This is a genomic window from Wenzhouxiangella psychrophila (genome assembly GCF_042310375.1).
Classification (GTDB): domain Bacteria; phylum Pseudomonadota; class Gammaproteobacteria; order Xanthomonadales; family Wenzhouxiangellaceae; genus Wenzhouxiangella.
The window spans coordinates 173,015-229,228 of the sequence record NZ_JBHJMQ010000005.1 but is presented as its reverse complement, the minus strand read 5'-3'; the positions used below and the strand labels follow the sequence as shown (position 1 = coordinate 229,228).

General features: G+C 64.3%; 53 protein-coding genes, 1 tRNA gene, 1 other RNA gene and 1 other annotated feature (2 of these 56 only partly in view). Of the genes, 20 read left to right on the top strand and 35 right to left on the bottom strand.

Going from position 1 to position 56,214, the window contains the following annotated elements; translation table 11 throughout:
• The 10 genes from trmB to dusA all read right to left on the bottom strand — a co-directional run.
• Positions 1-681, bottom strand: the 5' portion of a protein-coding gene (trmB, locus tag ACDC66_RS08840; RefSeq protein ID WP_376696342.1) for a tRNA (guanine(46)-N(7))-methyltransferase TrmB. Its footprint begins 15 nt before the window's first position; only the first 681 of its 696 coding nucleotides appear in the window; the start codon lies at positions 679-681; its stop codon lies off the left edge, out of view.
• Positions 648-722 (bottom strand) — tRNA-Lys (locus tag ACDC66_RS08835). Before ACDC66_RS08835 ends, trmB begins: the two co-directional genes overlap by 34 nt.
• Positions 723-763: 41 nt before the next feature.
• The gene (locus ACDC66_RS08830; RefSeq protein ID WP_376696341.1) at positions 764-1,144 is read right to left on the bottom strand and encodes a hypothetical protein; all 381 of its coding nucleotides are present in this window, start codon (positions 1,142-1,144) and stop codon (positions 764-766) included.
• 2 nt (positions 1,145-1,146) lie between these two features.
• A complete protein-coding gene (locus tag ACDC66_RS08825; RefSeq protein WP_376696340.1) occupies positions 1,147-3,822 on the bottom strand; it encodes a bifunctional acetate--CoA ligase family protein/GNAT family N-acetyltransferase in 2,676 nt (891 codons plus the stop codon).
• An 80-nt stretch (positions 3,823-3,902) separates the two neighbouring features.
• On the bottom strand, positions 3,903-4,706 hold the full coding sequence (gene mazG / locus ACDC66_RS08820) for a nucleoside triphosphate pyrophosphohydrolase (protein ID WP_376696339.1): 804 nt from the start codon (positions 4,704-4,706) through the stop codon (positions 3,903-3,905).
• Positions 4,703-6,067, bottom strand: a complete 1,365-nt coding sequence (locus ACDC66_RS08815) for an ATP-binding protein (protein ID WP_376696338.1) — start codon at positions 6,065-6,067, stop codon at positions 4,703-4,705. Before ACDC66_RS08815 ends, mazG begins: the two co-directional genes overlap by 4 nt.
• A gap of 9 nt (positions 6,068-6,076) precedes the next feature.
• Entirely contained in the window at positions 6,077-6,754 is a 678-nt protein-coding gene (locus ACDC66_RS08810) for a response regulator transcription factor (protein ID WP_376696337.1), read from the bottom strand.
• Entirely contained in the window at positions 6,755-6,988 is a 234-nt protein-coding gene (locus ACDC66_RS08805; protein ID WP_376696336.1) for a PepSY domain-containing protein, read from the bottom strand.
• 159 nt (positions 6,989-7,147) lie between these two features.
• Complete coding sequence (locus ACDC66_RS08800) at positions 7,148-8,065, bottom strand: arginine deiminase-related protein (RefSeq protein WP_376696335.1); 918 nt, start codon at positions 8,063-8,065, stop codon at positions 7,148-7,150.
• Between the two features lie 73 nt (positions 8,066-8,138).
• Positions 8,139-9,119 carry a tRNA dihydrouridine(20/20a) synthase DusA gene (gene dusA, locus ACDC66_RS08795; protein ID WP_376696334.1) on the bottom strand — a complete coding sequence of 327 codons (981 nt, stop codon included), beginning with the start codon at positions 9,117-9,119 and terminating at the stop codon, positions 8,139-8,141.
• Positions 9,120-9,270: 151 nt separating this feature from the next.
• Here dusA and ACDC66_RS08790 point away from each other — a divergent pair, with 151 nt between their 5' ends.
• Positions 9,271-10,305, top strand: coding sequence for a GGDEF domain-containing protein (locus ACDC66_RS08790; RefSeq protein WP_376696333.1), 1,035 nt, complete (start codon positions 9,271-9,273; stop codon positions 10,303-10,305).
• 5 nt (positions 10,306-10,310) lie between these two features.
• Here ACDC66_RS08790 and rpiA read toward each other — a convergent pair whose 3' ends face one another.
• The 6 genes from rpiA to ACDC66_RS08760 form a co-directional block, all read right to left on the bottom strand.
• Positions 10,311-10,964 (bottom strand): ribose-5-phosphate isomerase RpiA, encoded by a 654-nt coding sequence (rpiA, locus tag ACDC66_RS08785; protein ID WP_376696332.1) that lies wholly within the window; start codon positions 10,962-10,964, stop codon positions 10,311-10,313.
• Complete coding sequence (locus ACDC66_RS08780) at positions 10,961-11,422, bottom strand: EVE domain-containing protein (RefSeq protein WP_376696331.1); 462 nt, start codon at positions 11,420-11,422, stop codon at positions 10,961-10,963. Before ACDC66_RS08780 ends, rpiA begins: the two co-directional genes overlap by 4 nt.
• A 148-nt stretch (positions 11,423-11,570) precedes the next feature.
• Positions 11,571-12,164 carry a 5-formyltetrahydrofolate cyclo-ligase gene (locus tag ACDC66_RS08775; protein WP_376696330.1) on the bottom strand — a complete coding sequence of 198 codons (594 nt, stop codon included), beginning with the start codon at positions 12,162-12,164 and terminating at the stop codon, positions 11,571-11,573.
• Between the two features lie 34 nt (positions 12,165-12,198).
• A non-coding RNA gene (gene ssrS / locus ACDC66_RS08770) (6S RNA) lies at positions 12,199-12,383 on the bottom strand.
• Between the two features lie 12 nt (positions 12,384-12,395).
• Positions 12,396-12,695 carry a cell division protein ZapA gene (locus tag ACDC66_RS08765; protein ID WP_376696329.1) on the bottom strand — a complete coding sequence of 100 codons (300 nt, stop codon included), beginning with the start codon at positions 12,693-12,695 and terminating at the stop codon, positions 12,396-12,398.
• Between the two features lie 4 nt (positions 12,696-12,699).
• Positions 12,700-12,924, bottom strand: a complete 225-nt coding sequence (locus tag ACDC66_RS08760) for a TIGR02449 family protein (RefSeq protein WP_376696328.1) — start codon at positions 12,922-12,924, stop codon at positions 12,700-12,702.
• A gap of 128 nt (positions 12,925-13,052) precedes the next feature.
• Here ACDC66_RS08760 and ACDC66_RS08755 point away from each other — a divergent pair, with 128 nt between their 5' ends.
• From ACDC66_RS08755 to ACDC66_RS08735, 5 genes are read left to right on the top strand one after another with little or no spacing between them, the layout of a single operon-like run.
• Positions 13,053-13,592 (top strand): UPF0149 family protein, encoded by a 540-nt coding sequence (locus ACDC66_RS08755; RefSeq protein WP_376696327.1) that lies wholly within the window; start codon positions 13,053-13,055, stop codon positions 13,590-13,592.
• Between the two features lie 14 nt (positions 13,593-13,606).
• Positions 13,607-14,908, top strand: a complete 1,302-nt coding sequence (locus ACDC66_RS08750; RefSeq protein WP_376696326.1) for an aminopeptidase P N-terminal domain-containing protein — start codon at positions 13,607-13,609, stop codon at positions 14,906-14,908.
• Positions 14,905-16,098, top strand: coding sequence for an FAD-dependent monooxygenase (locus ACDC66_RS08745; RefSeq protein ID WP_376696325.1), 1,194 nt, complete (start codon positions 14,905-14,907; stop codon positions 16,096-16,098). Before ACDC66_RS08750 ends, ACDC66_RS08745 begins: the two co-directional genes overlap by 4 nt.
• Positions 16,095-17,288 carry an FAD-dependent monooxygenase gene (locus ACDC66_RS08740; protein WP_376696324.1) on the top strand — a complete coding sequence of 398 codons (1,194 nt, stop codon included), beginning with the start codon at positions 16,095-16,097 and terminating at the stop codon, positions 17,286-17,288. Before ACDC66_RS08745 ends, ACDC66_RS08740 begins: the two co-directional genes overlap by 4 nt.
• A 4-nt stretch (positions 17,289-17,292) precedes the next feature.
• On the top strand, positions 17,293-18,186 hold the full coding sequence (locus ACDC66_RS08735) for a DMT family transporter (RefSeq protein ID WP_376696323.1): 894 nt from the start codon (positions 17,293-17,295) through the stop codon (positions 18,184-18,186).
• Between the two features lie 330 nt (positions 18,187-18,516).
• Here the strand turns inward: ACDC66_RS08735 and ung are convergent, their stop codons facing one another.
• On the bottom strand, positions 18,517-19,200 hold the full coding sequence (gene ung, locus ACDC66_RS08730) for a uracil-DNA glycosylase (protein WP_376696322.1): 684 nt from the start codon (positions 19,198-19,200) through the stop codon (positions 18,517-18,519).
• 202 nt (positions 19,201-19,402) lie between these two features.
• On the opposite strand from ung, the gene ACDC66_RS08725 reads away from it, so the two are divergent.
• The gene (locus tag ACDC66_RS08725) at positions 19,403-20,431 is read left to right on the top strand and encodes an NAD(P)/FAD-dependent oxidoreductase (protein WP_376696321.1); all 1,029 of its coding nucleotides are present in this window, start codon (positions 19,403-19,405) and stop codon (positions 20,429-20,431) included.
• A gap of 126 nt (positions 20,432-20,557) precedes the next feature.
• Here the strand turns inward: ACDC66_RS08725 and ACDC66_RS08720 are convergent, their stop codons facing one another.
• From ACDC66_RS08720 to ACDC66_RS08705, 4 genes are all read right to left on the bottom strand, one after another.
• Positions 20,558-21,112, bottom strand: a complete 555-nt coding sequence (locus ACDC66_RS08720) for a YceI family protein (RefSeq protein WP_376696320.1) — start codon at positions 21,110-21,112, stop codon at positions 20,558-20,560.
• Complete coding sequence (locus tag ACDC66_RS08715; RefSeq protein ID WP_376696319.1) at positions 21,109-21,669, bottom strand: cytochrome b; 561 nt, start codon at positions 21,667-21,669, stop codon at positions 21,109-21,111. The genes ACDC66_RS08720 and ACDC66_RS08715 overlap by 4 nt, the downstream gene beginning before the upstream one ends.
• Positions 21,670-21,681: 12 nt before the next feature.
• Entirely contained in the window at positions 21,682-22,575 is an 894-nt protein-coding gene (gene dapA, locus ACDC66_RS08710; protein ID WP_376696318.1) for a 4-hydroxy-tetrahydrodipicolinate synthase, read from the bottom strand.
• A gap of 126 nt (positions 22,576-22,701) precedes the next feature.
• On the bottom strand, positions 22,702-25,581 hold the full coding sequence (locus ACDC66_RS08705; RefSeq protein WP_376696317.1) for a M14 family zinc carboxypeptidase: 2,880 nt from the start codon (positions 25,579-25,581) through the stop codon (positions 22,702-22,704).
• 216 nt (positions 25,582-25,797) lie between these two features.
• On the opposite strand from ACDC66_RS08705, the gene ACDC66_RS08700 reads away from it, so the two are divergent.
• A complete protein-coding gene (locus ACDC66_RS08700) occupies positions 25,798-27,042 on the top strand; it encodes an aminotransferase class I/II-fold pyridoxal phosphate-dependent enzyme (protein ID WP_376696316.1) in 1,245 nt (414 codons plus the stop codon).
• A gap of 21 nt (positions 27,043-27,063) precedes the next feature.
• On the top strand, positions 27,064-29,082 hold the full coding sequence (locus tag ACDC66_RS08695) for a M3 family metallopeptidase (RefSeq protein WP_376696315.1): 2,019 nt from the start codon (positions 27,064-27,066) through the stop codon (positions 29,080-29,082).
• Here ACDC66_RS08695 and ACDC66_RS08690 read toward each other — a convergent pair.
• From ACDC66_RS08690 to ACDC66_RS08680, 3 genes are all read right to left on the bottom strand, one after another.
• The gene (locus ACDC66_RS08690) at positions 29,079-29,975 is read right to left on the bottom strand and encodes a diguanylate cyclase (protein WP_376696314.1); all 897 of its coding nucleotides are present in this window, start codon (positions 29,973-29,975) and stop codon (positions 29,079-29,081) included. The genes ACDC66_RS08695 and ACDC66_RS08690 overlap by 4 nt on opposite strands.
• 159 nt (positions 29,976-30,134) lie before the next feature.
• Positions 30,135-32,159 carry a TonB-dependent receptor gene (locus tag ACDC66_RS08685; protein WP_376696313.1) on the bottom strand — a complete coding sequence of 675 codons (2,025 nt, stop codon included), beginning with the start codon at positions 32,157-32,159 and terminating at the stop codon, positions 30,135-30,137.
• Positions 32,156-33,460: an MFS transporter gene (locus ACDC66_RS08680; protein WP_376696312.1), complete on the bottom strand. Its 1,305-nt coding sequence runs from the start codon at positions 33,458-33,460 to the stop codon at positions 32,156-32,158. The genes ACDC66_RS08685 and ACDC66_RS08680 overlap by 4 nt, the downstream gene beginning before the upstream one ends.
• A gap of 35 nt (positions 33,461-33,495) precedes the next feature.
• On the opposite strand from ACDC66_RS08680, the gene ACDC66_RS08675 reads away from it, so the two are divergent.
• From ACDC66_RS08675 to ACDC66_RS08665, 3 genes are read left to right on the top strand one after another with little or no spacing between them, the layout of a single operon-like run.
• Positions 33,496-33,978, top strand: a complete 483-nt coding sequence (locus tag ACDC66_RS08675) for a YiiD C-terminal domain-containing protein (protein ID WP_376696311.1) — start codon at positions 33,496-33,498, stop codon at positions 33,976-33,978.
• Complete coding sequence (locus ACDC66_RS08670) at positions 33,971-34,381, top strand: hypothetical protein (RefSeq protein ID WP_376696310.1); 411 nt, start codon at positions 33,971-33,973, stop codon at positions 34,379-34,381. The genes ACDC66_RS08675 and ACDC66_RS08670 overlap by 8 nt, the downstream gene beginning before the upstream one ends.
• A gap of 48 nt (positions 34,382-34,429) precedes the next feature.
• Positions 34,430-35,071, top strand: a complete 642-nt coding sequence (locus ACDC66_RS08665; protein WP_376696309.1) for a nucleotide-binding protein — start codon at positions 34,430-34,432, stop codon at positions 35,069-35,071.
• A 121-nt stretch (positions 35,072-35,192) separates the two neighbouring features.
• Here the strand turns inward: ACDC66_RS08665 and ACDC66_RS08660 are convergent.
• From ACDC66_RS08660 to pcnB, 5 genes are all read right to left on the bottom strand, one after another.
• Positions 35,193-36,412, bottom strand: a protein-coding gene (locus tag ACDC66_RS08660) for an IS3 family transposase (protein WP_376696308.1) whose coding sequence is annotated in 2 segments (ribosomal slippage) — positions 35,193-36,124 and positions 36,124-36,412 — 1,221 coding nt in all. Because the reading frame shifts where the segments join, the coding sequence is not laid out codon by codon here.
• Positions 36,018-36,134 (bottom strand) — a sequence feature (AL1L pseudoknot). (Overlaps the previous gene by 117 nt.)
• Before the next feature lie 127 nt (positions 36,413-36,539).
• Positions 36,540-37,376 carry a pantoate--beta-alanine ligase gene (gene panC, locus ACDC66_RS08655; RefSeq protein WP_376696372.1) on the bottom strand — a complete coding sequence of 279 codons (837 nt, stop codon included), beginning with the start codon at positions 37,374-37,376 and terminating at the stop codon, positions 36,540-36,542.
• Positions 37,376-38,179, bottom strand: a complete 804-nt coding sequence (gene panB, locus ACDC66_RS08650) for a 3-methyl-2-oxobutanoate hydroxymethyltransferase (protein WP_376696307.1) — start codon at positions 38,177-38,179, stop codon at positions 37,376-37,378. Before panB ends, panC begins: the two co-directional genes overlap by 1 nt.
• Positions 38,179-38,712 (bottom strand): 2-amino-4-hydroxy-6-hydroxymethyldihydropteridine diphosphokinase, encoded by a 534-nt coding sequence (folK, locus tag ACDC66_RS08645; protein WP_376696306.1) that lies wholly within the window; start codon positions 38,710-38,712, stop codon positions 38,179-38,181. The genes panB and folK overlap by 1 nt, the downstream gene beginning before the upstream one ends.
• Positions 38,709-39,986, bottom strand: a complete 1,278-nt coding sequence (gene pcnB / locus ACDC66_RS08640; RefSeq protein WP_376696305.1) for a polynucleotide adenylyltransferase PcnB — start codon at positions 39,984-39,986, stop codon at positions 38,709-38,711. The genes folK and pcnB overlap by 4 nt, the downstream gene beginning before the upstream one ends.
• A gap of 177 nt (positions 39,987-40,163) precedes the next feature.
• Between pcnB and fdxA the strand changes: the two genes are divergently transcribed.
• Positions 40,164-40,487, top strand: coding sequence for a ferredoxin FdxA (gene fdxA, locus ACDC66_RS08635; RefSeq protein ID WP_376696304.1), 324 nt, complete (start codon positions 40,164-40,166; stop codon positions 40,485-40,487).
• Positions 40,488-40,506: 19 nt separating this feature from the next.
• Here the strand turns inward: fdxA and bamC are convergent, their stop codons facing one another.
• Positions 40,507-41,133 (bottom strand): outer membrane protein assembly factor BamC, encoded by a 627-nt coding sequence (gene bamC, locus ACDC66_RS08630; protein WP_376696303.1) that lies wholly within the window; start codon positions 41,131-41,133, stop codon positions 40,507-40,509.
• 381 nt (positions 41,134-41,514) lie between these two features.
• Here bamC and ACDC66_RS08625 point away from each other — a divergent pair, with 381 nt between their 5' ends.
• From ACDC66_RS08625 to ACDC66_RS08605, 5 genes are all read left to right on the top strand, one after another.
• Positions 41,515-41,979: a peroxiredoxin gene (locus tag ACDC66_RS08625; protein ID WP_376696302.1), complete on the top strand. Its 465-nt coding sequence runs from the start codon at positions 41,515-41,517 to the stop codon at positions 41,977-41,979.
• Between the two features lie 33 nt (positions 41,980-42,012).
• Complete coding sequence (locus ACDC66_RS08620) at positions 42,013-43,404, top strand: PhoH family protein (protein WP_376696301.1); 1,392 nt, start codon at positions 42,013-42,015, stop codon at positions 43,402-43,404.
• Between the two features lie 160 nt (positions 43,405-43,564).
• Positions 43,565-44,908, top strand: coding sequence for a hypothetical protein (locus ACDC66_RS08615; protein ID WP_376696300.1), 1,344 nt, complete (start codon positions 43,565-43,567; stop codon positions 44,906-44,908).
• Positions 44,905-45,867: a hypothetical protein gene (locus tag ACDC66_RS08610; protein WP_376696299.1), complete on the top strand. Its 963-nt coding sequence runs from the start codon at positions 44,905-44,907 to the stop codon at positions 45,865-45,867. The genes ACDC66_RS08615 and ACDC66_RS08610 overlap by 4 nt, the downstream gene beginning before the upstream one ends.
• Positions 45,851-47,929 carry a protein kinase domain-containing protein gene (locus ACDC66_RS08605; protein ID WP_376696298.1) on the top strand — a complete coding sequence of 693 codons (2,079 nt, stop codon included), beginning with the start codon at positions 45,851-45,853 and terminating at the stop codon, positions 47,927-47,929. Before ACDC66_RS08610 ends, ACDC66_RS08605 begins: the two co-directional genes overlap by 17 nt.
• On the opposite strand, the gene ACDC66_RS08600 is transcribed toward ACDC66_RS08605, so the two are convergent.
• Both ACDC66_RS08600 and ACDC66_RS08595 read right to left on the bottom strand, forming a co-directional pair.
• Entirely contained in the window at positions 47,919-48,668 is a 750-nt protein-coding gene (locus ACDC66_RS08600; RefSeq protein WP_376696297.1) for an NRDE family protein, read from the bottom strand. The genes ACDC66_RS08605 and ACDC66_RS08600 overlap by 11 nt on opposite strands.
• Positions 48,669-48,670: 2 nt before the next feature.
• Positions 48,671-49,576 (bottom strand): radical SAM protein, encoded by a 906-nt coding sequence (locus ACDC66_RS08595; protein ID WP_376696296.1) that lies wholly within the window; start codon positions 49,574-49,576, stop codon positions 48,671-48,673.
• Between the two features lie 123 nt (positions 49,577-49,699).
• Here ACDC66_RS08595 and ACDC66_RS08590 point away from each other — a divergent pair, with 123 nt between their 5' ends.
• Positions 49,700-50,722: a hypothetical protein gene (locus ACDC66_RS08590; RefSeq protein WP_376696295.1), complete on the top strand. Its 1,023-nt coding sequence runs from the start codon at positions 49,700-49,702 to the stop codon at positions 50,720-50,722.
• Here the strand turns inward: ACDC66_RS08590 and ACDC66_RS08585 are convergent.
• A complete protein-coding gene (locus ACDC66_RS08585) occupies positions 50,719-52,275 on the bottom strand; it encodes a glutamate synthase-related protein (RefSeq protein WP_376696294.1) in 1,557 nt (518 codons plus the stop codon). The two genes, ACDC66_RS08590 and ACDC66_RS08585, sit on opposite strands and share 4 nt — an antisense overlap.
• Positions 52,276-52,450: 175 nt before the next feature.
• Between ACDC66_RS08585 and ACDC66_RS08580 the strand changes: the two genes are divergently transcribed.
• On the top strand, positions 52,451-53,464 hold the full coding sequence (locus tag ACDC66_RS08580) for a UPF0149 family protein (RefSeq protein WP_376696293.1): 1,014 nt from the start codon (positions 52,451-52,453) through the stop codon (positions 53,462-53,464).
• Positions 53,465-53,480: 16 nt separating this feature from the next.
• Here ACDC66_RS08580 and clpB read toward each other — a convergent pair whose 3' ends face one another.
• Complete coding sequence (gene clpB, locus ACDC66_RS08575) at positions 53,481-56,075, bottom strand: ATP-dependent chaperone ClpB (protein ID WP_376696292.1); 2,595 nt, start codon at positions 56,073-56,075, stop codon at positions 53,481-53,483.
• 81 nt (positions 56,076-56,156) lie between these two features.
• Positions 56,157-56,214, bottom strand: partial view of an aldehyde dehydrogenase family protein gene (locus ACDC66_RS08570; RefSeq protein ID WP_376696291.1) — the 3' portion only. It continues 1,376 nt past the right edge of the window; the window shows 58 of its 1,434 coding nt (coding positions 1,377-1,434); its start codon lies beyond the right edge, outside the window; it ends in the stop codon at positions 56,157-56,159.

Here is a 56,214-nt window from a genome sequence, read left to right as displayed (position 1 = left end):
GGTGAGTTGGAACAATCGGTGCCCGCTGAGCAGGTACTTGCGTTCGAACGGGCTGATTGGATCGTCAGACCGGAAAGATACCACTTTCACGTCGACGACTCCGGCCAGCGCCAGCGCCCGGGCGAATTCGTCGACATACAGATCGAAGTTGCTGCGAAGCTCCAGCCGACCGCCCAGGGCAAGCAGCGTCGGAAACGCCGGATGACCGTGCCAGCGGCGCTTGAGATGCGCCGGCTTGGGCCAGGGGTTGGGATAGAGCAGGTAATGGTGGGCCGGCTCGAGGCCCGCTTCGGCCATCAATCGCCAGATATCGGCCAAGTCGGCTCGGACCAGGCGGGCATTGGCCGGCAATTCGGGTGCCTTCGACAACCGGACCATGCTCTTGTCGATGCCCACGACCAGGCAGTCGGGATGCCGTCGCGCCAGTGCGACAGTCGAGGCACCGGTGCCGCAACCCGAGTCCAGCACCATCGGGCGCCCGAAATCCATCGATTCAGCCAGTTCCGCAAAGGCACGGCGGCTGTAGTCGTGGACCGGCGATCGCCAGGCATGGCGCAGGTGACGCAGCACCGTTTCCTCGAGCCGCAGGTGCGGCCCGGTCTGCGAGGACTGCGGGATGCGCGATTGCGCCATGGGCGGCAGGGAAATGGTGGGCCGTGAAGGACTCGAACCTTCAACCAATAGGTTAAAAGCCTACTGCTCTACCATTGAGCTAACGGCCCGAAAATCAAGCCGCGTATGATACCCCCGCAGCGGCCGCCGCTCAACACTCTGATTCGGCCGATTCGTTGCGATAGACCTCGAAGGGTCGCTCGGCCTCCTGCATCACCGCCTCTCCCTCGTGTTCGATCGGAACTGCCAGCACGCGCACGCTGCATGCCTCGGGCATTTCCCCGCCCTCGACGCTCGAGCGATACGTCACCGATACGCGCACGCCCGCACCGACCGCCAGGCTGCGCTGTCCCGGCAGGCGAAACCCCTGCCCTTCCTGCAGCACCAGCACCAGTTGATCACCGCCGCCAAGCTGCGAGGCATCCACCAGCTGGACGCTTTCGACCTCGCCGACGACGCTTTCCTGGCCCAGAGCCGCTGTCATGGACAACATCAACGACAGCAGCAGGCCGACGATCCACCGTCCAGGCATGTTCAATCCTCATTATCTTGTGCCAAATCCAGTATGACATCGTGAATGCCGTCATCGTCGGCGGCTTCGATGCGAAACCCGAGATCGCGCGCCAGAGCGAGCATGCGGGTATTCTGCTGCAGCACTTGCCCGACCACTTCTTCGACGCCGGTCTCGCGACAATGGCGAATCAGGCGCGAGAGGAGTATGCGTCCAAGGCCGCGCCCCTTGATATTCGAACGTACGACAACGGCGAACTCGGCCCGGTGCCCCAGAGAATCCAGGGCAATGCGTGCGACGCCCAGGGTGCGCCCGTCGTCGTCGACGGCAATGAAGGCCATTTCGCGCTCATAGTCGATCTGTGTAAAACGGGCCAGCTGGGAGTGCTGTGGTTCCCGGATGACGCCGAAAAAGCGGAAGCGGACGTCCTCGGCTTCCAGGCTGTAGAAGAAATCGCGATGGGCCGGCTCGTCCTCGGGGCGGATGGGCCGAATCGTTATTTCGCCGTCGCCGAAGGGGACATTCTCGACCAGGTGCGTGGGATACGGCGCGATCGCCGGTCGCTTGCGCGGCCCTGCGCCGGCACTTCTCAGTTCGACGCGCGCATCCACGGCCACCACGCCCTCGTCGTCGGCCAACAGCGGGTTGATATCGATGGACTCGATCCCTTCGAGGTCGGTCATCAAACGCGCTGCACGTACCAGCACATCGCAGACCAGGTCGGCACGGGCCGCCGGGCGGTTGCGATAGCCGGCCAACAGCTTCGCCACCCGCGTTCGGTCCACCATCTGCCGTGCCAGGCTCATATTCAGTGGCGGCAGGCCCACAACGGTGTCGCCGACAACCTCTACCGCCGTGCCGCCGCTACCGAAGAGCATGACAGGGCCGAAAACCGGATCGGTACTGGCGCCGATAATCAACTCCACGCTGTCGGCACGGCGCACCATCTGCTGCACCGAAAACCCCTCCAGCTTCGCATGAGCGAGACGCTCGACGCGGCGGGCGATGCCCTCGGCGGCCTCTTGCACGGCCTGCTCGGATTCGAGGTCGAGCATCACGCCACCGACATCGGATTTGTGCGTAATGTCGGCCGAAATCACCTTCAGCGCCACCGGAAAACCGATCTCGGCGGCCAGGCGGGCGGCTTCTTCAGACGACTCCGCACGACGGGTTTCGACCGCGGGAATCCCGTAGGCTGAAAGCAGGCACTTGGCCTCCACCTCGCTCAGCCAGGTTCGGCGCTCGCGATAGGCACGCTCGAGGATCACCGAAACCGAGTCGGGATCCATGCGCGCCGATGTGGGCATCTCCGATGGAATCTCCATCAGCGCGACCTGGTTGGCGCGGTATTCCTGCAGAGCCAGGAAGGCGGCAATGGCATCGTCCGGCGACAGGAAACCGGGCAGGTCGGCGGCCGCGAATTCCTCGTAGGCTTCGCGCGCGGAAGCACCACCGAGCCAGCAGCCGAAGACGGGCTTCGACGCAGCGGCAGCGATCGGGGCCAGCTCCGCGGCAACGGCACGGCTTCCGGCCAGCGCCGTGGGCGCGTGCACGATCAGCACAGCATCGACTTCATCGGCCCCGACGAGAATCTCCAGCGCCTTCCCGTAGCGCTCGCCCGAGGCGTCGCCGATGATGTCGACCGGGTTGCCACGCGACCAGTTGCGCGGGAGAACGCCGTCGAGCTGCTCTACGGTGGCCTCCTCCAACTCGGCCAACGTTCCCCCCTTGAGCACGAGCTCGTCGGTTGCCAGGATGCCCGGCCCACCGCCGTTGGTGAGGATGGCCAGGCGATTGCCTTCTTGCGGCGGTACCCGGGCCAGGAATTCAGCAGCCCGGAACAGGTCGTCGATACCGTAGACACGCAGCGCGCCGGCTCGGCGAATGGCCGCGGCATACACTTCGTCGCGACCGGCCAGCGCCCCGGTGTGAGAGGCCGCCGCCCTCGCGCCCTCCGGCGCGCGGCCGGACTTGACCACCACCAGTGGTTTGTTTCTCGAGGCCGCGCGCGCGGCCGACATGAACTTCCGCCCGTCGCCCAGGGCTTCCATGTAGAGAAGAATCGAGCGCGTGTGCCCGTCCGAGCCGAGGTAGTCGATCACGTCGCCGACATCGACGTCCAGGCAGTTGCCCAGGGACACGAATGCGGAAAATCCGATGTCGCGCTCGGCCGCCCAGTCGAGCACCGTGGTCGCCAACGCACCGGACTGCGTGAGGAAAGCGATCCGTCCCGGCAAGGGCTTGCCCGGCGCAAAGCTGGCATTGAGGCCATGGCCCGGCACCATCAGGCCGACGCAGTTGGGGCCGAGAAAGCGCAGGCCGTGGCGACCGGCGTTTTCGAGCAATTCGCCCTTGAGGTCGCGGCCGCTGTCTTCACCGGCTTCGTCGAAGCCGGCGGTGACCACCACCGCCGCGCGCGTCCCGAGAACGCCCAGATCCTCGATGATGCCCGGCGCCGTCTCCGGTGGCGTGCAGATCACGCCAAGGTCGGGCACCTCGGGCAGGTCCTTCGCCTTGCGATAGACTTTGCGGCCGGCCACTTCGCGGTGGCGGAGATTGATCGGGAAGAGGCTGCCTTCGAAATCCCCGTCGACCAGGTTGTTAAACACCGCCCGGCCGACACTGCCCGGACGGTCCGAGGCGCCGAAAACCGCGATCGATCGCGGCTTGAACATCCGGTCGAGATGGCGAATGGACATTCCCGGCTCCCTGGCAGGAATTGGTGTCGCAGCGGCAGATTAGCACGCCGGTTGAAAAAGCCCTGATCAAGGCGGGTGTCTCAGCTGCGCTCCCCCAGACGGGCCTTGGCGGCCTCGTAGACGGCTTCGAGTTCATCATGGTCGAGATCGGCAAGATCGATCGCGCGGTCGCGCGCCATCTCTTCCATCGTCCGGAATCGGCGTTCGAACTTGTGGTTGCAGCGCCGCAAAGCAGCACCGGGGTCGACATCAAGTTTGCGCGCCAGGTTGGTGATGACAAACAGCAGGTCGCCGATTTCCTCCTCGATGTTGTCCACGTCCTCGTTCGCGAGCGCGGCCCGCAGTTCCTCGGCTTCTTCTCGCAGCTTGTCGAAAATGGGATCGGGATCGGGCCAGTCGAAGCCAACGCGGGCGGCACGTTTTTGCAGCTTCACCGCCCGGCGCAGGGCGGGCAGCCCGCGCGAGACACCGTCAAGCAGGCTCTCGTCGGCCTGACCCTTTTCGGCGCGCTCGGCGGCCTTGATGTCTTCCCAGTTGGCGGTCTGCTCTTCGACATTGTTGAAGGACGCATCGCCGAACACGTGCGGGTGGCGACGCACCAGTTTGTCGGAGATGGCCTCGACGACGTCGTCGAAGCCGAACAGCGATTGCTCCTCGGCCATGCGAGCGTGGAAGACCACCTGGAAGAGCAGGTCGCCGAGTTCATCGCGCAGATCCTCGAAATCCGCGCGCTCGATGGCGTCGGCCACTTCGTGAGCTTCTTCAACGGTGTAGGGCGCAATGGTGCGGAAGGTCTGCTCGACGTCCCAGGGGCAGCCGCGCTCGGGATCGCGCAACCGCGCCATGATATCGGTCAGCCGGTCGATAGCGTTTCGGTCGGTCATCGTGGCGGAAGGATAACCCGAAACCGCGCGCCGTCGAATTCACCCGTGTCGACCTCGAGACGGCCACCGCTCGCCTCGACCAGCTCGCGCACGATCGAAAGCCCCAGGCCCTGACCGTCGCGTCGTTCATCGCCGCGCTGGCCGCGCTCGAACAGTCGATCGAGCTCCTCGGGCGCGATTCCGGGGCCGTCGTCCTCGATCTCGATGATCACACCATTGCGTCGCAGTCCGGGTTCGCCGGCCCGGACGGACGCCCTCAGGCGGCCGTTCCCGTATTTCGCGGCATTCTCCATCAAGTTGCCGCAGACTTCCCACAGGTCGCGCTCGTCCATGTGGGCGACCAGCCCGGCCTCGCCGACGACCTCCGCGCGCAGGCCGTTTTCGACGTGCAGCCGCTCGAGCGAGTCGGCCATGCGCTCGAGGATCGGTTGCACCGGCACCGCTGCCGGCAGGGCGCGACGCGTGGAGCGTTGCGCCCGCTCGAGCTGACGACGGATGATCTGCTGCATCTCATCGAGATGGCGGGCCAGGTCGGACGGCCGGGACGGTTCGCTGGATTCGAGCCGGGCGCGCAATACCGCCACCGGCGTCTTGAGCACATGCGCCAGATCGGCCAGCGCCTCGGAGTAACGACGGGCGTTGTCGCGCTCGGCCGCCAGCAGGGCATTGAGGTTGTCGGTCAGCGGGCTCAGCTCGCGCGGATAGCGTCCCTCGATCCCCTGGCGCCGACCCGACTCGATCTCCGCCACCTCGGCCGAGACACGCCGCAACGGCCTGAGAATCATCAGCAGCAGTCCGACCTGGCCGGCGATGATCAGGACCGCCGCCAGGCCCAGCCAGCGCCACAGGTCACCGCGAAAACCGGCCAGCTCCATCCGAATACGATTGGGATCCTCAGCCGCCCAAATGGTCAGGTCAATGATCTCCCCGTCCGGGAGCTCCCAGCCCAGGCCGATGGCGAACACGTTCCAGTTGCCGTCGGCTTCCAGGCCGCGGAACAACTCGGTGCCGCGCTCGATCAGTCGCGCATTGGGTTGCGGCTCGACACCGACCAGCGAGGGCGAGCGCCACTCGTCCTCGGGTGTCATCGCACCGCCGTGCAGGCTCGATCCGGGCCGGTTGAGGCGCGGCTCGGCAAGCGATTCGGGGATCAAGGGCTGGCCGGTCTCATCGACTTCGACGGTCGACAGGATCAGGTAAACCACCGCTTCGAGGCGTTCACGCATGCTGGACTCGGCAGCGTTCGTGAACACCCGGTCGATGGCGCCGCCCACGACGGCCAGGGCGATCAGTAGGGCCAGCCCGGCGCCGACGAGCAGGCGAAGCAGCAGGGAGGGCGAGCGGGCCGCGCGTTCAGCCACGCCGGCGGCTCAGTCGTCAGCCTGGCGAAAGCGGTAGCCACGCCCGCGCAGGGTCTCGATGGGCTGCCACTCACCCTCCGGATCGAGCTTCTTGCGCAGCCGACCGATGATCACCTCGATGACGTTGCTGTCGGGGTCGGCATCCTCGTCGTAGAGATGCTCGTTGAGCTCCATCTTCGAAACCACCTGGCCTGGATGCAGCATGAAGTATTCGAGCACCTTGTACTCGAAGGTGGTCAGCTCCATCGCCCCGTCATGCAGGCTGACTTGCTGGCTGGAAAGGTTAACGGCCAGGGGACCGATGCGGACTTCCGGCGCGGCGTGACCCGCCGAACGCCTCAGCAGGGCGTTGACCCGCGCCATCAACTCTTCGATGCGGAACGGCTTGGTCACGTAGTCGTCGGCGCCGGACTCGAGTGCTTCGACCTTGTCCTGCCAATCCGAGCGGGCGGTCAGGATCAGGACGGGATACTTGAGTTCGCGCTCGCGCACATGCCGGACGATATCCATGCCGCTCTTCCCCGGCAAGCCCAGGTCGACGATGGCCAGATCGATTGGATACTCGCTGGCCAGATGCAATCCCTCGGTGCCGTCGGCGGCAAGATCCACGGCGTGTCCCTGCCGCTTGAGCGCGCGGCCGAGCAGCTCGCGCAATTCGGTTTCATCCTCGACTACGAGTATGCGCATCTAGTGTCCCTCTGCCGGCACCCGCACCGTGCGCACCACGCCGTCTTCGGTGACGATGCGAATCACGTGGATGCGCCGGCCGTCGCGCTCGACCGTGTGCGCCGAGACCACCTTGGCGTCGTATTCCTGCGCCACGCGCCGCGCCGCTTCCTCGAGCGTGACCGCCCAGGCCGAGACGACCAGCGCGGCAGTCAGTGTGATCGCGATCAGGAGTTGGCGGAGCATTCGGCGCATGGTGGTATTTCGGTCAATGACGGTCCGATTCTAGCGCGGGGGGATTAATCGGTGCTGAACCCCGGATCCGGGTCCGGGTTCCGGGTTCCGGGTTCCGGGTTCCGGGTTCCGGGTTCCGGCAATTGTTTCCTGAAACCTGTAACCTGAAACCTGAAACCGTCAATAGATCTCTGCCACACAGCAGCGCAGGCTGCCGCCGGCCTTCTCGATCTCGTCGAGCTCGATGCCGTGCACGGTGAAACCCCATTCTTCCAGCTTCTTCAATTTCTCCGGCGCCAGGGCGTCGACGGCGGTCTGGCTCATGAACAGGTCTTCAAGGCTCAGGGCGATCACGTTGCCGGCGAAGGCTTCCTTCTCCTCGGTCGTGATCTCGAGCACATGGCCGGGAAAGGCCTCGGCGATGGCTTTCGGTACCTCGGGGTCAACGAAGGCGTCGGGACAGATGATGAGCGCGCGCGAGGCGAGCACGGCCATGACGACATTGGTGTGGTACTCGTGCTCGTTGAGCTCGAACTGGAAGGTCAGGCCCAGATCGAATGCCCCGTTCATGGCTTCGCAGCCGGCCTCGTCGGCGCGCTGGGTCAGGCCGCAGAAGCCGATACGCCGCGCACGGTCGAGTACCAGGGCGCCGGTCAGCTCGGCCACAAGGTCCTGACCCGACAGATCGATCGTCTCGTAGTGCATCAGGTCGCTAAAGAACGTACAGATGTCGGCGCGATCGGCCTCGCACTGACGTTCCGGGTGCAGCATGGCGCCGATGATGAAGCGTCCCGGTGCCGTGGCAAAGACGTTGTTGGGAAACACGTCGTCGGGCGTTTCCGGCTTGCCGGGAAAGCGCACCAGCGGAATACCGCAGGCTGCGATCCGCTCGCTGAGCTGACGATGCTGATCCAGGGCGCGTTCGGGGTCGACCTCGACTTCGAGATCCATGTACTCGTTGTCTCTTGCCGTCTGCTCGGACAATCGAAAACCGCTGGGCTCGACCAGAAACACCGCGCGCGGCACGGCCGGGCCGTCGGCGATGAGCCAGCCGCCCTCGATCTGTTTTCTGAATTCTGCCGGGGTACGAACGATCACCTGGAAAACTCCGCTGGGCCTTGAGAGGCTGCACAATATGCGGCCCCGATGGCGATGGGTCAAGGCGTTCGACTCAACCCGCCACAGCGCACTTGCCGGCCGGGGCATTCATCGCCTCGAGAAGCAGTTGGGCCGGGGCACCGTCGAGATGCATTTTCTGGCTCAGGTGGCGACGCCAGTGCCGGGCGCCGGGCTGGCCGTGGAACAGGCCGAGCATGTGCCGCGCGACGTGGTTGAGACGGCCGCCCGCCTCGATATGCCGGCCGGCGTAATCAACCATGGCCTCGACCACGGCCTGGCGGGAGTGCGCCGCGGGCCAGCCCAGTTCGCGACTGAGTTCGGCCAGAATCCACGGATTCTGGTAAGCGGCTCGGCCGAGCATGACGCCGTCGACGTGCTCGAGATGCTCGAGTGCATCGGCAATTTCGGTAATGCCGCCGTTGATCATGATGTTCAATTCGGGATTGCGCGCCTTGAGCGCATGCACGCGTTCGTGGACCAGCGGCGGAATCTCGCGATTCTCTTTCGGGCTCAATCCCGAAAGCCAGGCCTTGCGCGCGTGCACGATCACCGTGTCGATGCCGCTTGCAACGACTGTGTCGACAAAATCGAACAGGAATCCCTCGTCTTCGTACTCATCGACGCCGATGCGCGTTTTGACCGTCACCGGGATATCGACGGCTTCGCGCATGGCCGCGAGGCAGTCGCGTACCAGGCCGGGCTCCTTCATCAGGCAGGCGCCGAAACGGCCCTTCTGGACCCGATCGGAAGGACAGCCGACGTTGAGATTGATCTCGTCGTAACCGAACCCGGCACCAATGTGCGCCGCCCGGGACAGTTCGTCCGGGTCGCTGCCGCCCAGCTGCAGTGCCACAGGATGCTCGGCCGGGTCGAAACCCAGCAGCCGCTCGCGGTCGCCGTGAATGACTGCTCCGGTCGTGACCATCTCCGTATACAGCAAGGCCCGCGGCGCCAGCAGACGGTGGAAGTACCGGCAGTGACGGTCGGTCCAGTCCATCATCGGGGCAACGCTGAGGGTGTCCGGGTGCAACATCGGGCGAGATCATTCAGGAGGCTTGAATCCAGGCGCCATTGTAACGGCTCGGCGCTGGCCAGCTTGCCGTCGGTCGACCCCGTGTGGCATATTCCAGTTCATCTACAGCGGCAAAACAGCGCCTCGCGGCTGTTTTGAGTGGGGGAACAATATGCCGTCCAGTCAGGATTCCGAGCCGGGCTCCGCCGAGCGACAGCAACCTTCGCTCGAGTGGCCTGTGGGCCTGGCCAGGCGCAGCATCGAAATGACAGTGATGAACTACTGCGGGTTCACGACCGTGGTGGTTGTCACCGGCTTTGCTTTCTATCGCTATTTCACCGGAGACACGGCCGGCGCGCTGATCAACGCCGTCATCGTGGTGATGCTGACCTCGATCCTCCTGCTCGGGCAGGTCGCCCGATTCCGGCAAACGGCCCTGGTCCTGTTCGGCATCGTCATCAGTCTGTCATGCCTTCTCAGCGCCATGCTGGTCAGCTCCAACGGCCTGCTCTGGACCTACCTGGTGCTATGGATCAACTTTCTGGTACTGCCGCGCAATCTCGCAATCGCCTGCAACCTGGTTATCACCGTCGCGCTGAGCGCCAGCGTTTATCTTTTTGATTCGCTGCTCCACCAGATCAGCTGGCTGACCGTTGCGGTACTCATCTCGGGATTCGGGCTGGTTTTTACCAACCAGCTTCGCGAGCAGCGCCGATTGCTCTCCGAACTGGCCACGCTCGACCCGCTGACCGGCGCCGGCAACCGCCGGCTGATGCAGCACGAACTGGAAAAGGCGGTGGCCGAACGCCGCCGCAGCCGGCGACCCGCAACGCTGATGGTGCTCGACCTGGATCACTTCAAGCGCATCAACGACACGCACGGCCACGAAGCCGGCGACAAGGTGCTCTCGCAGTTTGTCGAAGTCCTGCGCGATGAACTTCGCACAGAAGACGGTCTCTATCGTCTGGGTGGAGAAGAATTCGTGGTGCTGTTGCGCGACATGGATGCCGGGACCGCAAAGTCCAATCTCGACGACCTGCATCGGCGCCTGAGCGGCAAGATTGAAGGACCCGACGCCCCCCTGCACTTCTCTGCCGGGGCGGCCGTCATCAATGACGGCGAAAACTGGTCAAAGTGGCTGGCACGCGCCGATCACGCCCTTTACGAAGCCAAGCGCGCCGGGCGTGACCGCCTGGTCATCGCCTGACCGCGCTAGCGCCGATCGATACCGCCTTCGGTCGCAACCAGCACGACGTCAGCGCCGCGCCGGGCGAACAGGCCGCAGGTGACCACCCCCGGAATCTGGTTGATCTCGGTCTCGACCTTGACCGGGTCCACGAGGTCGAGGTTGCGCACATCAAGGATCAGGTTGCCGTTGTCGGTGGTGAAATCCTCGCGCAGTTCGGGCCGGCCGCCCAGGCCGACGAGCTTGCGCGAGACCATCGCGCGCGCCATGGGAATCACTTCGACCGGCAACGGGAACTCGCCCAGCACCTTGACGCACTTGGAAGCATCGACGATGCAGACGAACTTGCGGCTGGCCGCCGCGATGATCTTCTCGCGCGTCAGCGCTCCGCCGCCGCCCTTGATCAGGCGACGATGTTCGTCGACCTCGTCGGCCCCGTCGACGTAAAGCTCGAGGTCACCGGTGTGATTGAGGTCGACTACGCGCACGCCAATGGCCTTCAGGCGCTCGGTGGTCGCTTCCGACGAGGACACGGCCGCATCAAGCCGCTTTCCGGAGGCGGCCAGCTCGTCGATGAAGGCGTTGACCGTGCTACCCGTGCCGACCCCGAGCGTCATGCCGTCCTCGACATATTCCAGGGCGGCGCGGGCAACCTCGATCTTGAGTCGTTGCTGGCTCATAGCTTTTCCATTCCCATGATGTAGTCCCAGTGGGCCTTGTCGACGGGCATGACCGACAGCCGGTTGCCCTTGCGTATCAGCGGCAGCCCTTCAAGGGCCTCGCCATGTTCCTTGACCTCGCGTAGCGGTATCGTGCGCTTCATGCGCCGCTTGAACCTGACGTCGACCAGCATCCAGCGCGGGTCGTCGGGATCGCTTTTCGGATCGTGATACTTCGAGTCCGGATCGAACTGGGTGGGATCCGGATAGGCTTTGCTCGCCACTTCGGCGATGCCGACGATGCCGGGCTCCTTACAGTTCGAGTGATAGAAGAAAATCTTGTCGCCGGTCTTCATGTCGTCACGCATGAAGTTGCGCGCCTGGTAATTGCGCACCCCGTCCCAGGGTTCGGTGCCGACACGCTCGAGATCATCGATACCGAAAACGTCGGGCTCGGATTTCATCAGCCAATATTGCATAGGTTTCAGGATTCAGATTTTCGAACTCACTGCTTAGTCTACGTCATGACAGTCAGGACAACGGTGCGGTACCCCCCTCACGACCTTCACGCATTCTCTGTCCCGTTGGAAGGCAGGGGATCGCGAAGCCGGCGCCGCACCGGCAGAGTCAGAACCACCGCAAGCCCTTTTCGGTGATGATGCCGTCCAAGGGCACGTCCCATTCATCTGTCGGCAGGGTTTCGACCTCCTGGACACTGTAGGCAACACCGATCAAACGCGGCAGTTGACCGATACGCTCCCGGCAGAAGGCGAAGGCGCGGTCGTAAAACCCGGCGCCCATGCCCAGCCGGCCACCGTCCGGCGCGAAACCCACCAGCGGTACGAACACCAGCGTGAGCGCCTTCGGTTCGAGGTTGTCGCCATCGATCGGCTCGGGGATGCCGAATCGATTCGCTGCCATCCGGGCGTCGGGCTGCCAGCGGCAGAAATGCATGCGCCGGTCGCGCACCACCGGCAGGCATGTCTCGTGGCCCGTCTGGTGCAACTTTTCCAGCGCAGGCATCAGGTCCGGTTCCCCGGCGTGGGCCACGAATCCCGCAATGCGTTGACTCCGCGTTTGCTCGCACATCTGTACGACTTGTTGACGAATTGCGGCGTCACTCGACGCTCGGCGCGATTGAGGAAGGCTTCGGCGCCGCTCGATGAGCTGCTTGCGCAAGTCGTTCTTGCTGTTGTTGGATCCGCGGAATTCGGAGGCCATGCGGGAGGCTCTGGGCGGCGAGACTAAGGGAGTGGCGCTCTCCACATGTGCCGCTGCAGGTCGGTGACCTTGAACCAGAGGTTCAGGTGGGTTGGCTCTTCCAGCCTTCAGGCAATTCGCCTAAAGCGGACTGCACACCAGCTGAAAAGTCGCCATCCCGAGGTCGATAAGTAGGGACAAGGCATATTACGTTCCTGCTGGCGAACACCGCAGAGAGCGCCTGCCTCCAGTCTAGTCCTGCTCCAGTGCCCGATCAAGCCGATCGGCCAAATCGCGCACCCGGGCATCGACCTGATCACCCCGATCGTGCGCCTGCTGGCGCAGTTTGAGCACCTCCTCGGCCAGGTTGAGCGCGGCCATGACGGCGATCTTGTCCATCGAGGAAACCTTGCCGGAATCACGGATCTCGCGCATTTGCTGATCGAGAAACAGAGCCGACTCCATCAAGGTGCGGCGTTGCTCGGGCGTGCACATCACGCGATATTCGCGGTCGACGATGCGCACCGTCACCGGTTCGGGAGACTGACTCATGGGCTTACCCCGCGTTTTCCAGCGCCCTGAGACGCTCGATCATGGCCTCGACCCGGGTCCGGGCCTCCTCGTTGCGCTGCACCAGGGTGGCACGCTCGGCCACCAGGGATTCCTGGCGGGCAAGCAGCGAGCTGTTCTCGTCCTCCAAGCGCTCCAGGCGCTCGAACAATTCCTTCAGGCGCTGCTCCAGCCGGTCGATACTGCGGACGGTGCGCTCCAGCGATTCCATGATCGGGTCCCCGTTTCGAAATCTTTCAAGGGCTTAATCATAGAACCTGTCAAGCCGCTTCACAACTCTTCGATTGCAGCCACCCCCGAGTGATAAACTCGATATCCTCACTTTCAGCACCTGAATTCATGACGACCGAACAGGAATCCAAGCTGGCCTGGCTCCTCGCCGTGGCCGCCGACAGCGCGCCCGAAACCGTCGCCGAGACCCACGCCGTGGTCACCGGACTGCTTTGCGGAAAGCCCGACCAGGACGAAAGCGAACTCGCCACCCACCTGGCCGCCCTGCAAGTGGGTGACTGGACGTCCGAACGCATTCTCGATCAGCTCGGCCCGGCCCTGAGCCAGCTCCGCAAGGAACTGGCTTCCGAGAACATGGACTTCCAGCTGCTCCTGCCCACCGAGGACCGGCCGCTGGAAGAGCGCACGCGCTGCCTGGCGCACTGGTGCTCGGGGTTCCTGACGGGCTTCGGCGCCGCCTCTCCCACCATCCGGTCCGAAGAGGCCAGCGATGCACTGCACATGGTCGAACAGATCGCGCGCGCGGCCACTGACCCGGAATCCGACCAGGAGGCGGAGGAAGGCGCCTTCACCGAGCTGGTCGAGTTCGTGCGCGTGGCCATCCTGATGCTGCGCGAGGAATGCCGGGCCGGCGCCACGAAACACTGAACCCCTTACCGGCCATGATCAAAAGCGAGGAATTCACCCGCCGCCGTCGGCGGCTGATGGAAGAGGCCGGCAACGAGGCCCTGATCGTGCTGGCCGCCGCCCCCGAGCGACTGCGCAACGGCGACGCCTTCTATCCCTACCGCCAGGACAGTGACTTTCTCTACCTGACCGGCCTGGACGAACCCGAGGCCGTACTGGTGCTGCGCCCCGGGCGCGAATCCGGCGAGCAGATCCTGTTCCTGCGCGAGCGCGATCCCGATCGCGAACGCTGGGATGGGCCGCGCCTGGGCCTGGACGGCGCAATCGAGGCGCTGGGAATGGACGACGCCTTCCCGATTGGCGACCTCGACGAGATCCTGCCTGCGATGATGGAAGGCTGCGATCGCATCTACCACCTCGTCGGCAAGGACGCGCAACTCGACCAGCGCATCATCGGCTGGCGCAACCGCCTGCGCGCCGAGCAGCGCGGCAGCCACGGCCCCGGTGAGATTGTCGCCCTCGAACCACTGCTGCACGAGCAGCGCCTGATCAAGTCGCGCGACGAAATCCGCTGCATGCGCCGGGCCGCAAAGATATCGGCCACTGCGGTCACCCGGGCCATGCAAGCCTGTCGGCCGGGCATGAATGAAACCGAGATCATGGCCGAACTGTTCTACGAGTACACCCGCAACGGCTGCCCTTCCGCCTACCTGCCGATCGTTGCCAGCGGTGCGAATGCCTGCGTGCTGCACTACATCCGCAACGACCAGCCGCTGCCCGACGACGGCCTGCTACTGATCGACGCCGGCTGCGAATTCGCCGGCTATGCCGCCGATATATCGCGTACCTTTCCCGTCAACGGGCAGTTTTCGGGACCGCAACGGGACCTCTATGACGTCGTACTGGCCGCCCAGCACGCCGCAATCGACCGGGTCCGGCCGGGCGAGCCCTTCGAGGCCTTCCACGAAGCCGCCGTGGCGACACTCACGCGCGGCCTGATCGACCTGGGCCTGCTCGACGGCAGCCTGGACGAAAACCTTGAAGCGGGCCACTACCGGCGCTTCTACATGCACAAGACCGGCCACTGGCTGGGGCTGGACGTGCACGATGTGGGTGACTACCGCATCGACGAACAGTCGCGGCTCCTAGAGAAAAATATGGTGACTACGGTCGAGCCCGGACTCTACATCGACGGCGGTGACGACATCCCCAATCATTTCCACAATATCGGCATCCGCATCGAGGACGACATTCGCGTCACCGACGACGAGCCCGAGAACCTGACTTCGGCCGTGCCCACCGGCCCGGAGGATATCAAGGCGCTCATGCGGTCATGAACGAATTCGACGTCATCATCGTCGGCAGCGGCCTGGCCGGCTCGGCCCTGTCGATCGGCCTGGCCCGGGCCGGAAAACGCGTTGCCCTGGTCGAGGCCTTCGAGCCGAAGGCCGACTCGCGGCCGAGCTTCGACGATCGCACCCTGGTGGTCAACGCCGCCTCGCTCAATATCCTTTCGAACCTCGGCATCCTCGACGATCGCCTCACAACCTGTGAACTCAGGCGCATCGAGATCAGCCGTGCCGGCGCTCCCGGCCACCTGTCGCTCCAGGCCGCGGAACACGGATGCGAACGCTTCGGCGCCGTCATCGTCGCACGCGAGCTGGGGGCGGCCATGTTGCGCCGGCTCGAGGCGGTCGAACGCGTCGATTCATTCTGCCCCGAGCGTCTGGCGGCCATCGACGCCTCTAACGAACGCGCCGAGATCGAACTGGAAAGCGGCAAGCGGCTATGCGCCCCGCTGCTCGTCGGCTCGGACGGCACGAACTCCACCGTCCGCCGCCTGGCCGGCATCGAAAGTACGCGCCACGACTACGGGCAGTCGGCCATGATCTTCAACGCCCGCTGCCCGGGCCGGACAGCCGACACCGCCTGGGAGCGTTTCACCCCGGTGGGCCCGCTGGCCTTTCTGCCGCAACCCGAAGATCGCCTGGGCGTGGTCTGGATCGATACCAGCGAACGAATCGAGTCGGCCCTGGCCCTGGACAACCAAGCGCTGATCGATAAGCTCGAGGCGCGTAGCGGCCGGGCACCCGCTGGCTTCGCCTCCCCCGGCAAGCGCGCGAGCTACCCGCTGGCGCTCACGCACACACCGCGCCCGCTGGGACGACGCGTGGCCCTGGTCGGCAACGCCGCCAACACCATCCACCCCGTCTCGGCCCAGGGCTTCAACCTTGGCCTGCGCGATGTCGCCGCACTGGTCGATCATGCCGGCCAGGCCGACGACCCCGGTCACGAGGACGTTCTGTCTGCCTGGTTCGCCGACCGGCGGGCCGACCAGGCTGCAACCGTGCGCTATACCGACACCCTGGCGCGCGCTTTCTCGAATCCTTCCTCGGTCATGCGACTGGGGACCGGCCTGGGGCTGTTCGCACACGCCGCCGTCCCGGCGCTTTCAAGGCGCCTGGTTCGCGCCGCCATGGGCTTTCGTGAACCGGTCAGCTCCCTGGCCGCGGAGAATCATCGATGAGGGTCGATCACGACATCGTCATCGCCGGCGGCGGGGTGGCCGGCGCCGCGGCCGCGGCCCTGCTGGCGCAGGGCGGCCATCGCATCGCCCTGATCGACCGGCGCCGCCCCGAAGACCCCGATCCGACCGCCGATTTCGACCCACGCGTCGTCGCTATCGCCCCCGGCTCGGCCGCCGTGCTGAGCGGCGCAGGCGCCTGGGAACGACTGCCGGCGGAGCGCCTCGGCCCCTATGACCGCATGCAGGTGCATGCCGACGGCGGCGAGATCGAATTCCGGGCTTCCGAGCACGGCCTGGCCCATCTCGGCTGGATCGTGGAGGTGCCCTGGCTGCAAGCTTGTGGCTGGCAAGCGCTGGCCGAAGTGGAAAACGTCGAGTTGATCGCGCCGGCCGGCGTGAAGGGCTTCAGCCAGCGCGAAGACCATGTACGCATCGAACTCGACGACGGCAAGACCCTGCGCGCGCGCTTGCTGGTGGCCGCCGACGGCGCGCGCAGTCGACTTCGCCAGATGGCCGGCATCGAGACCGAGATATGGCACTACAACCAACAGGCCCTGGTTACGCACGTCACTACCGAGCGACCCAACACCGGCATCGCGTGGCAGCGCTTCACCGAGCACGGACCGCTGGCCCTGCTGCCGCTGGCCGACGGCCGCTCATCAATCGTGTGGTCGCAGCCCGAGCGGCGCGCGACCGAGCTGAAGGCTCTTGACGAGACAGCGTTTCTGGCCGAGCTCAACGACTACCAGGATAGCCCCTTCGGCGCAGCCACCGCGTCGACGCAGCGCTATGCCTTTCCGTTGATCCGCCGCCAGGCGACATCCCTGGTTCGCGGCCGACTCATTCTGCTCGGCGATGCCGCGCGCAACGTCCACCCCCTGGCCGGCCAGGGCCTCAACCTGGGCCTGATGGACGCTGCCGCCCTCGCCGAGGTACTGGCCGAGTGGACCGGCGACAACGACCCGGCACGCCCGCTCAGGCATTATGAGCGCTGGCGCATCAGCGGCGGCAGCATGGTCGCCGGCGGCATCCATGCCATCAATGAATTCACCCGTGCCGGACCGGGCCGCGCTCTGGCCGGGCTGGGCTTCACGGCCGCCGGCCTGCTCTGGCCCCTGCGCGAGGCTTTCGTCGAGCACGCCTGTGGCCTCGACCGCGACAGCCCCAAACTGGCCCGCAGCGCCCGATGACTCGATGAATACGCCCTCGCCCCTCAAGGCCGCACTGCTGGTACTCGCCGGCGCCATCATGCTCAGCTTCGCCGCCATCTTCGCGCGGCTGACCGGCATGCCGCCGACCACTTCGGGCTTCTACCGCATGGTCTTCGGCTGTCTCGCCTTCGCCGCCCTGCTCGCCCTGCGTCCGGAAATGCGCGTCGGCTGGCGCGACAACTGGCTCGGCTCCCTGCTGATTGGCGCCTTCTTCGCCGCCGACATCTGGTTCTGGCACCGCGCCATCGACTACATCGGCCCGGGCCTGTCGACCCTGCTGGCCAACTTCCAGGTCTTTCTGCTGACCGCCATCGGCGTAATCTGGCTGCGTGAGCGGGTCGGTTGGCGATTTGCATCGGGCCTGGGACTGGCCATGGGTGGCCTGTGGCTGCTGTTCGGCCGCGACTGGGCCAACCTGCCGCCGGACTATCGCATGGGCGTCATCCTGGGTCTGCTGACTGCCCTGGCTTATGCGCTCTACCTGTTGAGCCTGAGGGGCTTCCAGATCCGCCACGGCCATATCCGGCCCGAGGCCCGGCTGCTGCAGTCAACCTTTTTCTGCGCGTTGATCCTGGGGGCGGCCAACCTGCTCGAGGGCAACAGCTTCGATATCCCCACCTGGCAGGCGCTTGCTGCGCTGATCGGCCTGGGCCTGGTCTGCCAGGTACTCGGATGGCTGTCGATCACCCGTGGCATGCCCTTCCTGCCGGCCGGCATCGTCGGCCTGCTGCTGCTCATCCAGCCGGCCTCCTCGGTGCTGTGGGACTACCTCATCTTCGGCCTCCGCCTGGACACCTGGCAGCTGACCGGCATCGCCCTGGCCCTGGTCGGCATCTACCTCGGCCTGCGTTCTGCTTCCAGGCGGAAACTTAGTTAGAGAGCATCGTACCCACCGCTTTTGGACTCTCGCCCACAACCGTCGGTCAACGACCACCGGCTAAAGCCAGATCGATAGGCCATGCGGCCAATTGCTCCAGGACATCAATGTCCAAGTACCAAGCACCAATTTCCAAACAAATCTCAATGACCGAATTTTCAAGTCACCGAAACTAATCGGGGCGCTTCGAATGCCCGAGGCCATGTTTTGATCATTCGATCATTGAAACATTGGTCCTTGTTTGCGAATTGGTGCTTGGAATTTGCAAATTACAGGACTGATCCATCGCCTGAAGGCGAGGGGTTTACGGATCCCCTATCGGCGGGGACTCTAAAGGCTCCAGTCGATCGGCGCCACGCCGCGACTCTCGAGCCACTCGTTGGCTTTGGAGAAATGTCGACAGCCGAAGAAGCCGCGGTGGGCCGAAAGCGGCGACGGGTGCGGTGCCTTGAGGACGAGGTGGCGATTGCCATCGATACCGGCGCCCTTTTTCTGGGCGTGACTGCCCCACAGGAAAAAGACGACATTGTCGCGGCGCTCGTTGACGGCCTGTACAACCGCGTCGGTGAACTGTTCCCAGCCCTTGCCCTGGTGCGCGCCGGCGTTGCCGCGCTCGACGGTGAGCACGGCGTTCAGCAGCAGCACGCCCCGGTCGGCCCAGGCCTGGAGACAGCCGTGGGGCGGCACGGGCAAGCCCAGGTCGGACTCGATTTCCTTGAAAATGTTGACCAGCGACGGCGGCGGGCGCACGCCCTTCTGAACCGAAAAGCACAGCCCGTGCGCCTGGCCCGGTCCGTGGTAGGGGTCCTGGCCGAGGATGACGGCCTTGACCTTTGACAGCGGCGTGGAGTCCAGCGCGTTGAAAATCTGCGGACCCGGCGGATAGACCGTGGCCCCGGCCCGGCTGCGCTCCAGCAGGAAGGCGCGCAGTCGCTGCATGTAGTCGCGGTCGAATTCACCGCCGATGGCCTCGAGCCACTCGGGATGGAGTTTGATGTCGCGTTGCTCGTACATAAAGGGTTCAGGGTTCAGGGTTCAGGGTTCAGGGTTCAGGGTTCAGGGTTCAGGGTTCAGGGTTCAGGGTTCAGGCAGCAGGATATCGCAACCCGGCAACCTGAAACCTGAAACCTGAAACCTGAAACCTGAAACCTCATTGACCACGGTTATCATAGGAGACCGAATTCTGAATCCACTGCAAAACCATCCGGAGTCACCCATGGCAATCCAGACCGATGCGGTCATCGTCGGCGCAGGCCCGGTTGGCCTGTTCCAGGTTTTCGAACTCGGCTTGCTGGGCCTCAAGGCCGAGCTGGTCGATTCCCTGCCCCAGGTCGGCGGTCAGTGTGCCGAGCTGTATCCGGAAAAGCCGATCTACGACATCCCGGCCTGGCCGGTGATCGGCGCGCAGGAGCTGGTCGACAAGCTGATGCAGCAGATCAAGCCTTTCCACGCCGGCATTCACCTGGGCCAGCGCGTGGAGAAGTTCGAAAAGCGCGACGACGGGCGCTTCACCGTGGTCACTTCCGCGGGCACGGAATTCGACGCCGGCGCGGTCATCATCGCCGCGGGCCTGGGTGCCTTCCAGGCGCGAAAGCTCAAGGCCAAGGGGATCGACGAGGTCACAAGCGACCAGATTCACTACAAGGTCACCAACCGCGAGTATTTCCGCGACAAGCGCCTGCTGATCCTCGGCGGGGGCGACTCGGCGCTGGACTGGACCATGGACCTGGCCGACATCGCGGCCTCGGTCGACCTGATTCACCGCCGCAACGAGTACCGCGGCGCGGCCGCCTCGGTCGAGAAGGTCCGTGCACTGGCGGCCGAGGGCAAGGTCAGCGAACGTCAGGGCATCATTACCCAGGTGCACAGCGATAATGGGCATTTCACGGGGTTCGACATGATGGACCTCGATCGCAACAAGTTCAGCGTCGAGGGCGACGAGGTGCTGGTGTTCTGGGGCCTGGCGCCGGACCTGGGGCCGATCGCCGACTGGGGCCTGGACCTGGAGAAAAAACAGATCCCGGTCGATACCGAGAAATTCCAGACCTCGGTCGAAGGCGTGTTCGCCATCGGTGACGTCAATACCTACCCGGGCAAGAAGAAATTCATCCTGTCAGGATTTCACGAGGGCGCGCTGGCGGCCTTCGGCGTGCAGAAATACGTCTACCCCGAGCAGCGACAGTTCGTGCAGTACACGACCACCTCACCGATCATGCACAAGCGGTTGGGGGTGGCGGATGAATGAGGGGCGCTTCCGATTAGCTTCTGACGGACTTCTCGCGTTCAGTCGTTAGCTGGTACTGAAAATTTCAAATTCGAATGTTCGAAATTCGAATGACCAAAACGGTCACGATCCGCGGTTACCGACTCTTTATCCCCCAGAGTATGGCTGGAGTTGCAGCTCGAATTCGAGGTCGACGCGGTTGCGGATGAAGTCGGTGTCTTCGAAATCCTCGTCCCCGGTGCCGACATTCCAGTCCAGGCGCATGATTTCTGCGCTGCCGCTGAGTACCGGCGGCTCGTCGTCCGTAAGCTCCAGGCGCACGGGCTGGTCGCTGGTCATGCCGCGCAGCGTGAGCTTGCCCTCGGCAACGAAAGTATCGCCGTCAGCACGAATCTCGGTGCTTTCCCAGGTCGCTTCCGGATACTCCTCGACGTGGAAAAAATTCTCGCCGTGCAGTTCGCTGTCGCGCTGGCCGTCGCCGGTATCGGCAGAGGCCGTCTTGACGATGACCTCGATACCGGCGCTTTTGAGCTCCTGCTTGTCCATGCAAAGCGATACCTCGAACTCGCCGAACTCGCCGGTGAAGCGATTGCCATCGGCCACGCCGATAAACTTCAACTCACCATCTTCCTGGTCCGCCCTGAGGCAGTCGGCCAGGCTCAGCCCCGGCAGCATCAGCAATGCCAGCACTATGCTCTTCATTCCTTTCGCCATATCGGCAGCATCCTTTTCAGTATGTCGTCCTTGAGCCAGAAGTGGTGGCGCAGCGCGGCCAGCGCGTGACCAATGGCGACAATCGCCAGCGCATCGGTCAGCCACTCATGCGTGGTTTCGAATAATTCTTCCATTTCTTCACCCTTGGCCACGATGCTGGGGAAATCGATCGGACCCCACCAGTAGTCGCCGTATCCGGCAGCCGACGAGTACGCCCAACCCGAAAGCGGAATGGCGAAGATCAGTCCATACAGAATCCAGTGACCCGCATGGGCGGCATATTGTTCCCAGCGCGGCATGTGTTCGGGCAGCGGGGGCGGCCGGTTGAACAGCCGCCACAGCAGCCTGAGCACGACGAACGCCAGGATGCTCATGCCGATAGTCTTGTGCTGGGTCACCAGCTCGAGCCGATCACGCAGGCCGTCGACCTGGTCGATGCGCCATGCCCAGATGAACTGGACAATGATCAGGCCCACGACCAGCCAGTGAAAACCCTGGCTGACCAATCCGTAGACCCGTGCGGTGTTGCGAAACGGAACACTCACCCGCGCATCCACTCAATCGACCAGCCCGACTTCCTTGAGGATCGCCGCGAGCCGGTCATGACTGCCCTCGGTCAGCGGCGCCAGTGGACTGCGCACGCCACCGACGTTCAGACCGCAGAGGTTCATCGCCGCCTTGATCGGTACCGGGTTGGTCTCGATAAAGCTGGCCTTGAACAGGGGCAAAAGCTCGAAATGGATGCGGCGGGCGGTCTCGAAATCGCCTCTTGCCGCGGCGTCGACCAGCGCCACCATGCGCTCGGGCACCAGGTTGGACACCACCGAGATCACACCGTGACCACCGATACTCATCAGCGGCAGGGTGAGTGCGTCATCGCCGGAGACGACCCAGAAGGGCTCGTCGTGGCGATGGCAGATCGAAGCGATGACATCACCCATCTGGCCGATATCGCCCGAGGCCTCCTTGACCGCGATGACGTTGGGAATACGCGCGATTTCGGCCATGGTTTCAGTTTCGACGTTGACCGCGGTGCGACCCTTGATGTTGTAGACGATGATGGGCAGTTCGGTCGATTCGGCAATCTCGCGAAAGTAGCGCTGCAGACCGGCCTGGGACGGCTTGTTGTAATAAGGCGTAACGACCAGAACCCCGTCGGCGCCGGCCTCCTGCGCCTCGCGCGTGGTACGGATGGCCTGCTGGGTATTGTTGGAACCCGTGCCCGCCCAGACCTGCACCCGGCCGGCAACCTTCTCGACCGTGTAGCGAATGACGCCGTCGTGCTCGGCATTGAACATCGTCGGCGACTCGCCGGTGGTGCCCATCGGCACGACGCCGGTCACGCCCGCGGCGATCTGTTTTTCCAGCAGCTCGCCCAGCATGTCGTAGTTGACTTCACCCGCTTCGTCGAAGGGCGTGACCAGGGCTGTATAAACGCCTTTTACCTGCACGATGTCACTCCGTAATCCTTGATGGTTCAAAAGATGGGCAGCGAGAAGCTGCTTGCTTGCCAAGCATTCATGTCCCTTGGGCAAGTTTCGAGCCGATCAGTTCTCGAAACCGCACTTCCTGCCGTCTCAGGGCAGTTCGACCGGCTGATCCGCGCCCAGACCGGGACCGAGGATCAGCGCATTCTCCAGAATCCGCATGGCGCCGATCTGCGCCGCCCGGAATGCCGGCGGATGGGCGAACAGGATGACCTGGCCGTCCCCCACCGACTCGCGCGTCACCCACGCGCCGTTGGCAATACGCTCGCGCGCTTCCGGCCACAGCAGGCCGGCCGTGCGCACGCGAAGCGCCCGGTCTTCCGGCACGGGCGCCCAACCTACGTGGCGACCCTCCGTTTCGGCCTCCGCGTATACGCCCAGGCGCAGTGGCGTTTCAACCGGCGGTTTGCTCATCAGCACCGGCGAATTGGAGAACAGCCCGGTGAGAAACTCGCCTGCTCCGGCAGCCAGCCAGTGTTTCTCGTCGGCACGTGCGGCGACCAGCGCGCCCGAGGGCATGAACTGCCGCTGCCAATCGTCCCGACGCTTGCGTTCATCGGGCGATGGCAGGCTGTCATCCCGGCCTTCCCAGGGATAAGCGGCCGCCTCGGCGGCATGACCCCAGATCGAGTCGGGCAGCGGATCGTGGCGCGCCTGCCACTCCCTGTAGAGGGCGTCCTGGTAGGGGCCGAGATCCTCTTCGATGATTTGCGACAGCGTGCGTATCGAGACCAGCGGCTCTTCACCCACCGTCAGCGCCCGCGCCGCGCTTCCGGCTGCAATCAGGGTCCCGCCGGCTTTAACCCATTCTCCGAGTTCCGCGACCAGGCCATCGGGCAGACTGCCGCCCCAGCGATCGGGCAGGTAGACCGTGTTATAGCGCCGCAGGTCGGCACTGCCGACCCGCCCTTCGTCGAGGTGGCTGTGGCGAATGCCGATTCGATGATCGAGCAGGTACCAAACCGCGCCGAAATCGAGCATGTTGCTGCTGCCGCGCCCGACCAGGGCGATCTTCGGCTGATCGAGCAAGGCCCAGTATCCACCGCCAAGGTCCGCCTTCTCACCCGGCGCCCGGCCGTGTCCGATCGGCTCTACCGCGAGGCCCAGCTCGTCGGCCGCATCGACCACTCGCCGCTGCCAGTCGTCGAGGTCACGATTGTCGTCACGGGTGATGGCAATCGAACCGACCGGCAACTCGATACCTTCGAGCGCGGATTCCCGCGTGTTGGCGCGCACACGCAGCCCCCGCTCCATCAGCCGGGCGGCCAGGGCCACGCTGCGGTCGTCATCGCCTGATGCGACAAGCGCGACGGCGTCCTCGGCGGTCTCGGCGTTGCCCCTGACGCGCGCCGGCTCGATCCGTTCGAGCGAGCGGGTCAGGTGCTCAGGCACGCTCAGCGCCTCCAGGTCGAACATCATCGGGATGTTCCAGCCAGTCGTGTCATAGAGCGTGCTACGGCCCTTTTCGAGGATGTTCTTGCGCTCGGCCTCCAGCGCCGATTCGCTGATATGCGGGTCGAACTCGAACATTGCCGCCACAAGACGTGCCTCGGGCTGACGGTTGCGAATCACGAGGCTGCCAGCCGGCAGGTCGAGATTCCGTCGCTCGCGACCGAGGCGATCGGTGGCGCGCGTGACACGCAGGTCCTCACTCAGGCGATGCGTCTCGATCTCCTGGATCGCCAGCAACTCGAGCAGGTCGTTAATGCGGCCCTGGTTTTTGCTGGGCAGGATGACAAAGCTTCGCTCGGCGTAGGGCGACTCGTCTGACACGAGATTGTTTTTGTCTTCAGCGAAGGCCGCCAGCATCTCGCTGCGCCGCTCGCGCAGGGTCTTCATGTTGGCGAACGTCGACAGCACCTGGTGATGGACCGACTGCCGGTAGCTGAGCAGGTGCGTCGGCCGCTGCACGCCGTCGTCGGCAATGCGTGCCTGCTCGTAGAGGATGCCGTGCGCGCCGCGCAGCGCGGCCCAGGCATCGGAGTAGCCGGGAAACCAGTTCTCGTTCCACTCACCCGAGTAGTAGGGATAACCGAACTCGTCGAAGGCCGCCGCCTGATCGTCCGCGAAACGATTACCCAGGTCGCTGCCCTGGTGCGGCAGGTGCGGGTTGTAGGGTTCGCGCGGCGGGGAAAACAGGAACGTGTCCTGCGAGCCCATCTCGTGGATGTCGACGAACAGCAGCGGCTTCCAGTCGATGACATGCGGGATGCGGCCACGCGTTTCAGGCTGGCGGGCGTAGAGCCAGTCGCGGTTGAGATCGAACAGGTAGTGATTGCCGCGCCCGTAAGGCCAGTAGCCGGAATGCACCAGCGACTGGTCGTCGACGTTGGGCTGCTCGCCGCGCGACTGGTGGACCCCGTTAACGAAGCGCATCCGGCCGTCCGGGTTCATGTTGGGATCGATGATCACCACCAGGTCTTCGAGCAATTCAGCGGTCGCCCGTGACCGGTCGGCGGCCAGGTGGTAGAGCACGGCCAGCGAGGCGTCCGAGCCGGAACTCTCGTTGCCGTGAATCGAGTAGCCGAACCAGCCCACAGCCGGCAACTCGTCGATCAGCCGCTCACGCTCCCCGGCGGAAGAGTCACGCGGATCGGCCAGCGCGGCCATGCCCGACTGGATTTCGTCGCGGCGCGCGAGATTGTCAGGCGACGACACCACCAGGTAGACAAGCGTCCGGCCCTCGAAGGTCTCACCATACTCGACCAGTTCGACTCGCCCGGAAGCTTCGGCCACCCGCTGCGCGTACTCGAGTATCTGCCCGGAAGTGGCGACCCGCTCGCCCACCGGGAACCCCAGAACGGACTCCGGGAGCGGTATGGCAGGGTCATGATCCGCTGAATCGGGAAACAGCGAATGGGGATACGCCAGCCCGGCCAGCGGCGAAGGGGTCGGCTCAGCGTAAGGCGTCTGCGTCTCGGCCAGCGCCAGCGGCGCCAGCAGAACGGCAAGCAACAAAACTCGTGACATAGGTGGTCTTTCCTCGGGGCATTCGGATGCGTCGGACTCGAAAGATTAACGCATCTGCGTCAGCTACAGTCGTGCAACCGGAATTCTTGAGTCCGCTCCCTCCTTGCGCCGGAAATTCTTCATCTGTGTTTATCTGTGTTCATCTGTGGACGATTTTCTTGTTCAAGAACCCAACGCGCGTTTCTGCAACCCCACTGAAACGGTATGATTGCTCCCATGAAACCGTCATTCCAGACCGCTGGCCGGCTCGAAGCGGTGCGCTACGAGATTCGCGGCGCGCTGGCCCGGCGTGCGCGCGAGCTCGAACAGCAGGGCAACGACATCCTGCATCTCAACATCGGCAACCCCGGCGCCTTCGGATTTCGCACCCCCGAGACCATGCGCCGCGCCGTGATCCGCAACCTGCCCTTCTCCGAAGGCTACGGCCCGCAGGCCGGGATCTTTCCGGCGCGCGAGGCGGTCGCCATGCAGTTCCAGGCGCGGGGGCTGACCGACACCCGCTACGACCAGGTCGTGGTCGGTAACGGCGTGTCCGAACTGGTCGACCTGACCCTTCGGTCGCTGCTCGAACCCGGCGACGAGGTGCTGGTGCCGGCCCCGGACTACCCGCTGTGGACCGCCGCCGTTGTTCTCAACGGCGGCAAGGCGGTGCATTACCAGTGTCGGGAAGCGGACGGCTTCGTGCCCGATGTCGCCCGTATCGAGGAACAGATCACGCCGAAGACGCGCGCCATCGTGGTGATCAACCCCAACAACCCCACCGGCGCGGTCTACCCGGAAGAAACGCTACAGGCCCTGGCCGACCTGGCCACCCGTCACGACCTGATCATCTTCTCCGACGAGATCTACGACAGCATCTGCTACGAAGACGCGCGTTTCGTGCCGATGGCGCCGCTCGCGCCCGAGACCCTGTGCGTATCTTTCGGCGGATTGTCGAAGGTCTACCGCGCCTGCGGCTGGCGCGTGGGCTGGACGGTTTTCACCGGCGCGCTGGAGCGTGCCGAGGACTACATGCTGGCGGTCGAAAAACTGGCCGCCCTGCGCCTGTCGGCCAACGTGCCCGGCCAGTGGGCGGTGCAGACGGCGCTGGGCGGCTACCAATCGATCGCGGACCTGGTTGGCCGCGACGGCCGGCTGTTCGAGTCGCGCCAGGCCGTCATCGAGGCCTGCGGGAAAAGCCGCTTTCTCGAACTGGTCAAGCCGATGGGGGCGATGTACGCCTTCCCCTCGGTTCGAACGAAGGTTTTCGGCGATTTCGACGACCACCGCTTTGCCGCCGAGTTACTCGAGCACAAGCACATCCTGATCGTGCCCGGCTCGAGCTTCAATATTCCCGAGCGCAATCACTTCCGGATCACCCTGCTGCCCGAGGCCGAGCAACTGACCGAGGCATTCGACCGCATCGAGGACTTGCTCGAGGAGCTGGCCGACGAGCCGCAGCGCATTCGGGCCGTCAAGTAACAAATCAATCTGAGGAACACCATGGATAACCCTTTGCTCGCCGAAGGACTGCCGGCCTTCTCGAAGATTCGACCCGAGCACGCCGTGCCTGCCATCGAGCAGCGCCTGGCCGAATATCGCGGCGTCATCGAACGAATCGAAGCCCTGGGCGACCGGGTCGATTACGACAACGTGGTCATGGCCGAAACACTGGCCGACAACGCCCTCGCCAACACCTGGTCGGCGGTCTCCCATCTGAATTCGGTCAACAATACGCCCGAATGGCGCGAAGCTTACGAAGCCTGCCTGGCGCCCATGACGCGTTTTGAGACCGAGCGTGGGCACAACCGGGAACTCTGGGCAGCCTACAGGGCACTGGCCGAACGCGACGACTTTGCCGAGCAGGATGTCGCGCTCCGGGCCACCATCGAACACGAGCTGCGCGATTTTCACCTGGCCGGGGTCGACCTGCCCGAGGCCGAACGCGCGCGCTTCGGCGAGATCAGTCTGCGCCTGTCGGAGCTGAGCAACCGCTTCGGCAACCATGTGCTTGACGCCACCGAGGCCTACAGCGAAACCTTCGAGCACGCTGGACAACTCGCCGGCCTGCACCGAGCGGAGCTCGATCTGCTCGCCGGCATGGCCCGTGACGCCGGCAAGACCGGCTGGATGGCGAACCTCAGTTTTCCGGCCTTCCATGCCATCACGACTTACGCCGACGACCGGGACCTGCGCGAGCGCTTTTACCGCGCCTTCGCCACCCGCGCATCGGAGACCGGCCCCAACGGCGGCGAGTTCGACAACGGCCCCGTCATGCGCGAAATGCTGGCTCTGCGCGACGAGCAGGCAAAGCTTCTCGGCTTCGAGCACCATGCCGCCATGCAGCTCTCCACACGCATGGCCGACACGGCCGAAGAGGTGGAAGCTTTTCTTCACCATCTCGCCGAGCGCGCCCGGCCGCTGGCGAAAGTCCAACTGGACGAGCTGACGGAATTTGCCGCCGGCCTCGGCGCCGAGACACCGCTGGAACCCTGGGACATCGCCTACTACAGCGAGAAGCTGCGCGAGCACAAGCTCGGCATCAACGAATCCATGCTCAAACCCTGGTTCGAACTCCAGCGCGTATTCGACGGCCTGTTCACGACGGCCGGCGACCTGTTCGGGTTGCGATTCGAAAGCGACGACAGCATCGACACATGGCACGATGACGTGCACTTCTTCCACGTGCTGGATGAAACGGGGGCGAAAGTGGCCGGCCTGTACCTGGATCTCTACAGCCGGCCGCGAAAGTCCGGCGGCGCCTGGATGGATGTCTGTCGCGCCCGCATGCGTGCCGGCGGCATCGAGCAATTACCGATCGCGTATCTCACCTGCAATTTTGCACCCCCGTCGGAAGGCCACCCGAGCCTGCTCACGCACGACGACGTCGTCACGATCTTCCACGAATTCGGCCACTGCCTGCATCACCTGCTCACACGTATCGACTTGCCCGGAATCGCCGGCATCAGCGGCGTCGAGTGGGATGCGGTGGAGCTGCCCAGCCAGCTCATGGAGGGCTGGGCCTGGGAGGCCGAGTCGCTCGAGCGCTACGCGCGCCATGTCGAAACCGGCGAGCCGCTGCCGGACAAGCTGCTTACGGGCCTGAAGGCCGACCAACAGTTCCAGGGCGCGATGGCCCTGGTCCGCCAGATTCAGTTTGCATTGACCGATCTGGCCCTGCACACCCGCCGCGACGCCGACCCGGTCGCCGTAATGCGGCAAGTCCACGATGAAGTCGCCGTGCTGCCCATGCCCGAGGACAATCGCTACCTGATGAGCTTCACGCACCTGTTCGACGGCGGCTATTCGGCCGGCTACTACAGCTACCTGTGGGCCGAGCAGCTCGCTCGCGATGCCTTCGAGCTGTTCCGGGAAAAGGGCTTGTTCGATCCGGATACCGGGCATCGCCTGGCGCGCGAAATACTCCAGGTGGGCGCGAGTCGCCCCATGCATGAGTCATGGCTGGCATTCAGGCGGCAAGAACCCGAACTCGATCCCTTGCTCGCCTTCTACGGCGTCTAGCAAACGCGATTTCGGCCCGACGACTTGGCCTCGTAGAGCTGCTGGTCGGCCGCCCGGAGCAGCTCGCTGATGCTCTCCATTTGGGGTTGCCAGGTGGCCACCCCGGCCGAAAGCGTCATCGTGTGTTCTTCCTCGCCCAGGCGGATACGCGCACCGGCAACGGTCTCGCGGATCGATTCGGCCAGTCGCCAGGCCTCGTCGGCCGTGGTGTCGGGAAGGATGAGAGCAAACTCCTCGCCGCCGATCCGCGCCAGGGTATCGCTGCCACGCACGCGCTCGGCCGCCAGCTGGGTCAATTGCTTGAGGATGCCATCGCCGGCGAGATGGCCGTGTTCGTCGTTGATGTCCTTGAAGAAGTCCAGGTCGAGAATGACCAGCGCCAGGTCATAGCCTTTATCCCGCTGTGCGCGGGCGGCCTCTTTTTCCAGAACCGCCATGGCGTGGCGGCGATTGTAAAGCCCCGTAAGCGCATCACGGATGGTGCTCTCGTGCAATTCGGAATGATAGCCCGCCTCGATGTTGCCCTCGTCGACGAACTTGAGCACGGTCTGACTGATTCGAACGAGATCACCATCGCGCAACGGTGCGCGTTCGACCATCTCGTCATTGAGCCAGGTGTGATTGGTCGAACCCAGGTCTTCGATCCAGTAACACCCGTCCTTGAAGAAAACGCGACAGTGGTAGCGCGAGATACTCCTCTCGGAGATCTGGAAGTCGGCGTCCACGGCCCGGCCAATGGTCAAGGGTTCCTCACCCGGGACGAGTCTTGAACCCAGCCGCGCGCCCCGGATGATGACCAGGCAGGATTCATGTCGCTCGTTCCCCGTCCGGCTGGTACCCATGAGCACCGTTTCACCATCCGTGGGAGGCTGTTGTTCGGATCCCTGACTCAAAACAAATATTCTCCGCGCGATACGCGCAACATGCAGCTTATCTCTTTCCGTGCATACAGTGTAGCGCGAGGCCGGTAAAGGTGAAGCAAGGGATCGACGCCGAGAGCGGCAGCGGAGTTTGCGCCGGCGGGGGCGGACGCAATGGCCGCTCCCCGGCCTTCAACCCCCGCCAATCCAGCTCAGGGACAGAAACACACCGCGCCCGGAACCGGGAAAATAGCGATAGTTGCCAAAGGCGAAGTCCGCCCGCTCGGCGTAGCGTTGGCCAAGCAGGTTGCGAAGGCGAAGGCCGATCCGCCACTGTTCGGCCAGGGCGTATTCCCCTGCCAGGTGCACGAGCGTGTGCCCGTCGTATCGGCGAGTGTTGTCCGCGTCGAGCCAGTACTCGCCGGTATGCTCTGCGGCCAGTTGCGCGATGAGCCGCCCGGTCGGCCGCCATGTCAGGTCGGTGCTGGCCATGCGCCGCGGCGCGGACGGAATCGTGCGGCCGGAGGTGATTTGCTCGCCGCCCAGGTCCCGGTCGAATCGATACCAGTGCACGGCATAACTGCCACGAGCACCGAACTCCAGTGCTTCGGTGATCGGATAGTCCAGCGAAAACTCGATGCCACGGTGACCGGACTTGCCGTCGCTGACGTTGAAGCCTTCGCTGTCGCGAAAGATGAAGTCACGCTTGTGCTGGTAGAAGGCGACCAGCTCCCAGTCCAGCGTGCCTTCTCCCCGGACACCCAACTCGATCGCATCGAGTTGCTCGGGATCGAGATCGGCCACGTCCTGGCCGCGTTGGAGTCGATACAGCTCGGTCGCCTGCGGCGCCCGGAAACCGCGCGCCAGACGCAGCCATGCTCGGCCACCGTCGAGTTCGCGGCTCAGGGTCAGTTCGGGTGCAACTTCCAAAAAATCGTCGCTGCGGTCGGCCGGGCGGTTGTAGAGACAACCACCGAGGTCGCAGGCCGTACCGTCCTCGGCCAGGTTCCCGGTGGCCATGCGATTGTGGTAGTCGTAGCGGATCCAGTCGGCGTGCAGCCCGGCCCGCAGGCGCCAGTTCTCACCCAGCTCGAATCGTCGTGCCAGGTAGCCGCCCAGGCGCTGTCCGTCGACCACGTAGTCGTAGTGCCGACCGGTCGGGCGAATTTCGGCCAGGAAGGGCGGGCCTTGCGTGGGCCCATCCTGGGTCTGCGACAGATCACCGCGAAACAGCTCGGCATCGAAACCCCAGTCCCAGCCGCTGCCGGAACCGGCACGGTCGTACTGGACGCCGGCCGAAACCTGGCCGTTGCGCTCCAGCGGTTTGCCGGGCAGGAAATGCTGCAAAAAGGTCATGTCCGAGCGTCTGGCAAAGCCGCTCAGACGGTGCTCGACTCCCTGCCCGTCCAGCCATTCGCGCCGGGAGATCACCCGAACGGCGTTGGCCTCGCGAAAGGCTTCCGGGTTCAGGTTGGCCCGGCGAAGCCCGGAATCCTCGAAAGCCCGAAACCCCAGGATGAAGCCGGCCGTGTCCTGGTCCAGGCGCGCGCCGCTGACGATCGTGCGCCACTGTCCGCCGTCGATGGGAACGGCATGCTGCAACGTGGCGAGCTGGTGCTCGTAGCCCTCATCGATCCGGAAGCTACCCGCGTCGGTCGCGGTGAAATCCAGGCCGACGGCGCCCCCACCGAACTCGCCGGTCAGTGATGCGCCCAGACGGAAGTAATCGTTGCTGCCTGCTTCGAACCGGGCACTGTTGCGCGGGTTGGCCAGCGGCGATCGTGGCGTGACGTCGATGACACCGTGCAACCCGCCGGAGGCATGCCCGATGCCGCCGGGACCGCGAAGGACGCTGACGCTCTCGGCCTGCGCGATATTCACTTCAAACAGGTTGTTGACGTTGCAGAAACCGGGCGGACGTATGGGAATGCCGGCCTCGAGAATCAGCAGCGCGCCGCAGCCACCCGCCCCGGACAGGATCGGCGAACGAATGGCGGTGAGATGCTCCTGGCCACTGCCACGCGTGACCCATGTACCCGGCAGGCGCGAGAACAATTCGGCCGGGTGGGTCGGGCGAATTCGCTCGATCTCGTCTTCGGACAGGCTCGCCGTGGCCTGCGGCGCCTCCGGTGCGATATCGCGCCCACGCACCTTGAGCCGGGGCAAATCGTCGGACTCGCCGGCGACTGCGGCCGCGACCAGCAACTCGATCATCATTGGGCCTCTATCTCCTTCCGGCGCAGCCGGGCAAGAATGACGAAAGTAACTGCCCCACCCAGGGTCAACATGAACGGGAAAAGCAACACGAAACGGCCCATCCCGGCTTCCAGCGACTCCAGGAACTGGTACACGCCCACACCCACCAGGGGAGCGATCAGGCCACGAACACCGGTCAGTGTCACATGGATGCCCATGTAGAGAGTCGACTGGTCGTCGCTGGCGAAATCGTTGTGGCCGAGATTCCAGCCCAGCTTGCCGCCGGCGAACGCCATCCCCAGCGACAGCGCGCCGATCCAGAACAACCACTTGAGCCCGAAGATCGACGCTGAAAGAAACAAGAGCATGGTGATTACGAACATCCAGGCCTGGCGGGCGCGGTAGTCCAGGATATGCACGGCGTCCAGGCGTCTCGCCCAGATCGGCGTGAAGATCGAGAGCATGATAAGCGGCAAGGCCGTAGTAATCATCACCTGCTGGAATCGCTCGAAACCGAACTGCTCGTTGAGCAGCACGACCAGTAGCGCGATGACCATCAGGTTGCCGCTGCCGAAGGCGAACATCGTGAGCATGTAGCGTCGGTACCAGATATCGCGCCGCAGAATGTCTATAGCCGCTCGAAGCTGCCCGCCCCGGCGGTCGCGCCGCTGGTCGAGCTCCTCGCTCTGGATACGTCGTCCACCGCGGACCCGGGTGGCCTGGTATCGCCAGGCCGCCGCGAGCCCGACGACGCCGGCAATCGGAAACGCCAGGCGCCAGATCTCTGGCCACCAGTTCATGAGCAGGCCGATCACCGCCGCCGTCGCGGCGATGGTCAGCGAATAGATGATGGTGATCCAGCCTGTGATGCGGGCGCGTACCTGGCGCGGGAAATTGGCGCGCCAGATGGCGGCCCGCAGCGTGATCACACCCGCCCAGGCCAGGCGCGCAACGATCATGCCCAGCGTAATCAGAACCAGCCCGGCCACGCTGGTCGGCGCGAACGCCATCAGGATCAGGAACGCACAGGTCACGGCCATCAATCGCGCAACCCAGGCCGGCTTGTCGCGCCCCTCGGCCAGACCCGAAATCCACAGGCTCACCACGTTGGCGAATGCCGGCGATCCGGCCACCAGGGCGACGCAGAGATTGACCCAGGCGGCATCGGCAACCGCAGCGAACTGCGTCTTGACCACCACCCCCACCAGGCCACCCTCGAGTGCGCCCAGGGCAACGGCCATGGCGCCGTTGGTGCGCACCTCGCGCGGCATCAGCGTCCGGGCGACGAAGGGGAGCGCGGATGGTTCGGGAGCGGCGGGCATGCCTGTATTTTACGGTATGACGCTAGAATGGCCGTATGGATATCGAAATCGACGAAGCCGCCTGGCTGGAACGCACGCTCACCGACGACATCCCGCTGGGCGGCGCCATGAAACTGACCGTCAGCCAACTGGACGAGACGGGGGTCGAACTCACCTTGCCGCTGGCGCCGAGTATCAACGACAAGGGCACGGCCTTCGGCGGTGCGCTGGCCAGCGCCATGATTCTCGCCGGCTGGTCGCTGCCCAGGCTGCTCCTGCGTCGCGCGGGCATCGACGCCGACCTGGTCATCGGGCGCTGCGATATCCGCTTTGTCGCGCCGGTCGGACAATCGTTTCGGGCTGCCTGCCGCTGGCCGGATGAAGCTGCGACACAAGGCTTCCTGGTGCGCCTGCGCGAACGCGGCCGCGCCAGCCTGGTGCTCGAGCCCGAACTGCGGGTCGGCAACGAGGTGGCGGCGACACTCTCGGCGAAGTATGCTGCCCTGATGAGGGACAGCGAGGGAAAAGCTGATGCATAAGCCATTGATTCTTCTGGTAGCAGTATTGCTCCTGGCCGCCTGCGCCGGCGGCAACCAGGCGCAGCGGGAGCGCCAGCAGGCCATGGACCGTTGGCAGGACATGGTGCGCTGGAGCCAGTACGACGGCCTGGTCGACATGATCCACCCCGACTGGTTGGCCGAAAACCCGATCCGTGACCTTGAGCGCAGGCGCTTGCAGCAGTTCCGGGTCACCGAGTACCGGGTGCGCCGCGTCATAGCCGACCCCGACGGCCAGCGCGTGGAACGTCATGTCCAGATTCGGCTGTATCATGTCCACAGCGCTCGCGAGCGCGTGATCCAGCACCGCGAAGTGTGGCGCTACGACGAAAATCGGGAACGGTGGCTGCTCCATTCCGGGCTGCCCGACCCGCGCCGGACCTGACGGGGAACACTGCCAAGGGGGTCGAACCGACAACGGAGGGCCTGAGTCATGCGAACCATCGCCATCGTCAACGCCAAGGGCGGATGCGGCAAGACCACCATCGCCACATCACTCGCCGCCGCCCTGGCCTGGGAAGGACACGCCGTCGCCCTGGGCGACATGGATCCGCAGCAATCGGCCACCGACTGGCTGGCGCTGCGCCCCGAAGAGTATCCGGAAATCATTCCCGCCGAGCCGCACAAGGGCCAGCTGCGGGCGCCACCGGAGGCCGACACGCTGGTGCTCGATACGCCGGCGGCCGTGGCCGGTCACGAACTGGGCAATATCGTGCGCCGATCGCAGACGATCCTCGTGCCCGTGCTGCCCTCACCGGTCGACATGCGCTCGGCCTGGCGTTTTCTCAATCACCTGCTCGAACTCAAGCCGGTCAAGAAGGGCGAAGTGCGGGTCGGCCTGGTGGCCAATCGCGTCAAGCCCTACACGATCATCTTCCGCGAACTGACCGGTTTCCTCGACGACTTTCGCGTGCCCGTCGTCGGCCAGCTCAGGGATTCGATGAACTACGTTCGCGCCTTCGAACGTGGCCTGACTGTCTCCGACCTGCCGCCCTACCTGGCCTGGCAGGACTGGGAGCAATGGGAGGAAATCATGGGCTGGATTCGGAGCAAGAAGTCGGTGGGTAAAGGCTGAGGAAATGATCAATCACCAAGCACCAATTTTCAAACAATTCCCAATGACCGAATGAACGAAACTCCAAAAACCGATAGCGGGGTGAATCGCCCCGGCTTTTCCGGAGAGCTCCGTTTTTGAGTCAGGCCGCTTTGGCCTGACTCGCGAGTTGCTGATAATACGCTGCCTCAAGTTCGGCTGGTGGTACATGGCCGATTGATCCCAGCAAGCGTCGGTGATTGAACCAGTCGACCCAGTTCAGCGTGGCGTATTCGACCGGGCTCGCTTCGCGCCAAGGTCCTTGGTGGTGGATGACCTCGGTCTTGTAGAGCCCGATGATGGTCTCGGCCAGGGCATTGTCGTAGGAGTTGCCGGTCGATCCGACCGAGCCGTCGATGCCGGCGTCGGTCAGTCGCTGGGTGTAGTGGATCGATAGATACTGAACGCCGCGGTCGCTGTGGTGGATCAGACCATCGCAATCGCCTCGGGCATGCAGCGCCTGCTCAAGCGCATCGAGCACCAGCGAGGTGGTCATGGACCGGGCCGTTTTCCAGCCGACGATCCGCTTGGCGAACACATCGATCACGAAGGCGGTGTAGACGAAGCCAACCCAGGTCGGCACATAGGTAAAGTCGGCCACCCACAGCTGGTTCGGGCGCTTGGCACTAAACCGTCGCCTGACCAGATCGTCCGGACAGACCGTGATCGGCGCCGGGCGCGTCGTTCGGCGATACGCCCCGCGACTCACGCCCCGGATGCCCATCTCGCGCATCAGGCGCTCGACCGTGCAGCGAGCCACGTCCACGCCCTCGCGCCGAAGCTGGTGCCAGATCTTGCGCGTCCCGTAGACGCAGAAGTTCTCTTCCCAAATCGCCTCGATGCGCTGCTTGAGTTCGACATCGCGCCGGGCGCGATCGGACAGCCGCTCTGGGCAAGCCTGGCAGGCCTTGTGTTCGTGGTACGTCGACGCGGCAATCGGCAACTGCTGACAGATCGGCTCGACCCCGTAGACGTCTCGGTGGTCGTCGATAAAAGAGACCATCACTTCGGTTCGCGGTCGAGCTCCGCCTGGGCGAAAAAAGCCGACGCCTTGCGCAGGATCTCGTTGGCCCGCTTGAGTTCGAAGTTCTCCCGCTTCAGGCGCTTGAGTTCCTCGCTCTCGGTGGTCGTCTGGCCCGGCCGCTCACCCGAATCGCGCTCGTCTTGTCGGATCCACAGCCGCAAGGTCTCGGCCTTACAACCGAACTTCTCGGCTATCGAGCTGATCGCCGCCCACTCGGAGTTGTACTGATCACGCTGTTCGCGCACCATCCGAATGGCTCGTTCCCGCACTTCTGGGCTGTATCTTCGCTTGTCGTTCATGACTCCATCCTCTCAAATGATGGAGTCTCCGGTAAAACCGGGGCGGTTCAGGGTTTAAGTCATTGCTTCATTTGGTCATTGAAATTTGTTTGGTACTTGGTGCTTGGTACTTGAACATTCGTGCCTTTCACGAAGGCACGTTGTCGATCAACCTCGCCTTCCCCAGCCATGCAGCACCGAACACCCGGCTTGGCTCATCCGGCTTCGGTTCACCCAGATCCTCGGCCGAGCGCCATTCCAGGTAGTCCGGGCGGAAGCCTGCTGCCTGCAGTTCTTCCAGGGCTCTTGCCTTGAGCGGTTCAAACGCCTCGCCAGCGGCCAGGCGCTCGGCCGTGTTGGTCAGCATACGGTAGAGCGTCGGTGCGACCGCACGCTGCTTCTCGTCGAGATAACCATTTCGAGAACTCATGGCCAAGCCGTCTTCCTCGCGCACGATGGGCGCACCGAGGAGCTCGACCGGCAATGCAAAGTCGCGCGCCATCTGCCTGAGAATCAGCAGCTGCTGGTAATCCTTCTCGCCGAAAACGGCCACATCAGGCGTCACCTGGTTCAACAGCCGCAACACCACCGTGGCCACACCGTCGAAATGCCCCGGGCGCGAGCGGCCGCACAGGCAGTCGGACAGGGCCTCGGGCACCTGCACCATGAAAGGCTTCTCCAGCGGATACATGACCTCGACCGGCGGCGCCCAGACCAGGTCGCAGCCGACCGATTCCAGCGCCTCGAGATCGGCGTCGAAGGTGCGGGGATAGGCCTCGAAATCCTCACCCGGGCCGAACTGCGTGGGGTTGACGAAGATCGACGCGATGGTCGCCTCGCAGCACACGGCGGCTTCCTCGACCAGGCCGAGATGACCGCGATGGAGATTGCCCATGGTGGGCACGAAGCCGATGCGATCCCCGCGCTCGCGCAGCCGACCGATCGACTCACGCAATGCGGGCAGAGACTCGACGACGCGCGGCATCACTGCCAGGCGTGTTCGGCCGTCGGAAACCGGCGCTCGCGAACCGCGGTCACGTAGGCTTCGAGTGCCTTGCGAACATCACCCGCCTCGGCGAGAAAATCATGCACGAACTTCGGGGCACGGCCCGGCGAGATACCGAGCATGTCGTAGAGCACCAGGACCTGTCCGTCGACCTCGCTACCGGCACCGATCCCGATCACGGGAATGGCGAGCGACTGCGCCACCTCGCGCGCCAGTGGCACCGGCACGCATTCGAGTACCAGCATGCCCGCGCCGGCCTCGGCCAGGCATTCGGCGTCGGCCTTCAGGCGCTTTGCCGGCCCCTCGTGACGTCCCTGTACCCGGTAGCCGCCGAGCTGATGCACATGCTGGGGGGTCAGCCCCAGATGCGCGCACACCGGTACGCCGTTGGCCACCAGGGCGCTCACGGTCGCGGCATGCGCAGCGCCCCCTTCGAGCTTGACCATCTGCGCGCCGGCACGCATCACGGCAGCGGCCGAAGCCATGGCCGTGGGTTGGTCGTGATAACTCATGAACGGCAGATCGGCAATCAGAAGGGCGCGCTCGAGCCCGCGCCGCACGGCCTGCGTGTGGTAGACCATGTCGTCGACGGTGACCGCCAGGGTTGAATCGCGTCCCTGGATGACGTTGCCCAGGGAGTCACCGACCAGCACGCAATCCACGCCGGAAGCGTCGATCAGCCCGGCGAAACTGGCGTCATAAGCGGTCAGCATCGCGATGGGGCGGCCTTCGGCCTTCATGGTGGCCAGCGACGGAACGGTGACGGGACTGGCGGCGCTCATCAGCTTATCTCCGTGTCGTCTTGCGGGGGATCGTAGCCTGCTTCGGGACCGGGCCGAATATCGGCGCGCTCATTATCATCCAGTTGCTCAAGCAATGCATCCACCCGCCCCCGTTTCGGGACGGTCAGCTCTGGAGCCAGATCCAGCAGTGGCACCAGCACGAAGGCGCGTTCGTGCAGGCGCGGATGGGGCACGATCAACTCGGGACGCTCGATACATTCGGTCCCGTAGAGCAGCAGGTCGAGATCGATTACCCGCGGCCCCCAGCGTCGATTCGTGCGCTGCCGTCCCAGTTCGCTCTCGACGGCCAGCAGGCCGCCGAGCAGCTCACCGGCCGTCAATTCGCTGTGTACACGGGCCACGGCATTGAGGAATTCGGGCTGGTCGGTGTCGCCCCAGGGCGGCGTGAAGTAGTAGCGCGAGACCGCGCACAACCGAGTCTCGGGCAGGCGATCGATACGCTTGAGCGCGGCGTCCAGTGTGGCGGCCCGGTCACCGAGGTTCGCACCGAGACCAATCCAGGCTTCGATCAAGACGTGGCCGTTTTGCGCTTGCGCGGGCGCCGGCGCTTGCGCTTGCCCGTCGCCGGCGCGGCTTTGGTCATTTCCCGCCGATCCGGGCCTTGGACTTCCTGGAAGTCCGTCCACCAGTCGGCCAGTTCCTGCAGCTCTGGATTTTCCAGCGCGCGCAGCAAGAGAAAATCGTAGGCAGCGCGGAAGCGACGCTCGGCCATCAGCCGCTGCGGACGCTTGCCGCGACGTTTCTCGAAGCGCGGCTGAAGGCACCAGATTTCCTTGGACATGCTGGAAAAGCGCCGGTGAATGGCCACGCGCTCAGCTTGCTCGGCGATCGCTTCCTCGCCCGCGGCTGCAAGCGCTTCGACCGGCGGCATCCCGTCACCGGTGAGCTCTTCGGCACGTTGCTCGACTCGCCGCCACAGAAAGGCGGCGAACAGAAACGCCGGCGTGACAGGCTTGCCCTCGGCAACCCGTTGATCGGTGTTCTTCAGCGCCTGCTCGACCAGGGCCGGCGGCTTGCTCGGATCATCGAACAGGTTGGGGAACAGCGGCTCCCAGAGATTGAACCGAACCAGCGCCTGGTAGGTCTCCCAGGCCATGCCGCCCATGAGCAGCTTGAGAATCTCTTCGAACAGGCGCGCCGGCGGAATGTCGTGCAACAGTTCGGCCATTTCCGGGATGGGGTCGGCCGTGGGCGGGTCCAGCTCCAGACCGAGCTTGACCTTGAAACGCACCGCGCGCAGCAGGCGCACGGGATCTTCACGATAGCGGGTCACCGGGTCGCCGATCAGCCGCAGGCGACGCTTGAGCAAGTCATCGAAACCGTCCACATAGTCGCGGATGGTGGATGTCTCCGGGTCGTACATGAGGGCATTGATGGTGAAATCGCGGCGGCGCGCGTCCTCTGCCTCGCTGCCCCAGACATTGTCGCGCACGAGCCGGCCCTGCTCGACTTCCCGGTGCTCGTCCTTGCCCCCCTCGCCGGTTCCCCGGAAGGTTGCCACCTCGAGGACTTCGCGACCAAAGCGAACGTGCGCCAAGCGGAAGCGACGACCGATCAGGCGTGCGTTGCGAAAGACCTCGCTGACCTGCTCGGGTGTGGCGTCGGTAGCGACGTCGAAGTCCTTGGGGTCCTGACCAAGCACCAGGTCGCGGATGCTGCCACCCACGATATAGGCCAGGTACCCGGCTTCCTGGAGCCGCTCGACCACTTTTCGAGCGTTGGCGCTGACGCGATCCGGCCGAATGCCGTGTTGCTTCTCGGGGATGATGCTTGCCTTTTCAGACAATGGCGAGGTTCCGTATTGGGGAGATGGTTGATTGCGAATTCATAAGATTGCATGACGTTGACCGACAATCCTCGGCAACGCAACTGGTAAAATATAGTCTATCACTTGCCCGTCGCTTCCCCCACCACGGGAGCCCCGAAGACGGGCAACCCTGGCAACGAACCCGGAAACACCGTCATGACCTTCGTCGTTACCGAGAACTGCATCAAGTGCAAGTACACAGATTGCGTTGAAGTATGCCCCGTGGATTGCTTTCACGAGGGGCCGAACTTCCTGGTGATCGACCCGGAAGAGTGCATCGATTGCACCCTGTGCGAGCCCGAGTGCCCGGTTCAGGCCATCTATCCCGAGGACGACCTGCCGGCCGATCAACACCAGTTCCTCGAAATCAACGAGGAGCTTTCGCGGGAATGGCCGGTCATTGCCGAAATGAAACCGGCTCCGGACGATGCCAAGGAATGGGAAGACGTTCCGGGCAAGATCAAGTACCTGGAGCGTTAAAGAATTAGGGTTTTTTCAGTCACCCCAGACGCTCGCGCAGGCGCGCCAGTACGAATTCCGCTCGTTCGAGCTCGATCACGCTACCGTCGGCATCCAGCAACTCCACGCGCGTTACGCCATCCTGGGCCTCGTCACCCACACGGATCAGGTACTCACCGCTGTAGTCGACCGCCTCGGGTGAACTCCAGAACGTCAACCGATCGAAGAAGCCAACATCGGGTTGAATCGGCTCATGGCTGAAGCTGAATTCGTAGCGACGCTCATCCTCGTCGACCTGACGGACCTGCATGCCGCCACGATTGAGCGTGAAGCCCAGGCGCCGCCATACGCTGTCGGGAGCATCTTCGATGGCCAGATAGAGACCGGCACGTCCGAAGCGAATCTGCGAACGCGACTTCTCAGCCACTGAACTGGGTTGGACCTCGGGCGGATTCTCCGGGTCGCCCTGGGCGGCCAGTTCGGGCAGCGAGTAACCGGGCACGTCGTAGATGTCGCGCGTGCTCGGCTTGTCGAGCCCCTCCGGCGCCTCGATAGGATCAATCTCTTCGCTGGCGACGTAGACGGGCTCGCGCTCGCTATTGAAGCATCCGCCGAGCAGGAAAGCCGTCGACAACGAAATAATGAATACGGTTCGGGTTCGAGTCATACCCCTTGAATCCAGTCATGAATCAGTAACGGTTTGCGCTGTATCGTGCCGATGCCAGATCGGGTCGGAATCGACTGCAACCGGTAAGATATGGCGAAAAAACAGCCCCGCAGTTTAGGGAACATGATCGCTCGCGTCCAGCGAAAACCGGATTGACCGGCACCGGCGGGCGTTGAGATCCATGTTCATCATCAAACTCCGGGGCACGACAAGGCAGGCATCGCGATGCCTTCGGGCCAGGATTTTCAGGGTCTGCGCAAGTGCTTGCGGACCCGGGAGCGCGCCAGTATCCTGACTTCGATCGCATTGTAACCCAATGCCACCTCGCGCCGGGACGGCAGACAACCCCAAATCACTGATTAAACGAATATTTTACTTTTCATGGACACATCGAAAATCACCCTCACTTCCCAGCCGCTGGAAGCCACCGGCGGAGAAACCTTCCGGCTCGACGATTTCGCCGGCCAGCCTGTGGTGGTCTACTTCTACCCGCGCGACAATACCCCGGGCTGCACGAAAGAAGGCGAGGCCTTCCGCGATCACTTCGAGGCGTTCTCTGAGCTGGGCTGCCGCATTTTCGGCGTTTCACGGGATTCACTGAAAAGCCACGAACGATTTGCCGAGAAGCATGGATTCCCCTTCCCGCTCATCGCCGATCCCGAGGAGAGCCTGTGCCGGCAGTTCGACGTCATCAAGGAAAAGAACATGTACGGCCGCAAGGTGATGGGCATCGAGCGCAGCACCTTCCTGTTCGATGCCAACGGCGAGCTGGTGCGTGAATGGCGAAACGTGCGCGTGCCCGGCCACGTCGAGGAAGTACTCCAGGCCGTTCGCGACCTGGCCTGAATTCCCACCCAGAATTTTCGGGAGAGCACTGACATGGCGGAGCGCCCGCGCCTCTACATTCTCGACACCAACGTGCTGATGCACGATCCCACGGCGCTGTTTCGCTTCGCCGAACACGACATCTTCCTGCCCATGATCGTGCTCGAGGAGCTCGACCGGGCCAAGAAAGGGGTTTCCGAAGTCGCACGCAATGTGCGCCAGGTCAGCCGCTTTATCGGGCAGATGATGGACACTGGCGACGGCCTCGATGAAGGCGTGGCACTGACCGAACCCGACGGCCTGCGGTTGAACGCGGGTACGGGTCGGCTCTACTTCCAGACCGAACCCCTGGGCAACGGCGAGGAGCTGATCGGCGACCGCGGTCTTGCCGACAATGAAATTCTCCTCGCAGCACTTACGCTCGAGCACCGGCACGAGGATCGTCAAATCATCCTGGTGTCCAAGGACATCAACCTGCGCATCAAGGCCGCCATCCACGGCATCAAGGCCGAGGACTACTACAACGACCGGGCGCTGGATGATCTGAGCCTGCTCTACTCGGGCGTTCAGGAACTGGACAACCGTTTCTGGGAGGAGCGCGATACCCGCGATTCCTGGACCGAGGACGGCCGCACCTACTACCGCATCGGCCATAGTGACAACGACGAATGGTATCCCAACCAGTGCCTGAGGCTCGACGACGACAACGGCCTGGAGGCCATCGTCCGCCAGGTGGATGATGACGGGGTGGTACTGGAAGTCGCGCGCGACTACTGCCGCTCGCAGCACGGCGTGTGGGGCATCCACGCCCGCAACCCGGAACAAAACTTCGCGCTCAACCTGCTCATGGACCCGGACGTCGATTTCGTCACCCTGCTCGGCACCGCCGGCACCGGCAAGACCCTCCTCGCTCTGGCCGCGGGCCTGTCGCAGACGCTCGACGACAAGACCTATCGCGAAATCATCATGACCCGCGCCACGGTCTCGGTGGGCGAGGAAATCGGCTACCTGCCCGGCACCGAGGAAGAAAAGATGACGCCCTGGATGGGGGCGCTCACCGACAACCTGGAAGTTCTGACCGAAACCGATACGGGCGCCGGCGACTGGGGTCGCGCGGTCACCAACGAACTGGTGGCCTCACGCGTGAAGATTCGCGCGCTGAACTTCATGCGCGGGCGCACCTTCCTCAATCGCTACCTGATCATCGACGAGGCCCAGAATCTCACGCCCAAGCAGATGAAGACCCTGATCACGCGGGCCGGGCCGGGCACCAAGATCGTCTGCCTGGGCAACGTCGAGCAGATCGACACGCCCTACCTGACCGAAACGACTTCGGGCCTAACCTTTGCCGTGGACCGCTTCAAGGACTGGCAGCATGCCGGCCACATCACGCTCAAGCGGGGAGAGCGCTCGCGCCTGGCCGACTTTGCGTCCGAGCAGCTTTGACTGAATCGAATGGCGCGTTCGATACGCGCTTCCCGTACTGCGAGATGAATGCGAGATGAAGGGGATATTCCAGCCCATGCGGTAGCATATTAAGCCGGGAAACGCAGCATGCGACGGCTTCGCGCAGTGTCGCCTCGCAAAAAGCATAGGGAAATTCGTCATGATTCATGTCATCAAATCCGGCCGCGGATTGCTGCTTGCAGCTATTCTGGCCGCGTCGTCAACGGCCGTCGCGCAGGAGAACGATCCCAGCTGGAATGCGGACCTGGGCTTCGAAACACGCCTTCACTACCGCAACAGTGACGAAAACCGATTTCCGGTGAATTTCCCGTTCACCCCGGACATGCTGCCGCCCGGCGCGGAACAGGGCGCCATGGAAACCGTGGAACCGGGCGGGCACTTCGAGGCTTCCCTGGTCAGCTTCATCGCCAACATCTCGCACGGTGATCGATTCCTCGCCCACGCACGGATCGACTTTTTCGACCGTTACGAGCGCAACCCGACATCGGGCGATCGCACGGTCGACGTCGACCAGCTCTGGCTGCGCTGGGGCCGCGAGATCGCACCGGCCCTGCCGGACGAAGGGTTTGGCGGCTACATCAAGCTCGGCAAGTTCGAAAAGTTCGAGCGCCAGGACGACCGGCACCTCGAAAGCTACGGCCTGGTCTCCACCGCCTTCAATCGCCTCGAGGATCTGGGCGCCGAATTCGGCCTCGACCTGGGCGGCAACTTCTATCTCTTGGGCTCGGTCACCCAGGGCAATCCGCTGTTTATACGCGACCCCAACGCGCTGGCCGGGGACAACGGCATCGAGGCGTTGCGCCGTCCCAACCCCGATCCCGAGTTGAAAACCGGCATCCCCATCCTCTATGACGCCGAGATCGAGGGCCTGGACTTCGACGGCAAGCCCGAACTCGGCGCGGCCGCCGGTTACCGCTGGACCGACGATGCAGGCGCGCGGGCCTTCGACGTGATGCTGTTCGGCTATCGCGGCGAACTCGAGGAAGAGGCGTCTCTGAACGGCACCTTCTACGGCGGCGACCTGGACCTGCTGCGCGGCCCCGCCAACCAGTTCCCCTATCCCGCGTTGTCGGGTAATGACCGCGAGGAATACGGGGTCAACCTGCGCGCCTATCTCGGCGATGTTTCGCTTTTCGGCCAGTACGTCGACCAGGAAATCGCTTCCCTCCCCCGCAGCGGCCTGGAACTGGAAGCGGCCTGGTCGTTCGAACTTCCGCTGCTGTGGGCCTTCGAGGGGCGCCAGTTGTTTTCGCACATCCAGCCGGCCGTGCGCTACTCGCGCCTCGACAATGACTTCGCCAACCCCGATATCACGCCCTTCCCCAGCGGCGCCTGGGACTGGGAGAAGATCGACATCGGGCTGCGCCTGACCATCCTGCCCGGACTGGACCTCACCGCCGAGTACGCGGACAACCGCTTCGTCACGGCCGGCGGCGAGGCCGACAACAACGAGTTCCTGGTTACCCTGAGGTGGCGCTCGTGATGCGCCTCGCCGCCATGCTGATCCCGCTGGCGCTTGTCTTGAGCGCCTGCGCGCCGGTGGCCACACAACAGCCACAGACTGACCAGGCGCCGGAAACCGGCAACACTGAAGCGGAGCCGACCGCCAAGGCCGAACCCGGCGAAGAACCCGAACGCGAAGCGACACAACCGGCACAGCCGACCTCTCCCGAGCCCCGAGACACAGCGGACGCGGCCGAGGAAAGCGAGCCATTCGAGGTATCCGAGACGCCGCCGCCGGAGCCCGCAAGACAGGCCGAGCCCCCGGGCGACAGTAAAGCCGAAGCGGAAACGGCGCCGGAACCGGAACGCGACACCCCCGCACGCGAGCGAGAATTCGACCTCACGGGCCGGATCACGATGACCGGCGGCGACGCCAATGCCGACGAGGCGGTGGTCTACTTTGTTCCGGAGTCCGCCGACGACACGAGGGGCAAGACCGAGCCGGCGGACACGGCCGAGATCATCACGCGCGACAAGTCGCTTTCACCCACCGTGCTGACAGTCTCGCGGGGCACCGAGGTCCGATTTCCCAACGAAGACCCGATCCTGCACAACCTGTTCTCGGTCTCTTCCGAGAACGGCTTCGACGTGGGCGTTTACGGCCCGGACGAATCGCCCTCGGTCACATTCACGAACCCCGGCGTGGTCAACATTTATTGCAACGTGCATCACGACATGCACGCCCACGTGCTGGTCGTCGACACGCCCTGGCGCGCCCAGGCCGGTGCCGACGGCAGATTCCAGCTGACCGGCCTGCCCGCCGGGCCGGGCGAACTGCACGTCTGGCATCGGCAAAGCGAACGCTGGTCGCGCTCGATCGAACTGCCCGCGTCCGGTGCGATCGACGTAAAGCTGGAAGTCACCAAGCCCAAACTCCCGCCGCACCGGGACAAGGCCGGCCAACCCTACAACCGGCGAGACCGTGACCCGTACCGCTGAACGAACCGGATTGTCGCTGGGCGCGAAGCTGTTCCTGGCTTTCGGCCTGGTACTGGCGCTGGCGGTCGGCGGCGCCATGGTCGTCACGCTCAAGGTCGTTCGTGATATCGCCGCCGATTCTGTCGACACGTCGCTTTCCAACAGCCAGTCGGTGCAGCGCTACTTCCGGCAGTTCCGGGCACGCCAGCTCGAGTTGATCACCGAGCTGGTCTCATCCGATCCCTACTTCGGCAGTTACGTCGACGAGGCCGTCAACGCCGACGACCCGGAACTGGCCGCCCGCTCGATCGCCGACTTGCTGCAGTCCAGACGCAACGAGTTCGGCCTCGATATCGCGCTGGTGCTCGATCCCGACGGCAACGTGGTGGCGCGCACCGATCGCCCCCAGGCGCTGGCGGTCGACCTCTCGGACAACCCCCTCGTGGCCCGCGGCCGCGAGGAGCTGAGCCCGGTCAGCGGCCTCTGGACCAGCAGCGGGACCCTCTACCAGGCCTCCGTCACGCCGATTGCGCGCGGCCGCACCGTTGCCGGCTTCCTGGTCGCGGGCCTGGCGCTCGACAACTCGCTGGCCAACGACGTAAAACGCGTCAGCGGCGCCGACGTGGCCTACCTGACTGCCGGCGACCGGATTCGCGTCGTCGCCACGACCCTGGACGTCGCGGCAACCGATCGTCTACTGGCCGAAGTCCGGACCAACGAGGAACTCGGCAAAGTGCTGCTGGAGCCTTCGGAATCCGGAAGAACCTTCCGCGTCGATCTCGCCGACGACCGCTGGTTGCTGGAGCTGTCTCCGCTGATCGACGCCCGCGGCGACACCTTCGGCACGACCGTCGCACTGACGTCGCTCGATCGCGAGCTGGCTGCGTACCAGAACATCCCGATCGTGGTCATGGTCACCGGCATCGTTGCCGTCGTCGTGGCGCTTTTCCTCTCTTACGTGATTTCGCAGCGCATCCTTCAGCCCGTCGGTCGACTCACCTCGGCGGCCGAAGCCGCCTTGGACGGCAATTACCGCCACAAGGTCGCCACCGGCGGTGGCGACGAAATCGGCCGTCTGTCACACGCCTTCGACAGCCTGCTCAGCAGCCTGCGCGAGAAGCGGGACATGGAAGACTACATGGCCGACATGGCGCGTCACGCGCCGCTGGAAGAACACCGCGGCCGAGACACGGCAGCGGTCAAACACTCGGAAGGACATGCCACCGAACCCATGGACCCGGCGGCGCAATCCGACGACTCACCGTCGGGCGACTTGCGGCACCACCTCGGCGAACGCTACGAACTGCTCTCCGAACTGGGCCAGGGCGCCATGGGCGTCGTGTTCAAGGCCTACGACCAGAAGCTCGACGAAATCGTGGCCATCAAGATGATCAAGCCCGAGCGCGTCGATGAGCAGAGCCTCGAGCAACTCAAGAGCGAACTCAAACTCGCGCGCCGCATCACCCACTCCAACGTGTTGCGCACCTACGATTTCGGCGAAGCCGGCGACGCGGCCTACCTGTCGATGGAATACGTCAGCGGCATGACGCTGAGGGAACTGCTCGACCGTCGCGGCAAGCTTCCCTACGGTGCGGCGCTGAGAATAGCCCGACAGCTCTGCGCCGGGCTGCAGGCGGTTCACGAGGTAGGCGTTCTCCATCGCGATATCAAGCCCGGCAACGTCATGCTCGAACACCGGGGCAACGCAAAATTGATGGATTTCGGCATTTCCCGCCCCGCCCGCTCGCAGGACGATTCCACCAACGATAATCTGAGTGGAACGCCCCATTACATGGCCCCGGAACAGATCCAGGGCGGCCAGCCGGATGTGCGCACCGATATCTATTCATTGGGCGTCGTGCTCGAGGAGCTGTTTACCGGCGGGATGCCCTTCTCGGGCGAAAGCGCCCTGGAGATCGCCGTCGCCCGGCTTCACCATCCCCCGGCGCCCCCTTCACGGTTCTGGTCGGGCATTCCCGACGAACTCGAGACGATCATCCTGCGCTGCATGGCCTTCGCGCCTGAAGACCGCTACCAGGACACCGAATCGCTGGCCACGGAGCTGGGCAAGCTCAGGGGCTGAAGCCGTATTTCAATTCGCCGGCGGTTCGTCCGGCCGAATCAAAAACGCGTTCGGCCGCCAGGCTTCGCTCCCCCAGCGACAGGATCGTGGTGCAGCGGGTACCGTAGCGTTCCCCGACGATGAACGGCGGCGACAGGAAGCGCTCCAGTTCGGCACCGACGCCGGTATCGGGCAGGTCCGAGTCCGGCGCCCGATCACGATCGTTCATGAGTTCGAACAGCCGTTCGGTATCGATCTGGGTCGTCGACGCCAGCCCGCGCAATGCGGTCGCCACGCGCCGGGTCTTGGGCCAGGGCTCGTCGAGCAGGCCGTTGGACAACGCATGCACACCCACCGAAACGGCCGCCGGGCGGGCCTGGGAAGAGCAAAACCAAAGCGTCTCCCGATCACCGGCGAGCAGGTTGAAGGGACCATAGTGGTCTCGCCGGGCATCGACTGCACGAACGAAGGCCTCCGGCGCGCCCTCCCCCTCGAGGAAGCGCACGGGCAATTCGCCGCGCGAGCGTTCACCGCTGCCGGCATCCGGGTCGCGGAAGTTGGTCACCGCCGCCCAACGGCCGTTGCGTCCGGCAGCAATCCAGGTGCCGCCGGCACGCTCGTCGCGTCCGGCCAGGGGGCCATCGGGCCAGTGCCACCAGGCCATTGGCTGCGCCGGTCGGTCATGAAACTCGTCCCGGTTGGCGGCCAGCAACAGATGACGTTCCTGTCCCGGGTTGAAGCTGAAAGCGATCAGGCACATGACTAAAGCCCGCGCGCCCACTCCGGCCGCAGCGGCGCCCGGTCGGGATGGGCGATGGCCTGGTCGAGTTGATCGAGCAGCCGGGCCTTGTCCGCGTTGAGCGTGCCCTTCAGGGCCAGCCAGTTGGAGGCATGGTCGGAACGAAACACCGTATTTCCCAGATTCAGGGCCTCGAGAAAGCGGCGCATCTCGGCGAACAGGCCGGCCTGGTCCAGCGGCTCCCACTCGGGGAAGGACTCCCGGAACCTTGCTTCTCCCTGCGGAAAGCTCACCACCAGGGTCGCCAGGTACTCCGGCTGGGTGGCGTTGACCAGGCGGGCCGAATTGGCGGCATGCTGCTCGCTGTAGATCGCGCCGCCGAGCCCGTTGAGGATCATCACCGAGCGCTTGATGCCGGCCTGGCCGAGCTTGTCGAGTGCCTCGCGCATCGATTCGAAAGATTCGCCCTTGTTGACCTTTTCCAGCACCGTGTCATCGCCGGTTTCGGCGCCCAGGTACGCCATCTCCAGCCCGGCCTCGCGCAGTTCGGTCAGCTCCGCGACGGACTTGCGCCGCAGGTTGCGCGCCAGGCAGTAGCTGGAAACGCGCTCCACACCGGGCATGTGCTCGGCGATGGCCTCGAGAATCCGCATGAGTCGATGCGAGGGCAGGACCAGGGCGTCACCATCGGCCAGGAAGATGCGCCGGGCGCGATCGCCGAAAAGCTCGCCGCAGCGACGGATCATCTCCAGCACCTCTGACTCGTCGCGTGCCCGGAATTTCTTCTGCGGCGCCGTGTACATTTCGCAGAAGGTGCATTGGTTCCAGGAACAGCCATCGGTGACCGGCAGAATCAACGACCTCGCTTCGCTGGGCGGGCGAAAGACCGGTTCAACGTAGCGAATGGGTTCGGGAGCGTGTTGGGTCATCGTCGATTTGCGCGGCATCGGGCTTGCGAGGCATTGTAACGTCGGCTCGGAAAGCTGATCAGCGCCTTCATCCATGCCGCTCGTTGCATAATGTGGCTACATTCCAAGAACCACGCGCGATTCATGTCCGACTATGCCCAGCGGCTTCGCTATGACCCTCGCACCGGCCCCGATCGGGCCGCGTGGCTCGGGGCGCCCGAAGCCGAACGCACGCTCGCGATTCGGGAATGGCTCAAGCGCAATGACCTGCCGTTTCCCTGCTGCGTGCCGCGCAGTGCCGACCAATGGCGCGAGGTCGAAGACCAGATAGCCAGCGGAATGCCGCCGGAAACCATCCGGCTGCTGGAGCGCATGCTCGACGCGGGTGTCGAGCGGATCGTGGCCCTGTGGGCCATGGCCGAAGCAGTTGGCAGCGAGCGTTACAAGCAACTGGAACGAATGTCGAGAGCCACCGAAAGCCCGGAAAGCTTCGACATCGGACGCCTGTTCGAAGACTGCGACACCGCCATCCTGCCGGCCGCTTTCGAGGCCTCGGCCGGCGGCTTCGGTCCGTCGCACGAGCAGGTTATCGATTACTACCATCGTCACTACGATCCCGAAGGTTCTCTGCCTTTCGCGAGCGCCGCCGGATTCTGCTTCGGCTGCGCCACCGCCCCGAAGTTCGTGCGCAACCACACGCTGTATGAATACATGTACGGCAACGAGATCGCCGACGAAACGCCGGTCTACCTGCCGGTTGCAGACGCCTACCGCGAGCTGTTCCGCTACGTATCGGACGCGGTATTCGAACAGGACGACCCGATACCGCCTTCGGTGCGTCCGCCAGACGATCCGGATGCCTGCTTTGATTCGTCCTTCAGCGACTGGTGCAAGGGATTCATCGCCACGCGCCCGGTTGTCGCTCCGGGGTGGGAAGCGCACCTTGCCGGGCATCCCGGGCTGCATGCCGAATACCTGGCCATCGTCGATACCCTGAGCTTTTTCGCCGATCGAGAACAAGGGCGAGCCATTTGCCAGTCCCGGTTCGGGCAGGAGAGCTTCGAGTCAGCCTGCCATCGCGTCCATGCCGGGCTCAACGACAGCATCCAACGGCTGTTCCTGCTCGCCCACCCGGTCATGGATGACGGCGAAGAACAGAAAGACTAGTCCCCGACGCCGCTGAAGGCGACACCACTCAGCAACGCCATATCGCGCTTGAACGTGGTCAGGTCCGAACGCGAGAAGTCGCTGATGGAAGAATGACCGCAGGCCCGGGCCAGCAGTGACATCAGTTCCACGGAGGCACCGAAGAAGCGCGCCAGGCGCTCGGCGCCATCGTCCACCTTCAAACGCTTGCGAAGCTCCGGATCCTGGGTCGCCACACCCGAGGGGCAGCGGTTTGTGTGACAGATGCGCGCGGCCACGCAGCCGACCGCCTGGATCGCCGAATTGGCCAGCGCGATGCCGTCGGCGCCCAGGGCAATCGCCTTGACGAAGTCCTCGGGCGTGCGCAAACCGCCGGTGACGATCAACGTGACGTCGCGACCGCAGCGCTTGTCCATGTGGCGACGCGCCCGGGCCAGCGCCGGGATGGTGGGCACGCTGATATGGTCGCGGAAGATGGCCGGTGCCGCGCCGGTGCCGCCACCGCGGCCATCGAGGATGATGTAGTCGGCGCCCGCATCCAGCGCGAAATCGATATCGTCCTCGATATGGTTGGCCGAGAGCTTGAAACCGACGGGAATGCCGCCCGATCGCTCGCGCACCTCGTCGGCGAACTTGCCGAATTCCTTCGCGCTGCGCGGGGCATCGAAGGTTGCCGGTGAAACGGCATCCTCGCCGGCCTCGATTCCCCGGGTCTCGGCAATCTTGTCGGTAACCTTGCTGCCCGGCAGGTGCCCGCCGATGCCGGTCTTGGCCGCCTGGCCGCCCTTGAAGTGGAAAGCGCGGACCTCGTCGAGCAACGCCCATCGCCAGCCGAACTTGGCCGAAGCCAGTTCGAGCAGGTAGCGTGAGTTGGCCTGGCGCTCTTCGTCCATGGAACCACCTTCGCCCGAACAGATACCGGTACCGGCCTGTTCGGCACCCCGGGCCAGGGCCACCTTGGCCTCCGGTGAAAGCGCACCGAAGCTCATGTCAGAAACGAGCAAAGGAATCTCGAGTTTCAGCGGGCGCTCGGCCTTCGGGCCGATGACCAGGCCGGTATCAACCTCATCGGCTTCCTCGAGCGGCTTGCGCGCCAGCTGGGCGGTCAGGATCTGGATGTCGTTCCAGTCCGGCAGCTCGCTGCGGGGCACGCCCATGGCCACGGTTTCGCCGTGCGGCCCGGATTTCGCGAGCCCGTGCTTCGCCATCTCGTGGATGCGCGCGACGGTCGGCTCCTCCGGGGTCGCTTCGGCTTCGGGCGCTTCGTCCTTGCCCCCATCGTCGTCGGCGTCATCCGAACCGCGATCGGGCACGGGATCGCCCACCTCGACGTCCAGCCTGGCGTGCGTGCCGTCGCACAGCGGCTGGTCGCCGGTGGCCTTGCATCGACAGAAATAGACCTCTTCATCCTTGTCGGCCTCGAATTTGACCGGCGTGATGCCCGTGCCCTCGTGGGAACCGTCGCAGAAGGGCTGGTCCTTCGAGCGGCCGCAACGGCACCAGTAGTAGGTCTCGCCTTTCTCGACTTCGACGCCCTTGGGCGATAGCGCGGCAACGATGGGTTTGTCGGCCATATCCGTTTCTCCTCTCCCCTGAACACGTCTTGATTCGGGAACGTAGCACGGGCGGGTGAAGGGCGCCTTATCCCCGACGGACCACTCATCTTGATTATTCACGGTATCTGCGCCAGTCTGGGGTTCAGGCGGCTCGACCGGCCGCCCCCTCGATTCGGATCACAGAGGCCCGGGAATGTCTGACGCCGTAGCGACTCTCATCTACACCGCGAAGACGGCGCCGGAGCCCACTGTCTGGTTGAATACGCCCGAACAGGAGCGAGAAGCAGCCATCCACCGCTGGATTGTTGCCGGTGAATTCCCTTCTCCTTCTGCCGACGCAGGCGAGTGGCGGGAAGTTGAAGACAAGCTCGCCGCCGGCTACCCACCGGAATTCGGCCGGTTGCTCGAGCGGATGCTGGTATCGGGGGTGGATCGCACGGCGGCGATCTGGGCACTGGCAAAAGTCGGCGGTGCCCGGGCTTACGAACAGTTCAACCGGGTCGCGAGGCACACCGACCGCCGAAAAGCCTTCGCGATGGAACGCCTGTTGGACGATCGCGACATAGCCATTCTTCCGGCCGCATTCGAAGCCGCGCGGGCCCATGGCTTCGTGCCGGCACACGGGGCGGTGATCGAGCACTACTGTCGGCACTATGCCGGCCCTTCAGCCATGAACCTCGCCACCGCCGCCGGTTTCTGCTTCGGCTGCGCGGCGGCTCCACGGCTTGTCCCCGGCTCCGATCGCAGTCGGCACCTGTTCGGCGGCTACGACGCCCTGGATGCGCCCTGCTACCTGCCCGTCATCGACGCCTACCAGCTTCTCTACGCGGACATCGCCGAAGCACTGTTTGCCGAAGACGATCCGATCCCACCGTCGTGCCGCCCGACTGCTCGGGCTGGAACCCGCTGCGAGCCGCCGTTCAGCGACTGGTGCCGCGGCCTGGCAAGCGCGCTCGATGTTCTCGAAGCTGACTGGCGGGCGCATCTCGAGGCGTTCCCGGAGCTGCGTGCCGACTGGAACGAAACAGTCGCCATCCTGACCCGGTTCATCAGCCCGGAATCGGCGCGCGGAGACGGCCATTCGGGTGCAGTCGATGAAAGCACCCCGGTCTACAAGTCAATCCGTGCGGCCACCCGGCAGCTCTACCTCCTGGCCAACCCGATACTGACTCGGGCGCTCGAGTCGCAATCAATGATCAACCGCTGAGCGGGAAACACGCTGATCAGCCGGCGGCGGCTTCGACACCCGGCTCACGCATGAAACGCAGCTCGCCGTCGGCGGCGTCGATGCGTACGGTGTCGCCGGGGCCGAATTCGCCGGACAGGATTTTCTGCGCCAGGGCGTTCTCCAGCCGGTTCTGGATCGCTCGTTTCAACGGTCTTGCACCGTAGACCGGGTCGAAACCGGCCTCGCCCAACAGGTCGAGCGCGGCATCGCTGATCTCGAAACCGATGTCGCGGTCGGCCAGGCGATTTTCCAGGTACTGGATCTGCACCGCCGCGATCTGGCGAATCTGCGCGCGGTCGAGCGGATGGAAGACCACGATTTCGTCGACGCGGTTGATGAACTCCGGCCGGAAATGCTGGCCGACGACTTCCATCACCGCTGACTTCATCGCCTCGTACTCGGAATCGGCCATCTGCTGGATGCGATCCGAGCCGAGGTTGGAGGTCATGACGATAACGGTATTGCGAAAGTCCACCGTGCGCCCGTGGCCGTCGGTCAGCCGGCCGTCGTCGAGCACCTGCAGCAGGATATTGAAGACCTCCGGGTGCGCCTTCTCGACCTCGTCGAGCAGGATGACCGAGTAAGGACGGCGACGGACCGTCTCCGTGAGATAGCCGCCCTCTTCGTAGCCGACGTAGCCCGGCGGTGCGCCGATGAGTCGGGCCACGGCGTGCTTTTCCATGAACTCCGACATATCGATGCGGACCATGGCGTCCTCGGTGTCGAAGAGGAAGTTCGCCAGCGACTTGCACAGCTCGGTCTTGCCCACGCCCGTGGGGCCCAGGAACAGGAACGAGCCGTTGGGCCGGTTGGGATCGGCCAGCCCGGCACGCGAGCGTCGGATGGCGTCGGCGACGGCCTTGACCGCCTCGTCCTGGCCGATGACGCGCTCGTGCAGGGCGTCTTCCATTTTCAGGAGCTTATCGCGCTCGGCCTCGAGCATCTTCGAGACCGGGATGCCGGTCCAGCGGCTGACCACCTCCGCGATCTCCTCGTCGGTGACCTTGTTGCGCAGGAGCTGGAAGTTGTCGGTTGTGTCACTCGACTCGGCCTGCTCGAGTTGCTGTTCGAGTTCCGGGATGCGGCCGTGCTGGAGCTCGGCCATGCGCGAGAGATCCTGCGCCCGGCGGGCATTGTCCAGTTCGGCCCGGGCGCGCTCCAGCTCTTCCTTGATGTGCGTGGCGTCCTGTACCGACGCCTTCTCGGTCTTCCACACTTCGTCGAGGTCGGCGAACTCACGTTCGAGTTCGTTGATTTCCTCTTCCAGGTCGGTCAGACGCTTCTTCGAGGCCTCGTCGGTTTCCTTCTTCAAGGCCTCGCGCTGGATCTTGAGCTGTATGAGGCGGCGCTCGAGCCGGTCCATGGCCTCCGGCTTGGAATCGATCTCCATCCGAATGCGGCTGGCGGCCTCGTCCATCAGGTCGATCGCCTTGTCTGGCAGGTTGCGGTCGGTGATGTAGCGATGCGACAAGGTTGCGGCAGCCACCAGCGCCGGGTCGGTAATGTCGACGCCGTGATGGACCTCGTAGCGCTCCTGCAGGCCGCGGAGAATGGCGATGGTGTCCTCGACACTCGGCTCCTCAACCAGCACCTTCTGGAACCGACGCTCGAGCGCGGCGTCTTTCTCGATGTTCTCGCGGTACTCGTTGAGCGTGGTGGCACCCACGCAGTGCAACTCGCCGCGGGCGAGTGCGGGCTTGAGCATATTGCCGGCATCCATCGAGCCCTCGGTCTTGCCGGCACCGACCATGGTGTGCACCTCGTCGATGAACAGGATGACCTTGCCTTCCTCGCGCTTGATCTCGTTGAGCACGGCCTTGAGCCGCTCTTCGTATTCACCGCGATACTTGGCGCCGGCAATCAGCGCCCCCATGTCGAGCGAGAGCACGCGCTTGTTCTTCAGGCCCTCGGGCACTTCGCCGTTGACGATGCGCTGCGCCAGGCCCTCGACGATGGCGGTCTTGCCCACGCCGGGCTCGCCGATCAGGACCGGGTTGTTCTTGGTGCGCCGCTGCAGCACCTGCACCGTGCGGCGGATCTCCTCGTCGCGGCCGATGACCGGATCCAGGCGCGACTGCTCGGCCTTTTCGGTCAGGTCGATGGTGTACTTTTGTAGCGCCTCACGGGTGTCCTCGGCGTTGGGATCGTCGACCTTTTCGCCGCCTCGAACCGACTCGATGGCGTCTTCGACAGCCTTGCGGGTCACCCCGGACTGGTGCAGCAACTCGCTCAGGCCCACCTTGGCCTCGAGCGCGGCGAGCACGAACAGTTCGGAGGCGATGTAGGCGTCGCCGCGATTGTTTGCAATCTTGTCGGTCAGATTGAGCACGCGGCCGAGGTCGTTGGACATGTTGATCTGCCCGGCCTGGCCGGTAACTTTCGGAAAGCCCTCGACCTTCTCTCCGAGCGCCGAGCGCAACTGATCGACCTGCGCACCCGAGCGCGACAACAGGCCGCGGATACCACCACCCTCCTGGTCGAGCAAGGCGAGCATCACGTGCTCGGGCTCGAGCATGGCGTGATCGAGACTGACGGCAAGGCTCTGCGCCTCGCCCAGCGCCTGCTGGAAGCGGGCGGTCAATTTATCCATTCTCATAACAGGCTGACTCCCCAGTAAATATTCAACTTATCCACAGGGGTGGGGGCGGTTGGAGACGGAATCAAGCGGACATCAGACGTCGCGGATGGCCAGCAGGCGGATCTCGGTCATGTCCTCGATGGCGTAACGA

What these genes read in the sequence shown, in the direction of transcription:
- ACDC66_RS08695 (WP_376696315.1), top strand. Translation starts at nt 27,064, where the DNA reads ATGGATAACCCTTTGCTCGCCGAAGGACTGCCGGCCTTCTCGAAGATT.
- clpB (WP_376696292.1), bottom strand. Translation starts at nt 56,075, where the DNA reads ATGGATAAATTGACCGCCCGCTTCCAGCAGGCGCTGGGCGAGGCGCAG.
- ACDC66_RS08825 (WP_376696340.1), bottom strand. Translation starts at nt 3,822, where the DNA reads ATGTCCATTCGCCATCTCGACCGGATGTTCAAGCCGCGATCGATCGCG.
- ACDC66_RS08755 (WP_376696327.1), top strand. Translation starts at nt 13,053, where the DNA reads ATGACGACCGAACAGGAATCCAAGCTGGCCTGGCTCCTCGCCGTGGCC.
- ACDC66_RS08620 (WP_376696301.1), top strand. Translation starts at nt 42,013, where the DNA reads ATGGCGGAGCGCCCGCGCCTCTACATTCTCGACACCAACGTGCTGATG.
- rpiA (WP_376696332.1), bottom strand. Translation starts at nt 10,964, where the DNA reads ATGAGCCAGCAACGACTCAAGATCGAGGTTGCCCGCGCCGCCCTGGAA.
- ACDC66_RS08760 (WP_376696328.1), bottom strand. Translation starts at nt 12,924, where the DNA reads ATGGAATCGCTGGAGCGCACCGTCCGCAGTATCGACCGGCTGGAGCAG.
- panB (WP_376696307.1), bottom strand. Translation starts at nt 38,179, where the DNA reads ATGAGCGCCGCCAGTCCCGTCACCGTTCCGTCGCTGGCCACCATGAAG.
- ACDC66_RS08720 (WP_376696320.1), bottom strand. Translation starts at nt 21,112, where the DNA reads ATGAAGAGCATAGTGCTGGCATTGCTGATGCTGCCGGGGCTGAGCCTG.
- fdxA (WP_376696304.1), top strand. Translation starts at nt 40,164, where the DNA reads ATGACCTTCGTCGTTACCGAGAACTGCATCAAGTGCAAGTACACAGAT.
- ACDC66_RS08750 (WP_376696326.1), top strand. Translation starts at nt 13,607, where the DNA reads ATGATCAAAAGCGAGGAATTCACCCGCCGCCGTCGGCGGCTGATGGAA.
- ACDC66_RS08725 (WP_376696321.1), top strand. Translation starts at nt 19,403, where the DNA reads ATGGCAATCCAGACCGATGCGGTCATCGTCGGCGCAGGCCCGGTTGGC.
- ACDC66_RS08685 (WP_376696313.1), bottom strand. Translation starts at nt 32,159, where the DNA reads ATGATGATCGAGTTGCTGGTCGCGGCCGCAGTCGCCGGCGAGTCCGAC.
- ACDC66_RS08775 (WP_376696330.1), bottom strand. Translation starts at nt 12,164, where the DNA reads ATGGCCTCCGAATTCCGCGGATCCAACAACAGCAAGAACGACTTGCGC.
- dusA (WP_376696334.1), bottom strand. Translation starts at nt 9,119, where the DNA reads ATGTTGCACCCGGACACCCTCAGCGTTGCCCCGATGATGGACTGGACC.
- ACDC66_RS08810 (WP_376696337.1), bottom strand. Translation starts at nt 6,754, where the DNA reads ATGCGCATACTCGTAGTCGAGGATGAAACCGAATTGCGCGAGCTGCTC.
- ACDC66_RS08745 (WP_376696325.1), top strand. Translation starts at nt 14,905, where the DNA reads ATGAACGAATTCGACGTCATCATCGTCGGCAGCGGCCTGGCCGGCTCG.
- ACDC66_RS08615 (WP_376696300.1), top strand. Translation starts at nt 43,565, where the DNA reads ATGATTCATGTCATCAAATCCGGCCGCGGATTGCTGCTTGCAGCTATT.
- ACDC66_RS08585 (WP_376696294.1), bottom strand. Translation starts at nt 52,275, where the DNA reads ATGGCCGACAAACCCATCGTTGCCGCGCTATCGCCCAAGGGCGTCGAA.
- bamC (WP_376696303.1), bottom strand. Translation starts at nt 41,133, where the DNA reads ATGACTCGAACCCGAACCGTATTCATTATTTCGTTGTCGACGGCTTTC.
- ACDC66_RS08790 (WP_376696333.1), top strand. Translation starts at nt 9,271, where the DNA reads ATGCCGTCCAGTCAGGATTCCGAGCCGGGCTCCGCCGAGCGACAGCAA.
- ACDC66_RS08765 (WP_376696329.1), bottom strand. Translation starts at nt 12,695, where the DNA reads ATGAGTCAGTCTCCCGAACCGGTGACGGTGCGCATCGTCGACCGCGAA.
- ACDC66_RS08590 (WP_376696295.1), top strand. Translation starts at nt 49,700, where the DNA reads ATGTCCGACTATGCCCAGCGGCTTCGCTATGACCCTCGCACCGGCCCC.
- ACDC66_RS08830 (WP_376696341.1), bottom strand. Translation starts at nt 1,144, where the DNA reads ATGCCTGGACGGTGGATCGTCGGCCTGCTGCTGTCGTTGATGTTGTCC.
- ACDC66_RS08675 (WP_376696311.1), top strand. Translation starts at nt 33,496, where the DNA reads ATGGATATCGAAATCGACGAAGCCGCCTGGCTGGAACGCACGCTCACC.
- ACDC66_RS08780 (WP_376696331.1), bottom strand. Translation starts at nt 11,422, where the DNA reads ATGCAATATTGGCTGATGAAATCCGAGCCCGACGTTTTCGGTATCGAT.
- ung (WP_376696322.1), bottom strand. Translation starts at nt 19,200, where the DNA reads ATGTACGAGCAACGCGACATCAAACTCCATCCCGAGTGGCTCGAGGCC.
- ACDC66_RS08665 (WP_376696309.1), top strand. Translation starts at nt 34,430, where the DNA reads ATGCGAACCATCGCCATCGTCAACGCCAAGGGCGGATGCGGCAAGACC.
- ACDC66_RS08670 (WP_376696310.1), top strand. Translation starts at nt 33,971, where the DNA reads ATGCATAAGCCATTGATTCTTCTGGTAGCAGTATTGCTCCTGGCCGCC.
- ACDC66_RS08600 (WP_376696297.1), bottom strand. Translation starts at nt 48,668, where the DNA reads ATGTGCCTGATCGCTTTCAGCTTCAACCCGGGACAGGAACGTCATCTG.
- ACDC66_RS08700 (WP_376696316.1), top strand. Translation starts at nt 25,798, where the DNA reads ATGAAACCGTCATTCCAGACCGCTGGCCGGCTCGAAGCGGTGCGCTAC.
- ACDC66_RS08735 (WP_376696323.1), top strand. Translation starts at nt 17,293, where the DNA reads ATGAATACGCCCTCGCCCCTCAAGGCCGCACTGCTGGTACTCGCCGGC.
- ACDC66_RS08740 (WP_376696324.1), top strand. Translation starts at nt 16,095, where the DNA reads ATGAGGGTCGATCACGACATCGTCATCGCCGGCGGCGGGGTGGCCGGC.
- ACDC66_RS08705 (WP_376696317.1), bottom strand. Translation starts at nt 25,581, where the DNA reads ATGTCACGAGTTTTGTTGCTTGCCGTTCTGCTGGCGCCGCTGGCGCTG.
- ACDC66_RS08680 (WP_376696312.1), bottom strand. Translation starts at nt 33,460, where the DNA reads ATGCCCGCCGCTCCCGAACCATCCGCGCTCCCCTTCGTCGCCCGGACG.
- panC (WP_376696372.1), bottom strand. Translation starts at nt 37,376, where the DNA reads ATGCCGCGCGTCGTCGAGTCTCTGCCCGCATTGCGTGAGTCGATCGGT.
- ACDC66_RS08625 (WP_376696302.1), top strand. Translation starts at nt 41,515, where the DNA reads ATGGACACATCGAAAATCACCCTCACTTCCCAGCCGCTGGAAGCCACC.
- ACDC66_RS08595 (WP_376696296.1), bottom strand. Translation starts at nt 49,576, where the DNA reads ATGACCCAACACGCTCCCGAACCCATTCGCTACGTTGAACCGGTCTTT.
- ACDC66_RS08580 (WP_376696293.1), top strand. Translation starts at nt 52,451, where the DNA reads ATGTCTGACGCCGTAGCGACTCTCATCTACACCGCGAAGACGGCGCCG.
- mazG (WP_376696339.1), bottom strand. Translation starts at nt 4,706, where the DNA reads ATGACCGACCGAAACGCTATCGACCGGCTGACCGATATCATGGCGCGG.
- ACDC66_RS08805 (WP_376696336.1), bottom strand. Translation starts at nt 6,988, where the DNA reads ATGCGCCGAATGCTCCGCCAACTCCTGATCGCGATCACACTGACTGCC.